This is a genomic window from Enterococcus avium (assembly GCF_002891025.1).
In the GTDB taxonomy this organism is placed as follows: Bacteria; Bacillota; Bacilli; order Lactobacillales; family Enterococcaceae; genus Enterococcus_A; species Enterococcus_A avium.
This window is the reverse complement of record NZ_NBSL01000003.1, coordinates 173,015-230,685: the sequence shown is the minus strand read 5'-3', so window position 1 is coordinate 230,685 and position 57,671 is coordinate 173,015. Positions and strand designations below refer to the sequence as shown.

50 protein-coding genes and 1 riboswitch (2 of these 51 running past the window's edge) are annotated in these 57,671 nt (G+C 40.9%); of the genes, 38 read left to right on the top strand and 12 right to left on the bottom strand.

Features of this window, described 5'->3' with window-relative positions; translation table 11 throughout:
• Positions 1-132, top strand: the 3' portion of a protein-coding gene (locus tag AUF14_RS16785) for a YczE/YyaS/YitT family protein (RefSeq protein WP_102866218.1). It extends 516 nt beyond the left edge of the window; only the last 132 of its 648 coding nucleotides appear in the window; its start codon lies off the left edge, out of view; it ends in the stop codon at positions 130-132.
• Positions 133-260: 128 nt separating this feature from the next.
• Here the strand turns inward: AUF14_RS16785 and AUF14_RS16780 are convergent, their stop codons facing one another.
• Positions 261-1,151 (bottom strand): DMT family transporter, encoded by an 891-nt coding sequence (locus AUF14_RS16780; RefSeq protein WP_102866217.1) that lies wholly within the window; start codon positions 1,149-1,151, stop codon positions 261-263.
• A 117-nt stretch (positions 1,152-1,268) separates the two neighbouring features.
• Here AUF14_RS16780 and AUF14_RS16775 point away from each other — a divergent pair, with 117 nt between their 5' ends.
• On the top strand, positions 1,269-2,129 hold the full coding sequence (locus AUF14_RS16775) for a helix-turn-helix transcriptional regulator (protein ID WP_102866216.1): 861 nt from the start codon (positions 1,269-1,271) through the stop codon (positions 2,127-2,129).
• Position 2,130: 1 nt separating this feature from the next.
• Here the strand turns inward: AUF14_RS16775 and AUF14_RS16770 are convergent, their stop codons facing one another.
• Positions 2,131-3,051 carry a sugar-binding transcriptional regulator gene (locus AUF14_RS16770; protein WP_070504361.1) on the bottom strand — a complete coding sequence of 307 codons (921 nt, stop codon included), beginning with the start codon at positions 3,049-3,051 and terminating at the stop codon, positions 2,131-2,133.
• Between the two features lie 147 nt (positions 3,052-3,198).
• Between AUF14_RS16770 and AUF14_RS16765 the strand changes: the two genes are divergently transcribed.
• The 3 genes from AUF14_RS16765 to AUF14_RS16755 are packed head-to-tail and all read left to right on the top strand — an operon-like array spanning position 3,199 to position 5,271.
• Positions 3,199-4,035, top strand: a complete 837-nt coding sequence (locus AUF14_RS16765) for a class II fructose-bisphosphate aldolase (protein WP_102866215.1) — start codon at positions 3,199-3,201, stop codon at positions 4,033-4,035.
• Between the two features lie 16 nt (positions 4,036-4,051).
• On the top strand, positions 4,052-4,747 hold the full coding sequence (locus AUF14_RS16760; RefSeq protein WP_102866214.1) for a triose-phosphate isomerase: 696 nt from the start codon (positions 4,052-4,054) through the stop codon (positions 4,745-4,747).
• A 5-nt stretch (positions 4,748-4,752) separates the two neighbouring features.
• On the top strand, positions 4,753-5,271 hold the full coding sequence (locus tag AUF14_RS16755; RefSeq protein WP_102866213.1) for a YjbQ family protein: 519 nt from the start codon (positions 4,753-4,755) through the stop codon (positions 5,269-5,271).
• Between the two features lie 57 nt (positions 5,272-5,328).
• Here the strand turns inward: AUF14_RS16755 and ndk are convergent, their stop codons facing one another.
• Positions 5,329-5,730, bottom strand: a complete 402-nt coding sequence (gene ndk / locus AUF14_RS16750) for a nucleoside-diphosphate kinase (protein ID WP_102866212.1) — start codon at positions 5,728-5,730, stop codon at positions 5,329-5,331.
• A gap of 77 nt (positions 5,731-5,807) precedes the next feature.
• The gene (locus tag AUF14_RS16745) at positions 5,808-8,189 is read right to left on the bottom strand and encodes a phosphoketolase family protein (protein ID WP_102866211.1); all 2,382 of its coding nucleotides are present in this window, start codon (positions 8,187-8,189) and stop codon (positions 5,808-5,810) included.
• 515 nt (positions 8,190-8,704) lie between these two features.
• Here AUF14_RS16745 and AUF14_RS16740 point away from each other — a divergent pair.
• From AUF14_RS16740 to AUF14_RS16675, 14 genes are all read left to right on the top strand, one after another.
• Positions 8,705-9,379 carry a hypothetical protein gene (locus AUF14_RS16740; RefSeq protein ID WP_102866210.1) on the top strand — a complete coding sequence of 225 codons (675 nt, stop codon included), beginning with the start codon at positions 8,705-8,707 and terminating at the stop codon, positions 9,377-9,379.
• Between the two features lie 433 nt (positions 9,380-9,812).
• Positions 9,813-10,196 (top strand): hypothetical protein, encoded by a 384-nt coding sequence (locus AUF14_RS16735; RefSeq protein WP_102866209.1) that lies wholly within the window; start codon positions 9,813-9,815, stop codon positions 10,194-10,196.
• Between the two features lie 58 nt (positions 10,197-10,254).
• Positions 10,255-10,935: a DUF2922 family protein gene (locus tag AUF14_RS16730; protein WP_102866208.1), complete on the top strand. Its 681-nt coding sequence runs from the start codon at positions 10,255-10,257 to the stop codon at positions 10,933-10,935.
• 392 nt (positions 10,936-11,327) lie between these two features.
• Positions 11,328-11,612 carry a PspC domain-containing protein gene (locus AUF14_RS16725; RefSeq protein ID WP_102866207.1) on the top strand — a complete coding sequence of 95 codons (285 nt, stop codon included), beginning with the start codon at positions 11,328-11,330 and terminating at the stop codon, positions 11,610-11,612.
• A 451-nt stretch (positions 11,613-12,063) separates the two neighbouring features.
• Positions 12,064-13,308, top strand: a complete 1,245-nt coding sequence (locus AUF14_RS16720) for an NAD(P)H-dependent oxidoreductase (RefSeq protein WP_016179015.1) — start codon at positions 12,064-12,066, stop codon at positions 13,306-13,308.
• A 70-nt stretch (positions 13,309-13,378) separates the two neighbouring features.
• Entirely contained in the window at positions 13,379-13,768 is a 390-nt protein-coding gene (locus tag AUF14_RS16715) for a transcriptional regulator GutM (RefSeq protein ID WP_016179016.1), read from the top strand.
• 18 nt (positions 13,769-13,786) lie between these two features.
• Positions 13,787-14,320, top strand: a complete 534-nt coding sequence (gene srlA / locus AUF14_RS16710; RefSeq protein ID WP_016179017.1) for a PTS glucitol/sorbitol transporter subunit IIC — start codon at positions 13,787-13,789, stop codon at positions 14,318-14,320.
• A gap of 33 nt (positions 14,321-14,353) precedes the next feature.
• On the top strand, positions 14,354-15,373 hold the full coding sequence (srlE, locus tag AUF14_RS16705; RefSeq protein WP_016179018.1) for a PTS glucitol/sorbitol transporter subunit IIB: 1,020 nt from the start codon (positions 14,354-14,356) through the stop codon (positions 15,371-15,373).
• 25 nt (positions 15,374-15,398) lie between these two features.
• Positions 15,399-15,752 carry a PTS glucitol/sorbitol transporter subunit IIA gene (locus AUF14_RS16700; protein WP_102866206.1) on the top strand — a complete coding sequence of 118 codons (354 nt, stop codon included), beginning with the start codon at positions 15,399-15,401 and terminating at the stop codon, positions 15,750-15,752.
• Positions 15,753-15,803: 51 nt separating this feature from the next.
• On the top strand, positions 15,804-16,760 hold the full coding sequence (locus tag AUF14_RS16695; protein ID WP_102866205.1) for a sugar-binding transcriptional regulator: 957 nt from the start codon (positions 15,804-15,806) through the stop codon (positions 16,758-16,760).
• Between the two features lie 49 nt (positions 16,761-16,809).
• Entirely contained in the window at positions 16,810-17,757 is a 948-nt protein-coding gene (locus AUF14_RS16690; protein ID WP_102866204.1) for a sugar-binding transcriptional regulator, read from the top strand.
• 215 nt (positions 17,758-17,972) lie between these two features.
• The gene (locus tag AUF14_RS16685; protein ID WP_102866203.1) at positions 17,973-19,163 is read left to right on the top strand and encodes a phosphoenolpyruvate hydrolase family protein; all 1,191 of its coding nucleotides are present in this window, start codon (positions 17,973-17,975) and stop codon (positions 19,161-19,163) included.
• Between the two features lie 100 nt (positions 19,164-19,263).
• A complete protein-coding gene (locus AUF14_RS16680; RefSeq protein ID WP_102866202.1) occupies positions 19,264-20,481 on the top strand; it encodes a Tm-1-like ATP-binding domain-containing protein in 1,218 nt (405 codons plus the stop codon).
• A gap of 3 nt (positions 20,482-20,484) precedes the next feature.
• On the top strand, positions 20,485-21,315 hold the full coding sequence (locus AUF14_RS16675; RefSeq protein ID WP_016179024.1) for a phosphoenolpyruvate hydrolase family protein: 831 nt from the start codon (positions 20,485-20,487) through the stop codon (positions 21,313-21,315).
• A 229-nt stretch (positions 21,316-21,544) separates the two neighbouring features.
• Here AUF14_RS16675 and AUF14_RS16670 read toward each other — a convergent pair whose 3' ends face one another.
• The 4 genes from AUF14_RS16670 to AUF14_RS16655 form a co-directional block, all read right to left on the bottom strand.
• Positions 21,545-22,426 (bottom strand): PocR ligand-binding domain-containing protein, encoded by an 882-nt coding sequence (locus AUF14_RS16670; RefSeq protein WP_102866201.1) that lies wholly within the window; start codon positions 22,424-22,426, stop codon positions 21,545-21,547.
• Between the two features lie 85 nt (positions 22,427-22,511).
• Positions 22,512-23,111: an ECF transporter S component gene (locus tag AUF14_RS16665; protein ID WP_102866200.1), complete on the bottom strand. Its 600-nt coding sequence runs from the start codon at positions 23,109-23,111 to the stop codon at positions 22,512-22,514.
• Positions 23,059-23,466 carry a DUF4430 domain-containing protein gene (locus tag AUF14_RS16660; protein WP_102866199.1) on the bottom strand — a complete coding sequence of 136 codons (408 nt, stop codon included), beginning with the start codon at positions 23,464-23,466 and terminating at the stop codon, positions 23,059-23,061. The genes AUF14_RS16665 and AUF14_RS16660 overlap by 53 nt, the downstream gene beginning before the upstream one ends.
• 195 nt (positions 23,467-23,661) lie before the next feature.
• The gene (locus tag AUF14_RS16655) at positions 23,662-24,231 is read right to left on the bottom strand and encodes a cob(I)yrinic acid a,c-diamide adenosyltransferase (protein WP_102866198.1); all 570 of its coding nucleotides are present in this window, start codon (positions 24,229-24,231) and stop codon (positions 23,662-23,664) included.
• A gap of 247 nt (positions 24,232-24,478) precedes the next feature.
• Between AUF14_RS16655 and orr the strand changes: the two genes are divergently transcribed.
• The 8 genes from orr to AUF14_RS16615 are packed head-to-tail and all read left to right on the top strand — an operon-like array spanning position 24,479 to position 33,791.
• Complete coding sequence (gene orr, locus AUF14_RS16650; protein WP_102866197.1) at positions 24,479-25,555, top strand: ornithine racemase Orr; 1,077 nt, start codon at positions 24,479-24,481, stop codon at positions 25,553-25,555.
• 13 nt (positions 25,556-25,568) lie between these two features.
• On the top strand, positions 25,569-26,993 hold the full coding sequence (locus AUF14_RS16645) for an amino acid permease (RefSeq protein WP_102866196.1): 1,425 nt from the start codon (positions 25,569-25,571) through the stop codon (positions 26,991-26,993).
• A 24-nt stretch (positions 26,994-27,017) separates the two neighbouring features.
• Complete coding sequence (gene ord, locus AUF14_RS16640; RefSeq protein WP_048720905.1) at positions 27,018-28,073, top strand: 2,4-diaminopentanoate dehydrogenase; 1,056 nt, start codon at positions 27,018-27,020, stop codon at positions 28,071-28,073.
• A 22-nt stretch (positions 28,074-28,095) separates the two neighbouring features.
• Positions 28,096-28,395, top strand: a complete 300-nt coding sequence (gene ortA / locus AUF14_RS16635; RefSeq protein ID WP_048720903.1) for a 2-amino-4-oxopentanoate thiolase subunit OrtA — start codon at positions 28,096-28,098, stop codon at positions 28,393-28,395.
• Entirely contained in the window at positions 28,395-29,795 is a 1,401-nt protein-coding gene (gene ortB / locus AUF14_RS16630; protein ID WP_102866195.1) for a 2-amino-4-oxopentanoate thiolase subunit OrtB, read from the top strand. The genes ortA and ortB overlap by 1 nt, the downstream gene beginning before the upstream one ends.
• A 12-nt stretch (positions 29,796-29,807) precedes the next feature.
• On the top strand, positions 29,808-30,167 hold the full coding sequence (locus AUF14_RS16625) for an ornithine aminomutase subunit alpha (protein WP_049218866.1): 360 nt from the start codon (positions 29,808-29,810) through the stop codon (positions 30,165-30,167).
• A 1-nt stretch (position 30,168) separates the two neighbouring features.
• Positions 30,169-32,394, top strand: coding sequence for a D-ornithine 4,5-aminomutase subunit OraE (gene oraE, locus AUF14_RS16620; protein WP_102866194.1), 2,226 nt, complete (start codon positions 30,169-30,171; stop codon positions 32,392-32,394).
• Positions 32,394-33,791: a GlmL-related ornithine degradation protein gene (locus AUF14_RS16615; RefSeq protein ID WP_102866193.1), complete on the top strand. Its 1,398-nt coding sequence runs from the start codon at positions 32,394-32,396 to the stop codon at positions 33,789-33,791. The genes oraE and AUF14_RS16615 overlap by 1 nt, the downstream gene beginning before the upstream one ends.
• 28 nt (positions 33,792-33,819) lie before the next feature.
• Positions 33,820-33,946: riboswitch (cobalamin riboswitch) on the top strand.
• Positions 33,947-34,060: 114 nt separating this feature from the next.
• On the opposite strand, the gene AUF14_RS16610 is transcribed toward AUF14_RS16615, so the two are convergent.
• The gene (locus AUF14_RS16610) at positions 34,061-34,948 is read right to left on the bottom strand and encodes a LysR family transcriptional regulator (RefSeq protein ID WP_102866192.1); all 888 of its coding nucleotides are present in this window, start codon (positions 34,946-34,948) and stop codon (positions 34,061-34,063) included.
• Between the two features lie 800 nt (positions 34,949-35,748).
• On the opposite strand from AUF14_RS16610, the gene AUF14_RS16605 reads away from it, so the two are divergent.
• Positions 35,749-35,931, top strand: a complete 183-nt coding sequence (locus AUF14_RS16605; RefSeq protein ID WP_218109283.1) for a hypothetical protein — start codon at positions 35,749-35,751, stop codon at positions 35,929-35,931.
• A 127-nt stretch (positions 35,932-36,058) separates the two neighbouring features.
• Here AUF14_RS16605 and AUF14_RS16600 read toward each other — a convergent pair whose 3' ends face one another.
• Together AUF14_RS16600 and AUF14_RS16590 are read right to left on the bottom strand one after the other, a co-directional pair.
• Complete coding sequence (locus tag AUF14_RS16600; protein WP_016179039.1) at positions 36,059-38,608, bottom strand: Cna B-type domain-containing protein; 2,550 nt, start codon at positions 38,606-38,608, stop codon at positions 36,059-36,061.
• A 229-nt stretch (positions 38,609-38,837) separates the two neighbouring features.
• Positions 38,838-39,392 carry a hypothetical protein gene (locus tag AUF14_RS16590; protein ID WP_016179040.1) on the bottom strand — a complete coding sequence of 185 codons (555 nt, stop codon included), beginning with the start codon at positions 39,390-39,392 and terminating at the stop codon, positions 38,838-38,840.
• Between the two features lie 722 nt (positions 39,393-40,114).
• On the opposite strand from AUF14_RS16590, the gene AUF14_RS16585 reads away from it, so the two are divergent.
• The 8 genes from AUF14_RS16585 to AUF14_RS16550 all read left to right on the top strand — a co-directional run bounded on the left by AUF14_RS16585 (position 40,115) and on the right by AUF14_RS16550 (position 53,786).
• Complete coding sequence (locus tag AUF14_RS16585) at positions 40,115-41,854, top strand: SpaH/EbpB family LPXTG-anchored major pilin (RefSeq protein ID WP_227656372.1); 1,740 nt, start codon at positions 40,115-40,117, stop codon at positions 41,852-41,854.
• Positions 41,855-41,891: 37 nt separating this feature from the next.
• Entirely contained in the window at positions 41,892-46,028 is a 4,137-nt protein-coding gene (locus AUF14_RS16580; RefSeq protein ID WP_016179042.1) for a SpaA isopeptide-forming pilin-related protein, read from the top strand.
• A gap of 4 nt (positions 46,029-46,032) precedes the next feature.
• A complete protein-coding gene (locus AUF14_RS16575) occupies positions 46,033-46,728 on the top strand; it encodes a pilin N-terminal domain-containing protein (protein ID WP_016179043.1) in 696 nt (231 codons plus the stop codon).
• A gap of 151 nt (positions 46,729-46,879) precedes the next feature.
• Positions 46,880-48,634 carry a sortase family protein gene (locus AUF14_RS16570; protein ID WP_016179044.1) on the top strand — a complete coding sequence of 585 codons (1,755 nt, stop codon included), beginning with the start codon at positions 46,880-46,882 and terminating at the stop codon, positions 48,632-48,634.
• A gap of 89 nt (positions 48,635-48,723) precedes the next feature.
• Positions 48,724-50,835 carry a glucosaminidase domain-containing protein gene (locus AUF14_RS16565; RefSeq protein WP_016179045.1) on the top strand — a complete coding sequence of 704 codons (2,112 nt, stop codon included), beginning with the start codon at positions 48,724-48,726 and terminating at the stop codon, positions 50,833-50,835.
• Positions 50,822-51,397, top strand: a complete 576-nt coding sequence (lepB, locus tag AUF14_RS16560; protein WP_016179046.1) for a signal peptidase I — start codon at positions 50,822-50,824, stop codon at positions 51,395-51,397. Before AUF14_RS16565 ends, lepB begins: the two co-directional genes overlap by 14 nt.
• Before the next feature lie 23 nt (positions 51,398-51,420).
• Positions 51,421-52,188: a hypothetical protein gene (locus AUF14_RS16555; RefSeq protein ID WP_016179047.1), complete on the top strand. Its 768-nt coding sequence runs from the start codon at positions 51,421-51,423 to the stop codon at positions 52,186-52,188.
• Positions 52,189-52,190: 2 nt separating this feature from the next.
• Entirely contained in the window at positions 52,191-53,786 is a 1,596-nt protein-coding gene (locus tag AUF14_RS16550) for a hypothetical protein (RefSeq protein WP_070503271.1), read from the top strand.
• Between the two features lie 284 nt (positions 53,787-54,070).
• Here AUF14_RS16550 and AUF14_RS16540 read toward each other — a convergent pair whose 3' ends face one another.
• A complete protein-coding gene (locus tag AUF14_RS16540; protein WP_102866189.1) occupies positions 54,071-55,321 on the bottom strand; it encodes an IS110 family RNA-guided transposase in 1,251 nt (416 codons plus the stop codon).
• Positions 55,322-55,728: 407 nt separating this feature from the next.
• Between AUF14_RS16540 and AUF14_RS16535 the strand changes: the two genes are divergently transcribed.
• Both AUF14_RS16535 and AUF14_RS16530 read left to right on the top strand, forming a co-directional pair.
• Entirely contained in the window at positions 55,729-56,112 is a 384-nt protein-coding gene (locus AUF14_RS16535; protein WP_102866188.1) for a DUF7006 family protein, read from the top strand.
• Positions 56,113-56,350: 238 nt separating this feature from the next.
• On the top strand, positions 56,351-57,671 hold the 5' portion of the coding sequence (locus tag AUF14_RS16530; protein WP_102866187.1) for a helix-turn-helix domain-containing protein. The gene runs 221 nt beyond the window's last position; 1,321 of the gene's 1,542 nt are visible here — the first part of the coding sequence; its start codon is at positions 56,351-56,353; its stop codon lies beyond the right edge, outside the window.

Genomic DNA, 57,671 nt, shown 5'->3' with positions numbered 1-57,671 from the left:
ATCTCACTGCTTTATTTTCAAGGACTTGTCGGGATTCGAGAAGGAACGATCATTGCGGCGCTCTTTACAGGTAGATTAGTGACCCTTTATAGTCCGTTGATTCCTTGGGTGGATCGTTTTACGACAAAATAAACCGTGTTTAAAAATGAAAGTTATCGAAATTCTTTCTTTAGAGAGGGCATTTTATTTTGATATTCATAGTGATGAGCCGTTGCGTGACGAACAACGGCTCATTGCTATTTTTTATTAAATCCCGCACTTTACAACACCTTCTGCAATAGCAAGATCGTCCCAATAACAATCACAAAACCGATCGTTGCGATGGCTGTCAATGACGTATGAAAAATCGGGACGGACAAAACGGTCGCAAAGATTGGCTCGAAGGCAGTCAAAATGCTGGCTAGGGATGACGAGATGTATTTCAAGCTGGACAGGTAAATGAAATAAGAAACAGCGGTTCCTAAAATGACTACGATCAAGATATGGAGCAGCGAAAGAAGCGAAAGCTCTCCGGTATAGCGAAAAAATGGCTGGATCAGATTTGCGGGTACACTTCCCAGCAGCATACCCCAGCCTACGACTAAGAGACTGCCGTATTTTTTTAGCAGATTACGGGGCTGGACGGAATAAAACGCTAAAGAAATCGCCGAACCGATACCCCAAAGCAAGGAGGCCGGAGTGACTGTCAATTGAGCAATATTTCCGTTTGAGACGATCATGAAGACGCCAATGAGTGTCAGTAGCATCAGCAGTAAAGTCTTTTTGTTAGGTATCTGTTTATTTTTCATGGCCTCATAAATGATGATAAAAAATGGGCCTGTATATTGAATAATCGTAGCGAAGGAGGCACTGCTTAGCTCGATCGTCTTGAAATAGGTATATTGAACGGCATACATTCCAAGAATGGAAAAAGTCAGAATCGCGATAAGGTCTTTTTTTTCTCGAAATGGCGCGAAGATTGAAGGCGCGCCCGTAAGTTTGGTAGCAGATAGTAAAAGAAGTCCGGCAATAAACATTCGAGTAGAAACCAACCATTCAGCGGAAAATTGGAAGACATTAAATAGAATTTGTCCGGAAATCCCTGATATTGCCCATAGTGTGGCTGCTAGTCCCGCAAATAGGATGCCTGTGTTCTTTTCTGCTAATTTCATACTGTTCTCCTTTAATTTACCAATAGTGTTGTGATACTGTATTATAGAACGTTGTATTTTTGACTTTCTATCAAAATAAAGACTATTTTTATCATTATTGTGTAAAGGAGCAAGGCGATGTATTTTGAAGTCAATGAAGCTGAGCAGGAGCAGACCGAACACCGAATCGGTGATTTCCCGCTGGCGATCTATCATCGCATTTTAGATCGGACTAGAAATGATGAGCTGATGTGGCACTGGCATGAAGAATTTCAACTGACCTTCGTTCTTTCCGGAACCTTGGAGCTTTCTGTTGGAAAAGAGACGTATCAGATCCATGAAAAGAGTGGGATCATTATTAATTCACGAAGGCTGCATCACGCGGTTCCCTTAACTGAAACGGCAGAATATGTGTGCATTGATTTTTCTTCTCATTTTCTGAATGAACAATTGTATCAATCGACCATCAAACCTTTGCAAGACAAACAGAATTTTATCTGCCGGCTATTAACACTTGCGCCTCATCAGCAGGCAATTTTACAAGAGATCGCAGAGACTCCTCAAGCCTATAACTTTCTAAAAATCTATGAACTAATCCTCAGCTGTCTAAATGAGATCGGCAATTCGCCTGCCTCTTCAGAAAAGAAGGAGGATCAGGATATTTATCAGCTGCTGAATTTTGTCCATCAAAATTTTCAACAAGATATTACAGTGGCGGCGATTGCTCAAGTGATTCCTATCAATAAAAATAAGTGTACGAGTTTGTTTAAGGCCTACACCAATCAATCGCCTATGAACTACACGATTGATTATCGATTGTTGAAGGCGAAAGAACGGCTGTTGGAAACCGAAGAGACAATCTCTGAAATCTGTTTTGCGGTTGGATTTAATAATTTAAGCTACTTCATCGCAAGATTTAAAAAGAAATATGGTTGCAGTCCGAAGCAGTTTCGGAAGAGGTTTGTGGGGGATGTTTGGAATACACCTAAAAATCGCTGAACTAAAGCAGTTCAGCGATTTCTTCGTCTATCACCAGATCCGTAATAAAATTCATCTTAAGCAGTGTTTGGACGCTCTCGGCTTTTTCCTTTCCAGTAGCTACGATGACTACTTGAGGAATTTTCTTGATGTCCTGTAGTTCGATTCCCAGCAGGCGTTGAGAGAAGCCTTTTTTTAACGGGGTGCCGTCTACAGTAAAAATCGTACTGCCGATATCGCCGATGGCGTGCTCGCTTTTCAGCAGCGCTGCTTCTTCTTCGGAAATATATTTCAATTTTTTATAGGTGGAGGAGCGAATAGGATCGCTGACACCTAGGATCGCAAGGTCGACTTTTTTTCCTTCTTCGATGATTTCTTTGATTAACTCTGACTTGAGCAGGGTTTCCTTCACCTCTAAGGTATCGGCAATCGCGGGTGCGTAGAAGTAGGAGACCTCGCTGTTGTATTTTTCAGATAGAACAAAGGCTAAGTGATTGGAATGAAAACGAACCTCTGATAGACCGATACCTCCGATTAGTGGCGTGATTTTCAAATGGTTCAAATTTAATAAATTCGCGTGTTCAACGTATTCATAAAGTGTGGAGCCCCAGCCAATTCCTAATTTATGGATGCTTTTTAGCATGGGCTCGATCAAGTCGGCGCAGAGCTTTCCGGCGGCGGCTTTTTTATCTTTTTGAGATTTTGCCGCGATTTTTACATTGTTTAGCTGATATTTTTCTATCAGTGTTTCCTGCAGCTTCAGTAAGTGCAGCTCATTGTGCTGAATGGTGATCTTGACGATGCCTTTTTCTTTGGCTTCGTGAAGCAGTGAAGCCACCGTTGGCCGGGAAATATTCAGCTTTTTGGCGATTTCACTTTGGGTGGCTTCCTCTTCGTAATAGAGAAGCGCTGTCTTTAACATCAAATTTTCTCGATCAAGCATTGTATCCCTCCTCGTAACATATGTTCCTACAAAATTATTTTTATATCAAATGATATTCGCGGATTCCGTTGACTTTTCCTCTTAATGATACTACAATTTTTACAAAAGTAAATAGTGTTTTGCAAATGTAAAAAGGAGAGGATTCATTTGTTAGTCAATTCCAAGGAAATGCTGTTAAAGGCCAGTAAAGAAGGCTACGCTGTACCTGCTACGAATTTTATCGATCTAGATTCGGCCCGGACATTTGTTACGGTGGCGGAAAAATTAAATAAACCCTTGATGCTGCCGTTTGCCCAAGCCCACAAAGACTTAATTTCGCTAGAAGAGGCGGCGTTAATTGGGAAATACTTGGCGAATAAGGCTTCTGTACCGATCGTCTTGCATTTGGACCATGGCGAAGATTTTGATTTTATTAAACAGGCGATTGATTTAGGCTTTACCTCTGTCATGATTGATGCCTCTAAGGAGAGTCTAGAAAATAATATTGAAATCACCAAAAAAGTAGTGGACTATGCTCAACCAAGAAACGTTACCGTAGAGGCGGAATTGGGGCATGTCGGTGCCGGCACCAATTATGAAAATCATGAAACGACTGATTCTATTTATACAGTGGTCAAGGATGTTCAGACCTTTATCGAGAATACCAATGTCGACTCGCTGGCGATCTCAATTGGAACCGCTCATGGAGCCTACAAGGGAACACCGGTATTGAATTTCGAGCGTTTAGCAGAAATTAAACAGATTACGGATGTTCCGTTGGTTTTACATGGCGGCTCCTCATCTGGCAGCGCGAACCTGAATCGCTGTGCTACCAGCGGCATTGCCAAAATCAATATTTTCACGGATTTTCTAAATGCGGCTTATCAGAAAAATATGGATGGGCAACCAAAGGACTACTTAGAAATGAAACAGCTTTCGAATGAAGCGATGGCTGAAACACTAGAAGCTTGCTATAAGGTTTTTGCGACGAAAAGCGTGAATTAAAAAGGGGGAGCAACGAATGTCTACTAAAATCAAGTCGCCATTTTTCGTATTTAATCCGAAATCTTATTTATACGGCGAAGAATTACTGAAATTGGCGAAACGTGCAGATGAACTGGCTGCGAAATATCCAGAATGTTCGATCTTGGTCACCGTTCCTTTTGCGGATATTGCCCCAGTGAAGCAGGCGACAGAAAAGATCATTGTCACCGCACAGCATATGGATGGGATTTATCCAGGCAGAGGGATCGGGCATGTTTTGCCTGAATCGATTTATCATGCGGGGGCACGGGCTGTTTTCCTAAATCATGCCGAACGGCCAATGACTGTCGCTGCATTAGCTCAGGCCATCAAACGGGCCAAGGAGCTAGGCATTGAAACAATTGTTTGTGCTGATTCTATTCCGGAAGCCCAGGCGGTAACGATGATGGGGGCGGACGTCATTTTGTGTGAGCCGACCGAACTGATCGGAACCGGACAAACAAGTGATCGTGGCTATATCGAACAAACCAATCAGGCAATTAAGGCGATTGATGCGGACAATTTAGTCATGCAGGCCGCTGGAATCAGCACCGCAGACGATGTTTATCGCACAATGGAACTTGGTGCCGATGGGACTGGTTGTACCAGCGGAATCACAAATGCGGATTCGCCGGCAGAGATGCTGACTGATATGATCGAGGCGTTGGCAAAAGCACACAAGGAAAGAGGTTAGACAAGATGACTGTAAAGCATGAACAATTATCACTGGAAACTCAAGCGGGGAAGGTGACGTATTTAGATATTACTCTTCAGCTAAGAAAAGCGATCAAAAATTCTGGCATTCAGGATGGTCTATGCGCCATCACGACTCCTCATACGACGTGTTCAGTGATTTTTGAAGAATACGTTCACGACAAGGATTGGAAGGGTGACGAATTTTTACAGGTTGATCAAAATCGCATTTTAGATAAATTAATCCCACGACAATATACGGAATCGGATTACTTATATCCTGGTCCAGCCCATGTGGAATTTCTCAAAGACTTAGCCGCCAAGGACCCTAATTATCTGCCTGATCCAGTCTCGATTTTAAATGCGGATGCACACATTAAAGGTTCGTTCTTCGGAGCCAGCGAAACGGTCATCATCAAGGATGGCGAACCGTTGATCGGTTCAGTTGGGTATCTGTATTTTGTTGATTGGGATCAAAATCGCGAGCGCACACGCACCTGCAATTTAATGATTATGGGTGAATAAGAAAAGAAGTACAATCGGAGTGGTTTCACTCAGGATTGTACTTCTTTTTTTAACTATTTACTGAGGAAAAAAGCGCTGAATCTCGATTGTCGCAGCTTCCGGAGAATCAGAGGCGTGAATAATATTTTCACTGGCGTTTAGTGCGAAATCTCCGCGAATCGTTCCTGGCGCGGCCTCCAAGGCATTGGTTGTGCCAATCATCGTTCGAACGATCCGAATGACTTCTTTTTGCTCGACAATCATGACAACGACTGGGCCTGAGGTCATATAGGCCAACAGGTCATCAAAGAAGGGCTTATCCTTTAGATGAGCATAATGGGCCTTAACTAATGGGACATCAAGGGTTCTTTGCTGCATTTTCCTGATGATCAAGCCACGATCCTCAAGACGTTGAATAATTCTTCCAATTAGTTTTCTCTTAACGCCATCTGGTTTGATGATTACAACAGTTTGCTCCACGTCTTTCACCTCTTTTTCATCGTTAACATTTTAAACAAAAAGCCAAGATGTGACACCTTGGCTTTTTGTAAGGATTCTTATGATTGGTGCTGTAGTTGTTTTAGAGCTTCCCATTTCCAATTTGCAACTTCTGGAATATCCGTTCCATTTTCACGAATAAAGTCGTGGTGGAATTGAAGGGTTTCATCCATTTTAGCTGAGAATGCTTCTGCTTCCAAGCCATATGCTGCGTTTGCTGCGTCTTGTGCCAAGTGGAAGCGATCCATTTCGCTAAAGACGCGCATATCAAATGGGGTAGTAATATCGCCATTTTCACGGTAGCCATGAATATGAATATTGTGGTTATGACGATCAAAGAAGATATCCCGCACCATTCCTTCATAGCCGTGGAAGGCGAAGACGATTGGCTTATCCGCGGTAAAGATGGCATCGAAGGCTTCATCAGACAAGCCTCTAGGATCAACATCTGGATGGCGCAGCTTCAAAATATCCACGACATTGACAAAGCGGATTTTTAGTTCTGGGAAGTTCTTATTCAATAGAGAAACTGCTGCTAATGCTTCTAGATTTGGTTCGGTACCAGCCGCAGCGATCACCACATCAGGTTCTTCGCCGTTGTCGGTACTTGCCCAATCAATCACCTTCAAGCCTTCTTCTACAAGCTCTTCTGCCTCAGCGGCTGAGTAGAATTGTGGGCGAGGGTGTTTACTTGAAACGATTAGATTGATGACTTGTTCGTCCTGCATCGCTTTATCCATGACCGCCATCAAGCTATTGGCATCGGCTGGTAAATATTCGCGGATAAATTCAGGCTTTTTCTCTGCTAAATGAGTCAAAATACCGGGATCTTGGTGGGTATAGCCATTATGATCCTGTTGGAAAACAGTCGAAGTGGCGATCACATTCAGAGCCGGATATTTTTTGCGCCATGAATGAGCACTGGCTTTGCGCATCCACTTGAAATGCTGCGTCAACATTGAATCGACCACCCGAAGGAAGGATTCGTAACTAGCAAAGAACCCGTGACGGCCAGTCAATACGTAGCCTTCTAAAAACCCTTCGGCCTGATGCTCAGATAATTGGCCATCGATTACACGACCAACAGAAGATTGCCATTCATCCGTTGCGTTCTTTGGTTCTAACCATTGACGGTCAGTGACTTCAAAGACTTTATTTAAGCGATTTGATTTTGTTTCATCAGGGCCAAAAATGCGGAAGTTTGTCGGATTTTCGGTGATCATGTCACGGGCTTGTTGTCCAAAGACGATCATATCCTGCGCCATTACCGCACCTGGTGTCGAAGTATCAATAGCATGCTGCTTCCAATCAGGCATTTTCATTGGTTTTGGTTCAATTCCGCCATTAGTGATCGGATTTTTTGCCATGCGTTTATCGCCTGTTGGAGAAACCACTCGTAATTCTTGCTTGATTTTTCCTTTTTCATCGAAAAGTTCCTCTGGACGATAGGATTTCAACCAATTCACTAATTTGTCGATGTGCTCCATATGCTCAGAATCCACTGGAATTGGTACTTGGTGGGCACGGAAGGTACCAGCGATTTGCTCGCCGTCCCAAGTTTCAGGTCCAGTCCAGCCTTTTGGTGTACGGAACAAAATAACTGGCCAAGCTGGCATCGTCGCCTCTTCGGCTTTGCCTTTACGTGCCTCGGCTTGAATTTCTTTAATATCTTCAATTACAGCATCCAAGGTTTTCGCCATCATTTCGTGAACTTCCTTCGGATTGGTTCCTTCAACAAAATAAGGATTCCAGCCCAAGCCTTCAAAATAATTCGCCAAATCCTCGTTGCTTTTACGAGAAAGGATGGTTGGATTAGAGATTTTTCCGCCATTTAGATAAAGAATCGGTAATACAGCGCCATCATTTACTGGATTGATAAAGACATTTGAGAACCAACCGCCGGCTAATGGACCAGTTTCTGCTTCGCCATCGCCCACAACTGTCGCGGCAATCACATCAGGATTATCTAAGATCGCCCCAGTAGCATGAGACAGGGCATAGCCTAGTTCGCCGCCTTCATGGATCGAGCCAGGTGTTTCTGGCGCCGCATGAGAGGCGATGCCGCCAGGGAAAGAAAACATCTTGCACAGCTGTTTCAAGCCGTTCTCATCTTCGGTAATCTCAGGATAAATCTCGGTATAGCTTCCATCTAGGTAAGAGTTGGCCACCATGACCTGACCACCGTGACCCGGACCTTCGATATAAAACATATTTAGATCATATTTGTTGATGGTCCGATTTAAATGGGCGTATAAAAAGTTTTGACCAGAAATCGTTCCCCAATGTCCGATTGGATGCGTTTTTACATCTTCTTTTTGAATCGGACGGCGTAATAACGGGTTGTCCTTTAAATACATTTGAGCTACCGAAATATAATTGGCTGCCCGCCACCATGCGTCTACTTTTTCCAAATACTCTTTTGAATCAAAATTTGTTGTCATCGAAAAGCTCCTTTGTGGTAAAATTTACTTTTATAGTTCTAGTATAATATACCTTTAACTTGTGAATTTGTAAACGATAAATTTTATTTTTCTTTTGTTAGCTGGAAAATCGTGGGTAAAAAATTGACGGCTCAGAAATCGGAAATGTGTAAATAGCAACATTTAGAAGGTGGTGTCTGATTGAATGATCGTCAAAAAATTTTTGTTTTAGTGATTAGTATTGATTTTATCGTGTTAATTTACAGCCCACTTGGTGTAAGTGGAAGGGTGATGATGTATGATATAAACCAGAATCTTCGTTGAGTAAAAAGAATGTAAGAAGAATACGAGCGAATTTTTTCATGTTCAGATATTCACAATATTATTGACAATCTTTTTTAATTATGGAATAATGCGAAATTAGATTGATGGTGCGTCTTGAAAAAAATGTAAATTCGGCCGAGTGAGCTCTTTTTTTTTAAAGATGTTTGTGATTTTTTTCACCCGTTTTTTATCAAAGAAAGGATGATCGAGTGATGAAGGAAAGAAGACTGCAAACCCCGTTTTATTGTGTCAATTCTCAGGTACTCTGGAAGGATGAAGAGGCTGTCAAGAATGCTGTGCTGGTTGATCAAAAGGTCTCACAGCTAGGAATGGACGCCATCTTTACGGTGTGCAGCGAGGATGTCTCCAAAGTAAAAAATGTGATTCATCGAATCAAACTCGCAATTGATTTTACAGACGCTAAACCTGAAAATTTGAAAAAGCTAAGAGAAGAAGGCGCTGAGGTCATTATTTTCGATGATCTTGAAACGATCTTCAATATAAAAAATATTTTAGAGATAGTCAAAGAACTGAATTATTCCGTCTTAGTAAGAACTGAGAAGCCCTTTGATATTCCTGAAAATGTCTTAAAGGATATCGACATCATCAAATGGAATTTTAGTGATGATCTGACAGATTCGACTGCTAGTGCTCGTTTGAATACGGAGCAAAAAGAATTTTTAGAGACGTTCAAGCAAGCGAATCCCCTCATCGCTGTTATCTATGGTGCAAGGAAGAACATTTCCAGTAACCTTGTCCTAAATACCTTATTGTCAGGCATGGATGGCTTTGGTGAGCTGGGGGGATATCGAACAACGACTGAAAAGCGTTCGGAGATGCTGCACGCGATGAATGATTACAAAAACGTCTTAGATTTCATCAAGTAAATCGAGTAAACTGAAGGTATCAATGATTTAAAATAAGATATTTCGTCAAAAGCCCATCATTTCGTGGGCTTTTTTCTTATTTTTAGAAAAAAATCCGGGTATTTATTTTTTGATTAAGTTATTTTATGTAGGTTTTTGATACGTGGTTGTCGTATTCCTTAGATTAGGATTTTTATATTTTAGTTGCAATCAAATTTTTGGTGTGTAAATCTCGCGAAAATAGGCGTATGTTGTTGGTGTAGATATCTCAATAAAGAATGATTTCAAGAAAGGATGTCACTTCTGCTTTTCACAGCATCTATAGCTCAGAAAAAATAGAAAGCCATAGTCAAAGAAAGCAATAAACCTGTTTAGCAGAATGATATACGGCGTGAGAATCAACTTAATTTTTTGCAAAAAATAAATACATTAAAACGAACAAGGAGGAAATCAGGTGCAAGAATACGGCATCACCAGACAAAAACTATTTACGTTGTCACGGCAGACAATCGAAAAACGCATTCGCAAATTTTACCATGAGACAAAAGATGGCACGGCCACCATCGAACTGTTGATTGCACTGCAAGTCCGAGCAGAACTCTGCGAATCAGAATTCAAGAGTGTGTTACGCGGATTAGCGAATCATATTTTCTTAAAAACCCGCTCAACTGCCGCGATGCGTCGCTATTATATTTATTTTACCGATTATTTTGGAAAGAAAGAATGGCAATTATTATCCGAAAAATTATTCCCAGCGCAAACCTATGTCGCTGAAGAAACTGAACAATTATTAAATCAAATTACCGAAGAACCATTAACAGGATTCGCGGAGTCATGAAGGTGATTTCCAGTCCAAGTGAAGAAAAAATGAAAAACGAAAGGAAGAAAACCAAAAAATGAAAACGATTACGTTAGATGCGGAATTTGCCGACGGAATTGGCAAGTCCCATCATTTGAAATTTAAACATTTTGATCCCACCAAAACCGCGGATCAAGTCAAAACAGCATTAACCAAATTAACCAAGATCGGCCTGTTTGAAAAAGACGGGATCGCGCTATTCAAAGAAGTTTTGCACGCCAAAGTAATCGTGCGAGAAGTCCGCACGATCTTTGATGATCGAGAAAAAACCGAGCAACCCGCGAATGATCCAATGAGTGTCATGTTGGAGACAGCTGGGGCACAGCCAGTTGTAAAAACGACTATTGCAAAAGAAAAACCGCAGCCGCACTCTGTAAAAAATACAGGACACATCCGCTTTCCAGAGGATTTCACAATCACCGAAGAGCAGCCAAAACCAGGCTGGTTGATCAAAACCATTCAGCTGCCATTAGGTGTTGAACCGCAGGATATCAGTGAAAGTCAGGCATTGATGATGATTACATCCAGTCTGCCAGCAGGCGTCTCCGTGGAGGATCTGGCGGTAGATGAACAAGTAACGCCAGCGAAGCTGATCATTACGGCGAAATATGAGGAGGAAGCAGAAGAAGTAGTCATGTCCGCAAATAAAGAATCGCCGCCAGCAAAACCTAAGAAGAAACGTAAACGTCTGCTCAATCGTATGCGCAAACGAGAATAAGTAGCACACTTCCGTCTTATCAAAAAATCCAACGTTGGGATGAGGCGGAAGTGTGCAGGATTTGAAAAGGTGAGTGCAAATTTTAAGCCCGCAAAAGCTGCGGGCTATTCGTTGTGTTTTGTTTAGAAAGTTGCGAATTAGACAATCAGGATTTTGTAAATAGAATGGGGCGGATCATTCTTTATAGTGATCTACTTGCTTGTTTTATGAGTCTCTCTGCCTTGAGACTGTCAACGATTTGGGCCAAAATGTTTAGTCGAAAATCGGCCTTTTGCCCTATGCTGAATGAAAGTAGATTCGGCATAATATAGTCATAAGGAAAACAACTTCCACCTAAACAAAAATTGGAAGTATGTTTTAAAAACTAGGGTAACTAAAAGGAGAAAAAGAAAATGAATAAGAAAATGACTAAATCACAAAACAATCGAGTATTAACAGGTACATTGGCAGGAATCGCAGAGTATTTCGGAGTTGATCCGACACTCGCACGTGTCATCTATGTTTTTGCTAGTGTTTTCTTGATCGGCGCACCAATTCTTTTGTATATCCTGTTGGCAATCCTGATTCCAAATGCAAAAAACAGCACGCGCAACTACGAACACGGCTATTACCAATCAAGTAAAAGCCAACCAAAACAAGCAGAAACAACCGCTGATGATTTTTGGGGAGATTTCTAAAAATAAGCTTCAAAAAACGATTCAAATTATTTGAATTTCAATATAAATCGCAAGGGTGGACGACTAAAACAGTTGTTCACTTTTTTTGGAGATTTTTCTTCCGGTTGTTCATTGTGCAGCAAGTTCTATCAATTGAAATCAGCGGTTCATTTTGATCGAAAACGATCAGAATGAATCGCTGATTTTTCATTTTTATGGTGCTCAAAATTAAGCTGAAAAAATCAATTTCAATTTTGGAACAATCGGCAAAACTAATATCATTTGTTATTTAATATTTTCTGATAATCAAAAAATATAAGTTGTGACATATGTTCCATATGGGTGCATATGCCATAAAATTGAAAAAAAGTTCTAGGAAAGCGTTGACAAACACTTTTTCGATGTTATACTGGGAACTGTTAAACATTTGCCAAATACATTGGCATATGACAAAAGAGGTGGAGGGTTCAAAATGACGTTATATGGTAAGTTATTAGAACGAGAAAAAAATGGTGCTCCAATCAAAGTTGGAGTAATTGGTGCAGGACAAATGGGGTTCGGAATGATTTCGCAAATTTCGACTATTCCAGGGATGATCGTCGCAGGTATTAGCGACATTAATTTAGACGCGGCGAATCGTGCAGCGGAGGCTTACAATGCAAGCGCTGATAAAAAAGTCGACATTCTGATTAGCGAGAATTTTAAAGACATCATTCATTCTGACAAAGTTGAAATCATTGTTGATGCGACAGGCGTACCAGAAGCTGGAGCGCAAATTTCATTAGAATCCTTGATGGCTAAAAAGCACTTAGTTTTACTGAATGTTGAAATTGACATCACAATTGGACCATTGATGAAGAAAATGTACGATGCGACAGACTTGATTTATACGGGTTCAGACGGAGACGAACCTGCTGCAACGATGCAAATGTATGAATTTGCTAAAAGCATGGGGATGGAAGTATTAGTTGCTGGTAAAGGGAAAAATAATAAGCTGATGGTTCATGCTAATCCTGATACGGCTGCTGAAAAAGCCAAAGCACAGGTGATGAGTCCTAAAATTCTAGCGTCATTCCAAGATGGCACGAAGACAATGGGTGAGATGAACCTTTTATCAAATGCGATGGGCTTTGTTCCTGATGTTGTTGGGATGCATGGTATTTCAGCAGATTTAGACGGCACTGTTAAAAATCTAGATTTAAAAGAAAACGGCGGAATTTTAAGCAAGTTTGGCGTTGTTGAATATGTTGACGGCATTGCACCAGGGATCTTTTGTATCGTAAAAGGACAAAATGAAGGCGTTGCCCATGAAATGAACTACTTGATGAAGAAAGGCGATCGTGATCATCATATCTTATATCGCCCATTCCACTTATGTTCGTTAGAAACACCGATCACTATTGCTCGTGCTGTTTTGGAACAAGATACAGCGATCGTTCCAATGGGCGCACCGGTTTCTGAAACAGTCTGTGTAGCGAAGAAGGACATCAAAGCAGGTGAAAAAATTGACGGGATCGGCGGCTTCTGTGTCCGCGGTGTCTTAGAAACCCATGAAGACATGAAGAAAAATGCAAACATTCCAATCGGTTTGATTGCTGGTGCGGTTGCTAAGAAAGATATCAAAGATGGCGCGTTCTTAACGATGGACGATGTTGAGTTAGACGAATCAACCACCGTTTACAAATTACGCAAGCTGCAGGATGAGACATTCGCTTAAAAGTGAAAACGATTTAGGACGCAGATAGAGCCGCTGCTCTATCTGGTCCTTAAGAAATGAGGGTAATAGTATGCAGATTCTATTGATAATTCTTTTCCTATTAATGATCGCGCAAAGCTTTACGAGCATTATTCAAGTGAAATACTATCAGAAATTTATTGCTAGTATCACAGATGAGTACAAAGAGAACTCTTCCTATGAGTTTTACACGGATGTTTCAAAGGGCAAGCTGTTAAAGACCATTGTTGCGGTAGTCGTTGATTCAGAGGGAAGGATTGTCAGTTGTCATGTATGCAGAGGCTTTACCGTATTTGCTCGCTTTAAGGAAGATACGAGTTACCGAGGCGTTTCATTGAAAGGGTTCTCTGAGGAAAAGGCTAAAAAGGCTCGCTTATCTCCAGTAGAGGCTACTCTTGCCAATGTTTATTCCAGAAAGATGGAAACGGTTACTGGTAATTAATAATTAGGAGGAACATTAATGAAGTATATTGAATGGTTTGGTAAAAATTTTATTGGCTTATTTGAAGCTGGTGGGGAACAATTTATGGGATTCATGACAGGGATTGTTCCTTTACTTATCGTATTATTGACATTCACTTATTCAGTCATCGCCTTTATTGGTCAGGATCGAGTAGACCGTGCAATCCGCTATTGTTCAAAATATATGCTTCTTCGCTACTCGATTATGCCGATTTTATCCGTAATGATGTTAACAAATCCGATGGCCTATACATTTGGAAAGTTCGTTAATGAAGAAGAAAAACCTGCGTTTTATGATTCGGTTGTTTCGTTTTTACATCCAGTTACGGGACTTTTCCCTTATGCCAATGCTGGTGAGCTCTTTGTTTACCTAGGGATTGCCAACGGGGTCATGAAAGCTGGCTACAGTCAGTCAAGTTTAGCTGTACGCTATTTCTTGGTAGGGGTAGTAGTGATTTTATTTAGAGGAATTGTCACTGAACGGCTGACGAAGTTCTTGATCGCAAAAGAGTCAAAACGTGCGAATGCGTAAAAACGAAGCGTACTCTAAATGGGAGGGAAACAAATGTATAAATCAGTTTTTGTAGAACCAGGAAATAATGGCTGGGGTGTGGGCTTCACCCTTACACCATCAGATAAAAAGAATAAGGTTGTGTCAGTAACAGGCGGCGGGATTCATCCGGTGGCTCAGAGAATCGCGGATCTTACTGGCGCTGAGGCTTGGGACGGCTTCAAAAATCAAGTGCCGGAAGATGAAATGCTTTGTGCGGTCATTGACTGCGGCGGGACAGCAAGAATCGGCGTTTATCCGATGAAGCGCATTCCGACTGTCGATATTTTACCATCATCACCATCAGGACCTTTAGCCAAGCATATTACCGAAGATATTTTTGTATCAGGGGTAAAGCCTGAAAGCATTAAGCTTACTGACGAGCAGGCTGCACCTCAAGCGGCTGCTGAAGCGACCGTAGCAGAAGAAAAACCTGCGGAGTCAGAAGAAAAATTTGAAGAGAAATATGCCAAGGCCAAAGAAGAGCACGCTAAGGAAAATGCGAAGAAGGATGGCTTTTTAGTAAGATTTTCACGCGGCATAGGCGGCGTTATGGGGGTATTCTATCAATCCGGCCGTGACGCGGTGGATATGCTCTTGAAAAATATCATTCCATTTATGGCCTTTATTAGTATGATGATCGGGATTATCAACTATACCGGGATTGGTGATTTGATTGCCAAAGTGCTGTCGCCTCTAGCGGGTTCGCTTCCAGGGATGATTGTTTTAGCCTTAATCTGTAGTATTCCAATTTTATCGCCGATTTTAGGACCAGGTGCTGTCATTTCTCAAGTAATCGGGGTATTGATTGGGACACAAATCGCGAATGGCTCGATCCCTGTTCAATATGCGCTACCGGCTCTTTTTGCCATCAACGCCCATGTTGGTTGTGACTTTATTCCTGTAGGCTTGTCCCTAGGTGAAGCAAAACCTGAGACCGTTCAAGTCGGTGTTCCAGCGATTCTATATAGTAGAATGCTGACAGGCTTTACGGCAGTTATTCTGGCTTATTTTGCTAGCTTCGGAATGTATTAATCGATAAGAATTGGAGGAAACGAACATGGTAAAAACAAGAATTGTAGAAATCGGTTCAATGGTGCCGGCGTTTGAGGAGGAACGTTTGATTATTCTTTTCGGACCAAAGGCAACGCCTGAATTACGAGACATCTCGGTAATACATGAGGTTCAAGAACAGCCAGAAAATTCAATTCAAGTCGGTGGAAAATTGAAAGTCGGAGAAAAAGTGTATACTATAGAAGAAGTTGGATCTCAGGCGAATCCGAATTTTGATGAATTGGGTCATGTTTCGATTTATTTCCGCAATGAAATTGGGGAAATTCTGCCTGGGGCGATTATTGTTAGTCCGGGAGAATTTCCAACCATTAACGTTGGGGATGAAATAGCATTTATTTAACAAAAACCTCCCTCTTTTGATGGGGAGGTTTTTTGTACAGGAGGTTATCATATGGATATTCTGGCTGATCGTGACTTGGTTAGAGTGGCAACGATGTATTACAAAGAAGAGATGAAGCAATCAGATATCGCTAAGCAATTAGGAATTTCGCGGCAATTGGTTTCAAAATACTTAGTTGACGCCAGAAGTAAGGGAATTGTCGAGATTAACATTAACAGCTCAAGTGCCTATTCAGTTCAGTTGGAGCTCAAATTACAGAAGGCTTTTGGGCTCAAACGGGTGGCGGTTTTGGATACGAGCTACTTGGAAAAACAAGAAATTGAAAAATTGATTGTTCAAACAGCCATCGCGGCATTTCGCAAGGACATTGCCAAGGCTCGTAGAATCGGTGTTTCTTGGGGGAAGGTCCTGCGCAGATTAGTTGATGAATATCCTTATGTGAACCAGCCTGAGTCCACGATTATTCCGCTGATTGGCGGGATGGGATCAGATAAAGTGGAGGTTCACTCGAATCAGATCGCCCATGACCTATCCAGAAAAATGCGGGCAAAATGTAAATACCTATACGTTCCTGCTTTGGTAGATAGCAGGGACATTAAGAAAAACCTCGTTGAAAATGTGACGGTCAAGGATGTCCTTGAAGACGGGAAAAAGGTAGATTTTGCTTTAGTCGGGATCGCCACGCCATTTTCTAAAAGCAACACGATGACAGAAATCGGCTACATTGATCAAAAGGATATTGCCGATTTAGCCGAAGCGAAGGTCGTTGGCGATGTTAACTCACGCTTTTTTGACAGTGAGGGCAATGAAGTGTGTTGTCGCATCAATGAGAATGTCATTGGCATTAATTTACATGATATTCGCAAGATTGAAAAGGTCTGTGCCATTTGTTTTGAGGATGAGAAAAAAGATGTTTTGTTCACCGCGGTTGAATCAAAAATCATTAACTGTATCACACTTACGGACGGATTAGCCGAGTATTTACTGGCTAGAAAAAATCAGACGTAAGCCGATGAGATTATCTGGCACCATTTTACTGGAATGAAAGGGGAAGCAAATGAGTCTAGCTGACGACAAAAGGCTATTGGTAGAAATAACCTCATTGTATTACGAACAAAACAAAACACAAGAAGAAATTGCCCAAAAAATGAACATCAGCCGATCATTGGTTTCAAAGTTTTTGGCTAAAGCCAGAAACGAAGGAATCATTGAATTTACGATCAATGATCAGTTTGCGGGACCCTATAGAGAGCTGGAAGAGCAGCTAAAAGAAATGTACGGACTAGAAGAAGTTGTCTGCGTGGAATCCACCGATCAGCACTTTCAAGGCAAAGTTTTAGGACTGGCTGCCGCGAAATACTTATCCAGGATTCTAAAATCTCATGATGTCGTGGCCGTTTCATCAGGTACCACCGTTCATGAGGCAGCAGAAAATTTTTCTAAACAGCATCAATTGCCAAATGTGAAGTTTATTCCATTAGTCGGAGGTCTGGGAACAGAACACCTTACGATCCAATCAAACCGTGTCTGTGAACTGCTGGCTACTAATTCTGGCGGGCGTTCAGTTGAATTGCACGCGCCAATCACCTTAGATGATATCGAGGCCAAACAGGTCTTAATGAAGCAATCCTTTATCAAAAAAGTTTTGGATGCAGCTGAAGCAGCGGATGTCGCGCTAGTAGGAATCGGTGGGACGCCTGAATTTTCTACCTTGACTAATGCCTATTTACCCGAACAAATCGACAATGATCCAGAATACTCACAGGAAAAAATCGCCGGTGATATTTGCTACAATTTTATTGATCATGCTGGAAAAGCAGCGAAATGCAGCTGGAACGATCGAGTCGTCTCGATTGAGCTAAACAAGCTAAAAAAAATCCCCTCTCGAATAGGCGTTTCAGGCGGTCATAAGAAGCTCAGCGGGATCAAAGCAGCTTTGAACGGGCAATTGATCAATGTGTTGATTACTGATGAGAAGACGGGGAGAGAATTGGTTAACGTTTGATGCTCGTTTATTCACCTAAAATAGGAAGAGATCGACTCATAAGACGCTACTTATTAGTCGCTGTTTATTCGTGAATGTGAGCTGATCCGAAAGTCTATAAGACTTTTGGGTCAGCTCCTATTTTTGTTGAGAAATACTGAGAAAATTTAACCTTTTTCGATTGTTAACGTATACTTGCGTTGCAGGGAAAATAATGAGTGAAAGTGTGACTGGTTATGAAAAGAGAAGCTGTTTTAAATAAGCTAAATCGACAAATTTATGATGGGAAGTTCCTTTTAGGTGTTGCAACGGCCACCGGAATGAGTGCAATTAATGCGAAAAAAGGTGGAGCAGATTTAATATTAGCCTTGAATTCTGGAAAATTTAGACAAATGGGCCGAAGTTCATTAGGCGGGTATTTGCCATTTGCAAATAGTAATGAATTAGTTATGGATTTCTCCACAAAAGAATTATTGCCAATCCTAGGGAATTCTCCGGTCTTATTTGGTGTAAATGCAACAGATCCATTACTAGACTCGAGTGAACTAATCCATCAAATTAAAGAATGTAATTTTGCAGGAATCGTTAACTATCCAACAATCAGTTTGATTGATGGGAAGTTTAGAGAAGCACTAGAAGAAGAGCAGATAACCTTTTCTCAAGAGGTAGCGTTTATTGGTAAAGCCAAAAAAGCTGGTCTATTTACCATGGGATTTGTCACTAATATTAATGAAGCTGAGCAGATAGATCGAGTGAATCCAGAAATTATTTGTATCCATCTTGGCTTAACTGAAGGCGGTAATTTAGGTGCAAAAAAAATGAGATCCTTTGAAAATATGCTTAGTACTATTCAAGATATTTGTCTTAAACTGAAAGAGCTTAAATCAACTAGCATTATTATGATTTACGGCGGACCCATTAATGATTTGATAGAAATTCGTTACGTATACAATAAATTTCCAGAGATAAAAGGATATATCGGCGGATCAACCTTTGAAAGAATTAATTCCGAACAAATTTTATCTTCCCAGATTAAGTCTTTTAAAGATGCTACTCACACGCAACATGATAATCTGACCATTCAAATTTTGGAGGGAATTGAAAAGTATTATGATTATGTTGACTTCGTAAAAAAATATATCAGTGAGAATTATTCAACGACTATCTATATGAGTGACTTGGCTGATTTCACAAACTTGTCGCCTAGCTATTTAAGTGATCTATTTAAAAGAAAAGTAGGTATTAGCTTTACCGAGTATTTAATTAAATTTCGACTGAATAAAGCCATTGAGTTAATGAATTCAACGAATCTAAGATTAATAGAAATTGCGAATAGTGTGGGGTATTCGGACTATGCTCAGTTTAATAAGATCTTTAAAAAATATATGAAGCAGTCACCAAAAAAATACAGAAAATCTAATATATAAACTATTTATGCGAATGATAAAACGTTTTCAATGCTGGCTTTGCTACCTATAATCAAGTTGTAAGCAGTTAACTATTGAATGAATAAGGAGGTAGAAATAATTGAAAACTGTTGCTTTAGTAGGAACTTTTGATTCAAAAGGTACAGAGTATCAGTACATCAAAGAGCTTCTAGAAAAACTTGATTTGAACGTATTCACTATTCACACTGGTGTATTCGAGTCAGCTTTTGTTCCAGATGTTGATGTAGCTGAGATTGCTGCAGAAGCCGATGAAGACATTGCGTCAATCCGTAAACGTAATGATCGAGCTTATGCAACGGAGGTTTTATCGAGAGGGTTAAAGCGTTTACTTCCAAAATTATTTGCAAAAGGATTGTTTGATGGTGTTCTTTCTTTTGGAGGGACTGGCGGGACCTCGTTAGTTGCTCCTGGGATGAGACAGTTGCCGATTGGTATTCCCAAGTTGATCGTTTCAACAGTGGCTTCGGGAGATACTAGTGTTTATGTTGGCACCAGTGACATCATGATGATGCCTTCGATTGTCGATGTATCAGGGCTAAATAAGATATCGAAGCGAATTTTTGGAAATGCCGTTTCTGCAATGGCTGGGTTGTTGAATTATCGATTTGAAACTAAAGAGGACGAGCATCCATTGGTTGCGGCTACTATGTTTGGCGTTACCACACCGGCTGTTAATTTTGCGCGAGAGTATCTTGAAAAAAACGGCTATGAAGTTCTAGTATTTCATGCAACTGGAATTGGTGGTCGAACGATGGAATCACTAGTTTCGGATGGATATTTCACAGGTGTGCTTGATTTGACAACGACAGAATGGGCAGATGAGTTGGTCGGAGGAATCCTAAATGCTGGAGAACATAGACTAGAGGCTGCTTCATTGGCAAAAATACCACAAGTTGTTTCACTTGGAGCGATGGATATGGTCAATTTTGGGCCCTTTGACACGGTTCCTGATCAATTCAAAAATAGAAATTTTTACAAACACAATCCGACTGTAACATTGATGAGAACGACTGTCGAAGAAAATGAAAAATTAGGTAAGATTATCGCAAGCAAGCTAAATTTAGCTAAGTCAGAGACCATTCTAGTTATTCCGAATGGCGGATTTTCAGCCATTGATGTAAAGGATGGACCGTTTTATTGTCCTGAAGCAGATAAAGCGTTGATTGATTCAATTAAGAAGCATTTAACTAATGAAAGTGTCAAATTAATTGAAAAGGATCAAGCAATCAATGATAAGGCGTTCGCTGAATTTTCAGCGCAGCAATTAATCAACTTAATGAATGAAAAGGGGAAATGAATCATGAATAAGCAAACAAGAAAAGAGATCGTTGCAGATTTTAAAAGAAAAGTAAAACAAGGAGATATTTTAGTAGGAGTAGGCGCAGGCACAGGAATCACAGCTAAAAGCAGTGAAGCCGGCGGAGCTGATATGTTGATCATTTACAATTCTGGACGCTATCGAATGGCTGGAAGAGGTTCATTAGCCGGACTTCTTTCTTACGGCGATGCGAACCAAATTGTCGTGGAAATGGGACAAGAAGTTTTACCTGTAGTGAAAGAAACACCTGTCCTAGCCGGTGTCTGCGGAACAGATCCATTCCGTGTAATGGAAATTTATCTTAAACAACTAAAAGATCAGGGCTTCAATGGCGTACAAAATTTTCCAACTGTGGGCTTAATTGATGGTGTCTTTAGACAAAATCTAGAGGAAACAGGCATGGGTTATGATTTAGAAGTAGAGATGATCAAGAAAGCTCACGAGTTAGATATGCTAACAACACCTTATGTATTTGATCCAGAGCAAGCCAGAAAAATGGCAGAAGCAGGAGCCGATATCTTAGTTGCTCACATGGGATTAACAACAAAAGGAACGATCGGTGCCAAAACAGCCTTAACTTTGGATGATTGTGTAGAAAAAATTGAAGCAATTATTGAAGCAGGCAGAGAAGTTAATCCTGAAATAATGGTCATTTGTCACGGCGGACCAATCGCTGAACCTGAAGATGCAAAATATGTTATTGAGAAAACAAAAGGAATCGATGGATTCTTTGGTGCCTCAAGTATTGAACGTTTTGCAGCAGAAAAGGGGATTCGGGAACAAACAGCGGCATTTAAAGGAATAAAAAGTTAAATTAATTCATGAGAATTTAGAAATATTAATAGATAAACTAATCTAATTTATTTTCTGAGAGCCCAATCATTTATGGTGATTGGGCTATTTTTACGACAACCTTGCTTTATCAATTACCAACCGCTGATTTTTTTTAAAATGAAGGAACAGGCTTCTATCAAGCTGATAGTTCCTGTTCCTTTAGTTTTTGTTGAAATTTGAGTTTTAGATTTAAATATTTACACTCGTTCTAACTGATTATTTTTTTTCGATACCTAGCAGGTGTTGTACCCACGAAGGAACGGAAGATTTTGCAAAAATAGCTCGTTTGTGAAAAGCCAATTTCCTTTGAGATGGCGTTTACGCTTAGGTCTGAATGAGTTAAAAGAATTTTTGCTTGTTTCACTCTTCGTTGGTTTAAATAGGTGTTGAAGGGAACCTGGATTTCCTTTTTGAATACGCGACTAAAATGGAACGGACTTAAATAGACATGATCCGCGACATCCTTAATCGTTAAGTCAGAGGTGAAATTTTTGTTTATGTAAGTGATCGCTTTAGAAATTTCTGCTTTTTTTGGACCATTCACAGCTTGTTTTTCTATTTCTAGTGTGGGAAGCGTAAATTTCATTTGGTCATGCGGATCGATCGCTTTAAATTGATAATTGATGATTGTTTCGAGTAACGATGCAGCAGCTTCAAGCTGAGTTTTAGTCACTGTTTTTCGTGTTCTTGCCTGTCGTAAGTCGGGATAAAATTGCCAACGAGTACTCGTCGGCTGTAGTTGAGGAATTTGATTTTCCTCGTCCTCCTTTAGGTCTATCTGTCCAAAAGAAATAGCTCCCATCAAGTGATTATTTAGAATAATAGGTAATGAGACATTGACAAGCCCAGCATGACAACGATACATACAAACCTTCTTATCTTGATATGCTTTCAGTTCGCCAATAGCATGACATTGTTGACAGCGTGATTGGAATGCGGGCTTTGAACGCACTTTTTGGCAAAAAGTTGAGAAACTAGAAAAATCAGAAATGACCTGTCCTTGTCTGTTAACAACGACTAAGGAAAAATTGGTTGCAGCAGAAAATGCTTGCAGGGTGTTGAAAAAATCCAACGAGCTGTTTGTCTCCATTTTATTACCTCCATTCTTTATTGAAAAAATAATTAGATCAATTGATTGTAAAAGTTATGCTTCGTCGATAGATCAAACAGATATTCTATTTACTACTATCCTTCTGCCACTTTCTTAAGTGTTGCGTCAACAGTCTCCTTAAAATAGGCGCCAGCAAAAGATAAAAGACAATATTCCCAAATCCATGCATAAAGTCAGTCGGAAGCCCCGCCAAGTAATAGGGGAGGAAGGCCGAAATGCCGAAAAACGGCGCCTGTATTGCGGAAATAAAAAAGCCAAAGAGAATTCCTGAAATACCGGCATAAATGGCCTGCAATAACAGACTATTTTTAAAGGTAGGGCTCATTTTTAATACACTGGTTAAAAAAATAATCAAACTGTAGGTAATAATTTGCGCAATTGTCCAGACGCCCATTCCCATGTAGAAATTTGTGATCAAAATGGAAAAAATACTGACTAAAAGCCCTTGATAGCTTCCCCAATAAATGGTGATGATTAAAAGAATAGCAGTTACTGGCTGGACATTTACGATAAATTGGAAGAAGGTCCGGCTAACCACACATAAAGCGATCATCATTGACAGCAGGCTTAACTCTCTTACTCCAAGTGAAAAGAAGACAGCTGTCTTACTATTAGAATTGTTCAAGCTTGAACACCACACGATCACCTTCCTGTAGAACAACATCCTTTGCTCCAGAATTTACTTGCTCATCGTTTTTTGTAAATACCCAATATTTATTGTTTTTATCGTCTTGAGCTTGCCCATCAATGGAAGTAATCATTCCATCCTTATCCTCAATCGCATAATTGTTCTTGAGTACATCAAATAGTTTTTCTCCCTTATTGAAAGTTACGTCTTTTTTCGATAATTCCTTTTCTCCATCCAATAAGGTAATGGTCGCCTTAATCTCTGTTTCTTGACTGCTGGAGATCGTTTCTTTCGGCGTTGAACTAGCTGTCGAATCAGCTTCTTTTGTTGTGCAGCCGCTAAATAGCACAAGACCTATTGCTAATACAAAAAAACAAATTTTTTTCTTCATAATTATCTATCTCCTTTTGTAAAAAAATAAAGACACCCCAAAATATAAGGGTGTCTAAAATGATTGAAACAAACGACCCTGATATTGCTTGTTTTTATCAATCAGGATTAGTGTCTGACTTTGCCTAAAGCATTTACAGTAGAAAGGGGCTGTAAAGGAATTTCACCTTTTTCCTAATAGCTGATTGAAATCTATTTAGTTTTTAAAAACACGATCACTGTTGCGATAAAATACTTCCTCTTTATTTTTCAAGGTGTTGGCATAACGAGCTGTCACAAACAAATAATCCGATAGACGATTAACAAAAACATAAGCGTGAGTGTTGATTTCTTCTTGTTCCATCAGGGTGACAATGCGGCGTTCAACTTTACGACAAACCGCGCGAGCATAATGCAACCATGAAGCCAAGGCGTTTCCGCCAGGCAAAATAAATTTTTCGATTGCTGGGGTCTTATCAGTGTACCAATCAATTTGCAGCTCCAGCCATTTTGTTGGCTTTTCTGTGATGCGAAGGGGAAGCTCCCCATCTATATTTGCTAAATCTGTTCCGACATCAAACAATAAGTGTTGAATTTCAGTCAGTTCCGTTGCCAGCTTACTGAAGGCTTCTTGCTTGATTTCATCTTGGCTAATGATTAAACCAATGAGTGAGTTTAGTTCGTCGACTTCTCCATAGGCTTCAATACGGGGAGAGTCTTTCATAAGACGAGGCCGCCCGATTGCACTGGTTTTTCCTTTATCACCGCTACGAGTATAAACTTTCATTGCAACAAAACCTTTCTCTAAATTATTGGAAACGCATACAAATAAAGTAACAGATTAGTACAAGAAAAGAAATGCCAAATACGAATGTTTAGTATGCCAATTTTTATTTCTTTTTAAATATTTCAAAAAAAGATTCAAAATAATCAATTTTCGAATAGTAACTATGCAAGTTTGTGAATTTCCCATAGAGAAGAAAAAGTATCATATTGTTGAAAGCGCTTCATAATAACATGGAAGGACGAATGCTATGAAAAATCCGAGAATCGTTGTTGATCGGACAAAGTTAAGAGAGAACATTTCATTTATTGTAGCGAAATTAAAAGAACATGACTTAACGATCACGGCCGTAACAAAAGTATTCAATGCGCATTCACAAATTATTGCTTTATATGAAGAATTTACTGACATTATTTATTTTGGAGATTCCCGCATTGAAAATTTAATGAGCTATTCCCACTCAAAAAAGCAGAAGATTTTGATTCGGATACCGATGATCAGTGAAGTTCCTGAAGTGATCCAATACGCGGATATTAGTTTTAATTCGGAGTTAAAAACGATCCAGCTGCTTGATTGTGAGGCACAAAAGCAAAAGAAGCTGCATAAAATTGTCTTAATGGTAGACCTGGGTGATTTGCGGGAAGGCTTTTTCGAGAAGGAAGAGCTGTTTGACTGTATTCGCGAAGTCATGAAGCTGAAAAACATTCAAGTTTATGGTCTAGCGGTGAATTTGACCTGCTACGGTGCCATCATACCTAGTTCGAAAAATCTTGGAAATTTGGTCGCTATCCAAGAAGAAATCAAGGAACGGTTTGATTTGTCTTTAGAGATGATTTCTGGCGGCAATTCTAGCTCACTGTATCTGCTGGATTCACCAGAGGATCAGCTTCCTAGCGGGATCAATAATTTGAGAATTGGTGAAAGCTTTGTATTAGGAAGAGAAACGGCTTATGGCGCCGATTATCAAGTAATGCATCAAGACGTCTTTACTTTGGTGACAGAAATTGTCGAAGTAAAGCAAAAGCCCTCCTATCCGATTGGCGAGATTGGCGTGGATGCCTTTGGTAAAAAGCCTCACTACGTTGATAAGGGAAAGATGTTGCGGGGCATAGTGGCGATTGGCCAACAGGATATTGCATTGGATGATATTACGCCGAAGGATTCGCAAATCGAAATCTTAGGAGCCAGCTCCGATCATCTGCTGTTAGATCTAACACAGAGTGAGAGAGAGTATCAGGTGGGAGATGAGATTGAATTTTCAGTCTCCTATGGATCGGTATTAAGCACATTTACGAGCAAATACATCAAAAAAGAGTTCATAAATTAAAGGAGGAAAAAGAATGTCACTCAAAGAACAGCAGGAGAACCAATCAACAGATTCAGCTTCGTTAAAGCGAGGGATGAAGATTCATCACGTTGCGATGTTGAGCGTAGGCGGAACGATTGGAACAGGATTGTTTCTGGGAACTGGCTATGTTGTCCAGCAATCTGGTCCCGGTGGAACCTTTATAGCCTATGCCTTTGGGGCGCTGATCATGGTTCTCATGATGTTAAGTATGGGAGAAATGCTGGTACAAATGCCTGTTGCCGGTAATGTTCAGGCCTATGCGACCCAGTTTTTAGGCTATGGCGCAGGCTTTACTGTTGGATGGGTAAAATGGCTGCAGCTAGCGGTTACTGTTCCAACACAGATTGTGGCTTCAGCGATTATTATGAAAAATATTATTCCGCAGGTACCATCAATTGTCTGGATCATCGGCTTTGGACTGCTGCTATTTTTCTTAAATTCACGCTCCAATGAAGAGTATGGTTCCTCTTCGTTCTTCTTCAGCAGTATCAAAGTGATCCTAATCGTTGTTTTCGTGCTGGTTGGTTTAGGGATGATTTTAGGTGTTGGTGGAAATGGTGTGGGCTTAGCGAACTACACCAATGACGGCGGACTATTTCCGACAGGCTTTCGTCCAATCATGATGTCGATGATGACTGCGGTTTTTGCTTATAGCGGCGCAGATATGTTTGCGACAGCTGCCGGTGAAAGTGAAAATCCCGAAAAGAATCTGCCTCGAGCAATCAAGATCAGCTCTTTAAGTATCATTATCAGCTACGCCTTGACATTGTTTGTTCTAGTTGCGGTTCTGCCTTGGCGTGAAGCGGACTTGATGGGCAGCCCGTTTGCCTACGTATTTGGAAAGCTTGGTATTTCTTCAGCAGAAATGATCGTGAACCTGGTTGTCGTTACCTCGGCACTGTCTTCAGCGAACGCCCATGTTTTCGCTGCCGTTCGTACTCTATGGTCAATGGGGCATTTTGAACAGGCTCCTAGTTTCGTAAAAACAGTGAATAAACGCAAAGTGCCGATCAATGCCTTGATCGTGACGATGATTTTCGCCGTTTTTGCGGTGGCATCAAGCTTCATTTCGCCAGATGTTGTGTATTTATTTTTGACATCGTTTATCGGAGCAGCAGAATTGGTGGTTTATTCGATTACCGGAGTCTGCGCTTTGAAGCACCGAAAGGCCTTTTTAGCGAAAGGCAATACAGTGGCAGATTTGAAATTTAAGATTCCACTGTTTCCAGTCGTCCCAATTTTGTTAGTCATCTTATGTATTTTAGTGGCTACAGGGATGCTCCTTGATCCGACTCAGCGAGGCGCGCTGACAACAGGCGCACCGGTCTTTATTGCCTTGTTTGTTGGAAGCACCACATGGGCAGGAATGAAAAGAAAGAACAAAGAAGAAGCACCAGACAAATCATCAGTAGAATAAAAAAATTACTTAGGAGGATTCAACTTGAAAAACGTAAAAGTCATTATTTGGGGAATGGGTGCCATGGGAAGCGGCATGGCAAAAATGCTAATGAAGAAAAAGGGTGTCGATGTTGTTGGCGCGATTGATATCGGCGATAAGATCGGAAAACCAATCTTTGAAGTGTTGGGAGAGGAATTTCCTAACAATGAAAATATAAAAATTAGTACGGCAGAGGATGCGATTACAGAAAAAGCAGCGGATATTGTTCTGCTATGTACAGATTCCTTTACAGTAAAGGCCTTCGATAAAATTAAAAAAATCGTCGAAAACAAGATCAATGTCATCACCAGCGCTGAGGAAATGGCCTTTCCAATGGCACAAAATCCAGCGTTAGCAGAGCAATTAGATAAATTAGCCAAAGAAAATGGGGTGTCAATTCTGGGAACAGGCATTAACCCGGGTTTGATTATGGATGTATTGGTACTGGTAATGACGGGGGCTTGCGAGGATATCAAACATATCACTTCTCGTCGTGTAAATTCCCTCTCTCCATTTGGAAAAGCGGTAATGGAGGAGCAAGGAATCGGTATTTCTGTAGAAGAATTTGAACAAGGGAAGAAAGATGGCACCTTAGCGGGTCACGTCGGCTTCCCAGAATCGATGCTAATGATTGCCAAGGCTTTGGGCGTCGAGCTTGATACTGTTAAACAATCCATGGATGCGATCGTAACGGATGTTGATCGTGTGGCTCCATACGGCGAAGCAAAAGCAGGCGCGGTTGCCGGTGTTTCCATGAAGGCAAGCGGAATCAAGGACGGCAAAGAGCTGATCGCCATGGATCATCCGCAACAGATCGAACCAGAGCAGGTAGGGGTCCAAACGGGAGATTATGTCATTATTGACGGAAATCCTCAGGTTAATCTAGTGAATTCACCAGAAATTGAAGGCGGAGTTGGAACGATCGCCATGTGTGTCAATATGATTCCTCAAACAATCAATGCGCGTCCAGGCTTAGTCAGCATGATTGACTTGCCGATTCCTCATGCGATTTTAGGAGATTTTAGAGATCAAATCCATGAAGAGGCAAAAATCGTTTAAGAGACAGGAAAGGGTAGAAAAGATGATAAAAAGCGGAAGTTGGGTGCAGATTCATTCAGTTGTGTTAAAGACGAATGAACGGGCACCGCAAGTACCAGATAGCACCAAAAAAGTCCCGCTTGAAATGTGGGTCAAGGGTTTTTTACAAGAGGATGGCAATATCGGAGAAGAAGTAACGATCAAAACCGTCACCGGTCGGATGGAAACTGGGCGATTGGTACAGGTTGATCCGACATTTAATCACAGCTTCGGAAATTTTGTCCCAGAAATCGTCGAGATTGATCAGATGCTGAGAAAAGAATTATTTGGAGGTGCAGATTAGTGAGAGACGACAGTTATCAAGCCGTCATGGCACGTCGCGGAGAGCTGATGGAGGCCTCATTGCAAATCAATTATGAAGAATTTGAGCTAGAAGGTGTAGCCTTTGATTACGAAAAAATGATGTCAGAGGCTGCCTATTCGATGGAGGAAATGATTGAGATTCAACGCTCGTTAGGTGTGGGGAATACGCCAATTGTCGAGCTGAAGAATTTAACCAAGCTCGCCAGAAAATATGCGCCACAAGGAAACGGTGCGCGGATTTTTGTAAAGGATGAAGCGGCTAATGCTTCAGGAAGCTTCAAGGATCGACGCGCGGCCATCTCGGTGTATCATGCCAAGAAATTAGGCTACGAAGGTGTGGTGACCGCAACTAGCGGAAACTACGGTGCAGCAGTCGCTTGTCATGCCGCAAAACTCGGCTTGAAGTGTATTGTTGTTCAGGAATGCTTTGATTCAAAGGGTGTCGGACAGCCAGAAATCGTTGAAAAGGCTCGTAAATGTGAAGCTTTAGGAGCGGAGGTTGTCCAGCTGACAGTTGGACCGGAATTATTTTATCAATTCCTAAAACTAATTGAAAAAACCGGCTTCTTCAATGCTTCCTTATATACACCCTTTGGAATCGCAGGTGTTGAGACATTAGGCTATGAAATCGTCCAGCAGTTTAACCAGCTTGGTCAGCAGCCAGACATCGTTGTGGCTACAAATGCGGGCGGCGGAAACTTGACTGGTACTGCTCGGGGAATGCGCAAAGCGGGAAATACAGAGACGAAAATTGTTGGCGCTAGTGTCGATTTGCAGGGATTGCACATGGCATCAGACGTAGACTTTAATCGGAAATCATTTACGACTGGCCATACCGGCTTTGGTGTACCTTTTACGACTTCACCAGATCGTTCAGATGTTCCGCGCTCGGCCGCGCGTCCACTGCGTTACATGGATCGTTACGTGAAAATTCGTCAGGGTGAAGTGTTCTTTATCACCGAAGCTTTAGCCAACTTGGAAGGATTAGAAAAGGGTCCTGCAGGAAATACGTCCTTAGCTGCCGCCTTTGTCTTGGCGCAAGAGATGCGGGAGGATCAAATTATTTTAGTTCAGGAAACGGAATATACCGGCGCTGGCAAGAGTGTTCAGCCGCAGCTATCCTTTGCACGAGAAAATGGGATCGATGTTCGCTTTGGCGATCCAGCAGAGGAGATCCCAGGGAAATCGATAATCTTACCTTCTTCACCGGAAAAAATCTCAGTGAACGACATTGATTTGGCTTACCTGAAGCAATCGCTGGTGAAGAATGTACTGAAAACGACTGATCAGCCATTATCTGAAGTTGAACTGAAGTACTTGGCAGAAGAGATCAATGGAACTGTTGAGCAGGTCCAACAAATCATTAAAAATTTGAACTAAGAGGTGACGGAATTGGAAAATATAAAATTTGAGGATGCGAGAAAGCATTTAGCTGATTTAAGCGATGAGGAATTGAAAGCACGTTTTTGGCAACTAGCAGAAGAGGTCGTTGAACCGATGCTAGAGATGGGGAAAAAATATACCTCGCCGTCAATTGAACGTTCCGTCTTATTAAGAATGGGCTTCTCATCAATTGAAGCAACAGAAATTGTTAAACGTGTGCTGTCCCATGAGCTGATGGGTAAAGGAGCCGGACACATCGTTTATCGTATCGCCAAAGAAAATGGTATGAGCGTTCGAGATGCCGGATTAAAACTAGCCGATGGCGAACTTTGGGAACAAGTAGATCGTATCTTCAAGGAGGCAAACTAAGATGTCAAAAGAGATGAAGCTTGATGAAAATAAAAAGTTAGATATACACGAAATTTTGGATGATTTAGTCAATTATCGTCCAAGACGCCGCGGCTGGTCATGGCGTACCCCAGTTCCACGCTACAAGATGCACAGCTTTGAATACCATGACATGGCGGAATCCTTAAAAAAATATGTTCCCTTACCGTCTGCAAAATATTTTGACAATATTGATCCTCAAGGAACCTCTTCAATTACAACGGAAATAGCTTCAGGTCGTTTTGAAGATGATATTCGCAGAATGCGGATGGCCGCATGGCATGGTGCTGATCATCTGATGGTGATTCGTACGGCAGGCCAGTCCCATTTTGAAGGGCTGATTGAGGGCACACCGCAAGGAATCGGCGGTATTCCAATTACGCGAAAACAAGTTCGAGCGCAAAGAAAAGCGTTGGATGCGATCGAAGACGAAGTAGGCCGTCCAATTAATTATCATAGCTACGTTTCAGGAATCGCTGGTCCAGAGGTTGCGGTAATGTTCGCCGAAGAAGGAGTCAACGGCGCTCACCAAGATCCGCAATACAATGTATTGTATCGCAATATTAATATGATCCGTTCGTTTGTCGATGCCTGTGAATCGAAAAAGGTGATGGCTTGGGCAGGAATAGCCCAAATTGACGGGGCGCATAACGCGAATGCTACGGCACGCGAAGCCTGGAAGGTTATGCCTGAGCTGATGGTCCAGCACGCGATTAATTCGATCTTCTCCCATAAAGTCGGAATGGAAAAATCAGACATCTGCTTGTCCACCGTTCCACCAACGGCACCACCAGCACCATCAATGTACCTAGATTTGCCGTATGCTGTTGCTTTGCGGGAATTTTTCAGCGACTATCGGATGCGTGCGCAGCAGAATACAAAATACATGGAGGCCTCAACACGTGAAGCTACGGTGACCCATGTATTGAATCTATTGATCTCAAAATTGACCAGTGCCGATATCCAATCAACTATTACGCCAGACGAGGGTCGAAATGTTCCTTGGCATATCTACAATATCGAAGCCGTCGATACCGCGAAACAGGTTTTCCAAGGTTTAGATGGCTTTGGCGATATGGTGAAGCTGCTTGATGATGGCCCGTTACGAGAAACAGCTCGTGAAATCAAAGAAAGAGCGGTCCTGTTCTTTGAAGGAATCATTGAAGCAGGCGGCTACTTCCAAGCAGTTGAAGATGCTTTCTTCGTGGATTCTGGAAATTATCCAGAGCGAAATGAGGACGGAATTTCTCGCAAAATTAATGGCGGTGTTGGAGAAAATACAGTTTATGAACGAGATGAAGATTATTTAGCGCCCGTTACCGCTCATTACGGTTATAACAACGTCGCTCAATACGATGAAGGCGCGGTAGATGATCCTGCGAGTCTAATTGGCGGCTCTACTTTTGAAAAACCGGAGAAAATTATTTTTATCGACGAACTGGATGAAAATGACAACGTCAATGTTCGTTTAGAAGAAAACAAAGAGCTTCGAGAAAAGGAATTGATCAAACCAGAAGCAGAATGGCAGGGCGATGGGATTATCCTACTAACAATGATGCTTCCAGAATCAAAACGCGTGGCAGAATTTGCGGCGCTAGAAATTGGGAAGAAGATGGGGCTGGTCGATTGCGAAGTGATCAATAAGGAAGTGATGCAGGCCGCCGAAGGAACACGAATTGAGCTAAAAGGCCGGGTACCATTTACGATTGATAAAGCCACTTTAGTCATTCCTGAAGAACCAAAAACATTGTCGGACGATGAAATTCGCGAAGAAGTAAAACGCAAAAAAATGGTAATTGTCGCAGGAACAGTAGGCGAAGATGAACATTCTGTAGGATTGCGCGAAATCATCGACATCAAACACGGCGGAATCGAAAAATACGGAATGGAAGTCCATTACTTAGGAACGAGTGTACCAGTCGAAAAATTAGTGGATGCGGCGATCGAATTAAACGCCGACGCAATTCTAGCTTCAACGATTATCAGTCATGATGATATTCATTATCGCAACATGAAACGGATTCACGAATTAGCAATTGAAAAAGGCGTTCGTGAAAAAATCATGATCATGGCTGGAGGAACCCAAGTTATTCCAGAGATCGCTGTTGAAAATGGAATGGACGCTGGCTTTGGTCGGGGAAGTAATGGAGCAAATGTCGCAACAGCGTTAGTAGAGCGCAGGAAAGAAATGGAAAGAGAAGAAGTCTAATGAAAATTGATATCTTAGTAGCAGAGATCGGGTCCACGACAACCGTGGTTAATGCTTTTCAAGGTATCCACGGAGCGCAGCCTGTCTTTTTAGGACAAGGACAGGCTGCAACAACGGTGTTAGAGGGTGATGTTCGAATCGGTCTAGAGAACAGCATCAAGGATCTGCAGGAACAGCTGGAGGTGGATCATTTATCCTATGACGAGATGTTTGCCACATCCAGTGCGGCCGGCGGGCTAAAAATGACTGTTCATGGGTTGGTCTTTGATATGACTGCACGTGCGGCTAAAGAAGCGGCGCTGGGAGCAGGAGCAATTGTCCATATGGTGACCGCTGGAAAATTACGGCGAACAGACATGAAAAAGATTGCGGATGCTTCGCCAAATATTATTTTGATTGCAGGCGGCGTTGATTATGGCGAACGTGAAACGGCATTAGACAATGCAGAAAAAATCGTTGATTTAGGTATTTCGATTCCCGTGATTTATGCGGGTAATGTTGAAAACAATGAAGAGATCAAACTGATTTTTGAAAATAGTCAACAGGAGCTGTACATTGTTGAAAATGTTTTTCCTAAGATTGACGAGTTGAATGTCGAGCCGACACGCAGGGTGATTCAAAATGCCTTTGAAAAGCATATCATCCATGCGCCCGGAATGGAGCATATTCACGATTTGGTAAATGAAACCATTACACCAACTCCTGCAGCGGTAATGAATTTAAGCCAGCTAATCTATGAAAAAATCGGTGATGTCTTGGTCGTCGATGTGGGTGGCGCAACAACAGATGTCTATTCTGTCACCGAGGGAACCGACGCTATTTCAAAAATTCAAGTTGCTCCTGAGCCAGTAGCCAAAAGAACGGTTGAAGGCGATTTGGGTATGTTTGTCAATATGGAGCATGTCATCGAGATTGTTGGTGAAGAGCAGCTTGTCAAAGAAGGACATCATCTGGAAAAGCTGCGTCAGGAGTATCACTCGATTCCTAAGAATAAAGAAGAAAGAGCATTTATCGAACGATTGACCGAAGTAGCCGTGAAGACGGCGGTAGATCGGCATGTTGGTGCTCTGCGCTATGTTTATGGGCCTTCTGGAAGAGACACGTTAGCCCAAGGGAAGGATCTGTCGAATATTCGCTATGTCATTGGAACCGGAGGCGCATTGACACGATTGAAGAATGGTTCAGACATTTTGAAGAACATTCGCAAAGAAGATTCGGATACAAAATTGCTGCCGACAGGTATTCCGAAAGTTTTGATTGATCATGATTATATTATGTCCTCATTGGGAGTATTAGCCTGTAAATATCCCGATGAAGCCTTGAAGCTACTAGAAGCTTCATTAGGCTATCCACTGTTCAATGAGGAGTTAATTTCTAGTGCTGCTGCTTCTCAATAAGAAGCTTCTATGCTAAAATGATGGTAGTTTAATACAATTGAGTGCGTAATAGTCGTTATGACTTGATGGAAGTTGGTGAAAATCCAACGCTGTACCCGCAACTGTAAGGATCGTAGTATCCAAGTCAGGAACATCGTGAGTGCTCAATCACTTTTTCGGGAGTAAGAAAGTGGCTATAAAACCATGAAAGTAGCCGCTTTGTCTCAAAACAAAGCGGCTTTTTGTTGTTTAAAAAGATTCCCCAATCTTCTTAAACGCTTGAATAGAAATCAGATCCATTGGACTTTGGCGGTCTTTGAGTGGGCCTGACTTTGTTGACAGATAAGCGAATACAAATTTTGAATACTTTCATGGTTGCTGCTTGCTTTATTGATTACCACATTAACAGGTTCATTTGTCGAAAGCTCTTTGATGATCGAAATTTGTTTTGAATCAATCAAATGTCGAATTCTTCCTGCTCGAACGATGCCCAGCATGCTATTGTTCAAGACGGCTTCTTGCACCACTTCATCACTTGTTGAATCGATGATTTGCGGTGTGTTAAGTGATTGCTTAAAGGAGTTGTGGTAGTTATAATATTCAGATTGATCCACAACGATTGGATAACGTTCAAAATAATCCTCCAGCTGGAAATTAGAACGATAATATTTTGTATTGATACACAAGACAACGCTTTCAAAATCGATCGTTTCATAATTCAAATCAGAAGATGCGATATTGCCTGAAATAATTCCTATATCGATCTCATTTTTTAACAACTGACTGATTGTTTCTTCGTTGCTAGAACCATGCAGCTGAAAAGATAGAGTCGGATTTTTTTTGCTTATTTGACGAATGGCCGGTAAAAAATAGCGAAAGCAATAGTAATCGTGTCCCTGTAGCTGGATTAGATAATTCTTTCCATATTCGCTAGGAATTCCTTCGATCAGATTCACTTCTCTCAATATGTTGATTGCACGTTTATATAACTGTTCTCCTGCGTAGGTCAATACATATTTTCCCCTGCGTTTCTCTAATAAAATGGTCCCTAGATGTTCTTCTAAGCTGCGTATATGCTTCGTGACTGTTGGCTGTGAATAATTCAATTTGATTGCGGCTTTAGTAAAATTCAATTCCTCAGCAACGACTTGAAACGTTTGCAATGTTCGAAACTCCATAATCTCCCTCCACTTATATTTATTCTAAAAATAATTTCCATAAAAAGCATTTTCGTTAAAATTATTTTTAACATTACTTCCATTATAATATAAATAGAGCCTATTGTATAGGGAACGAACGGTGGTCTAGCCTAAGAATGAATGAGGATAAAAAAACTTATTTTTACTTTGGAAGCGCATGACGTCAGGATCAAGAAAGGGTAAAATGATACATATTTTATACGAATCGTTCCTCATTAATAGCTCGCCGAAAATAAAAAGAATAACTAACTAAAAAATAGAAGACTCTTGATCCTGTTTTTATTTTTCTATTTTGGCTATAGTAGAGGAGTGAGGCACTCTCAGGATATATAAAATAACTTAAGTTGTTTGTCACGTTGTAAGATATTTTGAGCTTAGATGGCGCTGATTAAAATGAAAAACGGCATATTTTATTTGTAAACAGACGATTTGTTCACTTCTTTTAGCGGGTAATCTGTCATAGCGAAACAAACACCAGCAATATTTTCAACTATAAGAAATATTTGATAAAGGATAAACAACGAGAAAAAGCAGCGAAGAAAGAATCTCTTGTTATTAGGAAATATCAGCAGTTTTTCTGAAGCGGGTCAGAATACGATAAACATAAAACTAAAAATAACAACAGATGTTTTAAGGAATCAGAGAATTCCTTTTATTGAACGCGACACTACTGTTATTATTTGTAAATCATTCTGTCATTTTTTTGCCTTTATTTTAGTTAATAATCAGTGAGGAAACGTTGTTAACTGAAAGTATAAAAAGAAAAGGTTGAGAGTATGATGAAATTATGTATTGGAATGAAGTTAAAAGCAGTAAGTGTCCACGGCGACTATGTTGAAGGAGAAGTGTTGAGTATTTATCAACGAACCTTTGTAATCGTTTCGAAAAAGGACGCAAAACGATATTTAGTTCGGCTAGACACACTAAGTGAAGACTTATATACACAAGACGTTCCTGCCTGAGGGAGCAATACTACATAATAAAAAAAGGAGCTGCCCTAAAAGTCTTTTAACCTTTTTGGCAGCTCCTTTTGGCGAATAAACCGTGACTCATAGATGGCCTTTTTTTTCTTGGAGTTGGACTGTTAGATTATCGTTCGTCCTTGACGAAAAATCTTCTACGCAGGTGAACTAAAAGGACGCCTAATAGAAAAGTCATTCCCAAAATCGTTATTGCGGTCGAACTTTTCTCTCCAGTATTCGGATAAGCTTTAGCTGCTTTGCTTGTATTATTTATGTGCGTGTTCACGATAACAAAATCAAAGGGTGCCTGTTCAACAACTGTTGAATGGTAATTTTTTGGGACGTCGATGGCTTTAACGGTATAGTTCGTCTTGTTTACATTGGCGTCCTGTTTTGGAAGATTTTTCCAAGAATGGCTCCAATGATTACCATCATTTAAAATTACCGGGTCTCCATGTTTTTTATCGCGATCGTAAAGCTGTACCTTAACAGAAGAGGGGCGATCCTTTTCTCGATCGTTGTTATCATTCCATTGTTGAGTGACATTTACTGATGGAATAGTCGGGACTTCTTTATATGTGTTCGTTATATTAAAGCCCTCCACCTGACTTGAATATCCAGAGACGGGCTCTTCATTGACTGTGTAAACGATTGGTTGACCATTTAGATTTTTTGGCAAGTCAGTGAATTCATAGTCCCAATTATCATTAGCGGTAACTTGTTTAGTCGCCACCTGCTCGCCATTTGCTAACAGTAGGACGGTGATGCTGTTGGGTCTTTTTTTATCACGATCGTTATTGTCTTGCCAGTTTTTGTGCCCCTTAACGGAGGTTTGTTCTGGTGAATGGGTATTGGTAACGATAAAGCTATCGTCATTTTGTTTAGACACAGTAGAGGTATAACCAGGTACTGCCGTTTCTTCCTCTATTGTATAGTTAATTGCTTGTCCCTTGTCATTTTTTGGAAGCCCTTCCCATGTGTGGGCCCATTGATCGGCGCCAGAAACAGAAGCTTCGTCGATTTTTTCTCCGTTAGCTAGAAGTGCTAACGTAACAGCTTCCGGTCTTAATTTATCCTGATCATTTTGATCGTCCCAGACCTTTTGAACATTAATGGCTCGAACTTCAGGTGTGTGGGTGTTGGTAATTGTACTCCCTTCAATAGTAGTGACATAATCAGGCACGGCGTTTTCGGAGACGCTATACTCGATTTCCCGTCCATTTAAAAATTTAGGCAGGTTGGTGAATTGGTAGTGCCAATCGTCTTGACTCGTGACCGTTTGACTTTCCTGAAAGGCGCCGTTGGCCAGCAGATTGACGGTAATTTGATCCGGACGTTTGCCATCTTGGTTGTTTTGATCCCGCCAGTTTTTTTGTCCAGAGAATTCGGTCGTTTTTGCCGGATAGTGATTGATGATGTCAAATCCTTTTACCTCGCTGCTATATCCTTCTGGGACAGTCGTTTCTTGCACAGAATAGCCATATTCTCTTCCAGTATTGTCGTATTTTGGTACTGAAGGAAAGGCGTAGCTCCACGTTCCGTCCTGGCTTTCTGAGATAGTTGTTTGGCGATAGTTTACGCCATCTCGCAGCAACGAGACGGAGATAGTTTCCGGTCGTGTTTGGGAATCATTCTCTTCGACCTCCCAAATTTTCGTTCCCGAAATGGTAATCAGCTGATCACCTTCACCGCCGCCGCCTTGGCCATGATAAGTAGCGGTGGAAACAGCGGTATCGATAAAACTTCCGTTATCATAAGTAGATGCGGTGTTGTGATATCGATTATTGGCTGCATTATATAATAGCCGCGTTTGATAATGGATGACTAAAGAAGTCGTAGCTGTATTATTTTGTTCCTGCACACTGGTCAATTTCCCAAAGCTAAGACTGAAGGTCTGCGTCCCGTCTGCCTGTTGCGTAATAACTGGCTCAGTATGTTCAGTAGCTAAAGGAGTTCGGCGCCAATTTCGATGAATGACTGTCATCGATCCAGGAATATAGTCCTGATTGTTCTCCATAATATCCTGAAGTGTTGCATTTTCGACTGGGTAGCCGCCATTATTGACCGTTAGTGTCCAATTGATAATTGTGGGGTCTGTATCCTCGTAGGATAAGCTCTTGGCGATTGCACTTGTGCCAGAGCCGCCGCCTGAGCTGCTTTTTGAAAAATTTAAGTGAACCGTGTTGTTTGGATTGGTCTGTGTCGGAAAGGCCAGATCATTTCCAGTTTCATAATTTAACTGACTGCGATTGAAGGTAGCCCAAAAATTAAAATTAATTCTTAAATTGTCATAGGATTGAGCATCAGAAGTAAACTGGATTGAAATGATGCCATTGCTGATGGTAACATCCGCCAAATGCACGCCAGTTGGTGTATTGATGCTGATTGGTGTTGTCGTTGTGTAATTCAGTTCTTTAGGTAAAGACATGGTGTAAGGCTGGTCTGTAGTGATGGCGCTGCCATTTCCCAAATTTAAATTATAGGTCACTTGAACAGAAGAAGTATCGCGAATTCTATTGGTTCCGATGGGGCTGTTTGCATCAGCAAGAGCCACGCTTGTAACAAATTGTGAAGCATCCAGGTTTTCTGCTGCATAAACGTTGGTTGAACCTAGCTGAATAAATAGATTGCTTAATAAAAAAATGATACTAAAAAGGGATTTTAACCTTTTTTGCATGGAAATCTCTCCTTTAGGATTCTTGTTATCAAAAGTATAAAGGGGAAATTACTGAATCCAAAGAATTCTGCCTATCCAAGAAAAGGACTTGTACTAGAAGTGGTCAGCTTCAAGAAATTTCGGCTCATTTTTCGAACAAGCTGCTTCTGTAATACCGCTTGTTCGAGAAAGGGAGATATGACAAGACTTTTGTCATATCTCCCTTCTGATGGATTATCGGTTCATTGAACTAAATAAAACTTTCTAAAAATTCTGTTGCGACTCGTTGAAACGATTCATCGTAGTCGATTAGTAATTGCTTTAAGGGCTCTGTTTGACTGAATTTTTGCCCTTTACTTTGAACCTCCAGCAGTAATTCCTCACCATTTAAACGAAAATCCACAAACACTTCATCGTCCATCGATGTTTCTAAATAATCAATCATGGATTCGAAATAACCTTCTGCTAACGGCTCCGCAACCTCCAACAAGACATGCTCCATCAAGGCCTCAACCTCTGGATTTTTATATAAAAGAAAATGCTTGCTGACAAATGCAGAATCATAGATGTTCTCGATCTTAAAATCTAGAAATTGCAGATACTCTTCGACTTCTCCAATTTTTTCTAAACTATCTAAGACAGTGCGTAGGATTTGCAGGAGGGCATCATCTAAAATCGCATCAAACTGCTCATTGGGATAATAGGTCTCGATCACTTTTTCTATTTCAAAAAAGCTTGCTTCGATTTTCTCAAAGTAGCAGCCCTCTGGTTGGTCTTTTACAAAGAAGCTCACTTGCATACTCATTTTGATCACCTCATTGAGAAAAATGATTGAACAGTTAATCCATCCGCTAAACTCGCACAAGGATTACTTTTTTTAGTTTAGCATATTCGAAAATAGTTTTTGCATTTGCTGCACGGATGTTGAAATAGGGAAGGGAAAGTAAAACCATCTATGTATGATCAACACGCCATGGATGGTTTTTTTGAGTGCTTCCCCTTGGACTAAGAAGTTTATTTTATAAAAAAGTAAACATATCGTCTCGAAATAAAGTTTATTTATGTGAAATACGCCAAAAAAATAAAAATCGTCCTGATTTGTGACTCTTGATTAAATAACCATTGAAATAATAATAAAAATTATCAGCAGAGAATCGCTGTCTAATAATAACCCCTATCTTGTGAATCTAAAAAACGACCCTTCTATCACTGACTTTTTTGATGAGAGAAAACGACAGTTTTTGAAGAAAAACCTTATTTAATCCAATGTTTATTTATAAAACTAGCCGAAATGTTAAGAAAAAATAATAGAAAAATAAACGTGGCGTTTTTACTAAATAAGCCTCAAAGCGTAACAATCATAGACGATTATGACGTTTTTTAGGCCTCAAAATAATCAATAATGACTTGGAAGAAAGATTATATATTTTTGAGGAGGAAGGCCATGCATCAATAAAAAGGAGTGCAGTTGGTTTGTTGGATAGTCAAAAGCAAAGTTACTTACGGTTTGTAAAAAGAAAGTAGGTTATGAATGTGAAAGGCAATAAAAAAATAATTACAAAATTTGTCGTGGCGACTACATTATTTACTACTGCAGGAGTTGTGGCTCCTGTAGTTGGTTCTTTTTCTGTTTACGCTGCTACGACGAATCCTGTTGCGGATAATACCTCAAAGCGTTCTATTACACTTTGGAAATATCAGGTGAAGGATTTATCTGAGCTGGGAGAACGCGGAGACGGTGAAAAAGACGATACAGTAACGAAAACACCATTAGCAGGGATCAAGTTCCGTATTCAACGAGTAACACCAATTGGAGATGCTGCGTTGACAAATCCTTTAGTTCAAAAGGAAGGAACAGATTATACAATCGATTCTTCATTTACTGCTCAAACAGTTACCACTGGAGCTGACGGCTCGATCAAAGCAGAATTAGGCACGGGGAATGCGGCAGATGGGATTTATCTGGTTACTGAATTAGAAGATGATCGTGGCGTGTCTCCAACATTCGCAAAACCTGCGGATCCGTTCTTTGTTCAAGTTCCGCAAACAGATCGTGATGATCTCGGCTCATTGATTTATGACGTTCAGGTACAGCCTAAGAACATCATGGAATCATTACTTGAGCCTGATAAAACAGTCGAAGAAGGAAAAGGCTTCTCGAATAAAGCTGGAAATCACTTCACCTGGGAAGCAAATGCTAGTTTGCCAAGTGGCTTGTATCAAGTAGCTTCTCAAGACATGGTTATTACACCAGTCTACGACAAGGATGGCAATCAAATCGCAGATAAGCCTGTTTCAGCAGGAGAAGAAATCTATGCCGATTACTATACGATTCGCGATACGTTGAACGAAGCAATCATGCTTGACGGCCTTACGGTAAATGTTAAGACGGAAACAGGTAATTGGACAGCTCTTACTTTAGGAACAGATTACACGGTTACTTTAAACGGTGCTTCTAAAACCGCTCACCCGATCACTGATTCTTCTACGAATGAAAAAGCAGTTGTGGTTAACTTGACCACTGCGGGGATGAAGAAAGTAGCTACTGGAAACAATACAAAGATTCAAGTTGTCTTTGAAACACATACGGACAAAGATTTCAATGGTACGATTCTCAATCATATGGATGTTGACTACTTGAGTCCAGGATTAGAGCCAGTCGAAGTTCCTTCACCGCCAGAAGAAGATCCTGAATACTACACAGGTGGTTTTGATATTAAAAAGACAGCAGAAGATGAAGCAAAATTATTAGCAGGGGCAGAATTCCACCTTGCAATCAGTGAAGACGATGCGAAAGCTAATAAGTTCTTAGCTTCAGATGGAAAAACATATACGCTAAATAATGACGGTACGACTACACCAGCATTGCCAGCAGGAACGACGCTGTTGAAAGCAACTTCGGATGCACAGGGGCTAACGGAATTTAACGGATTAGAGTTGAACTGGTTTACAGACACAGATGGCGATGGTCAACAGGATATTGGAACTGAACCAACATTTACTGAAGATCAAATCAAACGTGATTACTGGGTAGTTGAAACAAAAGCACCTGATGGCTACGAATTATTAAAAGCGCCTCAAAAAGTTACTGTTAATTTGGCGAGTGAAAATGATTCAACAATTGAAGCAACCATCGTCAATGAAACAAAAACAGATCTACCATTTACAGGGGGCGTCGGAACGACCTTATTGATTGTCATTGCAATCGGCGCAATCACAATCGGTACTGCGGCAGTAGTGATTGATAAAAAACGCCAAGCCAACTAAGAGAGGTTCTGATGGAAAGAATGAGGTGACTTAAGACATGAACAAACTTAAATTGAATAAACTTGTCGCCGTTCTGTTTCCGGTTGTGCTTGTCTTGTTGGTTATTTGGGCAATTCCACACACTTCTACATTAAAAGCTGATGATGGCAACGCTACTAAAGAAACAGCAAATGCAGAAGTGATCAGCGTTCCAACCGAAGTGACAAAGAAAAGCTTGAAGGAGTTGACCGCTGCTAATTATGCGCCAGAAGATTCGTTAAATAAACCTGTCTATTTTAGTTCTGATACATCAGAGGCGACAGTATTAGCTGCCGATGATCCCATTCAAATGGGAGAAGGAAGAATTAGCTTAAAGACAGGAACAGCGACTTTTGATGGTGATGATGCTCCTGGACACGATTCAAACGATACGAATACAATTGTTCGTTCATATGATCAAGTTATTTATCTTGTTTCCTTTACTATTCAAAATAGCACGCAGGATCAGGATTATACAAATATTCGTTATCGTTTGAAGGCAACATTGTCCAACGCAGTGACAAAGGATGGGAATGGGGTTCCGCAAGTCAATGGGGAGATTGCCAACGGAACGTATTATGATCATGCGATAAATGATGGCACACAGTATTCCGAGGGGATCATGGAATCTACTATCAGTGATACGGGACAAGTCTTTGTTCCCGTTGTTGTAAATGTTTTTGACGCTAAGCATGGGACTGAATTAAAGCCAACGTTTGAATTAGAAGTTTTGGACGCCGAAAATGCAGAAACAGGAAACATTGAAGCAATCAATACTACGTACGATTCAGAGTTCACAGTACCTGAGACAACGGTGTCTGCAAAACCATCGGTAGCGATTCAATTGGTTCAAGGAGATAGAAAAAAAGGAACAGTGGTATTTGGAGGCAGCAATGCCAATCTGGATGCTTATGATGTTGCAGCGATCACTGTATTACGACCATTAGATGGCAGAGCAGCAGGAGATTATCGTGGAACAACTTTTCCTAGTGGTCCGATCACTTACACTATCAAACAAAAAGGGACGTATCAAGTGAACGGAAGTGCAACGACGAATAATTTAACCTCGTCTCAATATGCTAATTATTCAGTTAATGCATATGCGCCGGCAACTTATTCTCGAACGGCGTCCTTTACCAAAAATACTGAAACGGTAAATACTAATGTATTCACGAATCCTCTGGCAGCGCCTAACGCGAGTACCGGAAAAATCTATTCCTCTCAACCTGAAGGAAATCTTGCTGAGATCGGGGTATATGAATCTGGCGACTTTGAAGTTACCAGCAACGGGAATGTGACGAACAAGAATTATGCTGGGGTTGTAAATCCGTATACCTATAACATGACTGGTACTAGAATCTCAAGCAGTGCAGCGAAAACCTTTTCTAGTCTGGAATTAATTATGGGCTGGGATCGTACCCAAACAGAATCACTGGCTCGTTCGAATAACTGGAATCGTTATGATATGACTTTCTATGTAGATTCGGTCTCATATGATGGTCTAACGACTACAAATAATGCCAGTATCAGTTATCCGAACATCGTGACACCATCAGGAGCCTATACGGGAGGTCCGGTATTCGGAAAAACGAGTGACCCAGAGGATATAACCAGTAATCTGACTAACCTAGATTTAAATGAACCTTCACCTGCAGTCAATACCGGCAATGCGAGACTGTCTTCTGGCGATTCTATCGTTGGATTCAATTTTGTAGGAACTACCAACGAGGCGGTCTATGAAATAGATTCTATGCTGATGTGGGACCCTAGTGCACTTGAATATGACAAATCTAGAAAGACTTATTCACACGCTGAATCAGATACTGTGAAATTCATGTATGGGGTAGCGAAGAATTTTTCGAACTCGCCACCGGCAACCATGCAGGTTCAGTCGTTCACTAATACAGAAACATTGTACAACTGGTATTCAACACCAGAAGCAGCTGAAGCAAGCGGCGGAAAAATTTCCGCTGTTGCCTGTTACGCAAAAACCTCAATACCAACAGGCTGGAAGGGCATGCAAAGAGTCCCGCTGAAAGTTATTCAAATGCAGCCGGGAAATAAAACACCAGCAGGAAATCCTTTGGTATTGTTGAGTACCATGCAGTTTAAAGATAATAATGGTGGGATTATATATGATCCAGTTAGAGATTCACCAGGATGGCTCAATAATGGAAAATATTTGCCAACGATCTTTGATGCCAATGGGAAGGCAACCTCTTATCCAATGTCCTATGTCTGCACGATCGGAGAGTCTGCCTATGTAAATCCCTTTAGTATTTTAACAAAAACAGAAGTCGAGAAAGAGCTTTACGATACATCAGAGACGATTCCAATAAAGGTAACAGGAACGCTGACTGGAACTAGTTCCGTAAAGTATGATGGCGCTTTGACCACCACGTTACCAAAAGGAATCCATTACAAAGCTAATTCCAGTAAGGATGCTAAAGGAGATGACTTACCAGAACCCACGATTACCAACAATGCAAATGGGTCGACCACCCTTCGATGGAATTTCTCGGATATGCCATTAGCAACAGGCGTAGAAGTGAATTTCAAGGCAACATCGGATTTTTCAGAGCTAAGCTTTGATTCTAGCGGATTTACAGGAAATTTAACGGTTTCCACAGTGGGTGAAATGTGGCGATCGGGCAATACTGCAGTGAAGGATGAAGCAGTTGCAGCGATTCGCTCATCCTCAGATACGTTCAAAGAAAATCTGATTCAGCAAATTATCGTCAGTAAAACGGGAAATAAGAAGACGATTGAAGTAGGTGATGACAAGCCAGTTGGAACGAAGGATGCAATCACGTATGAAATGACCACTAAAAATGAATCCGCACAACCTGTTACGGATGTAAGAATCGTTGATGTACTTCCATATAATGGCGATTCAAGAGGCACCATCTTCCATGGAAGCTATACCGTCACAGATGTCGACGTTGATGATGAAGATGCAGAAATCTATTTCACAACAGAAGCGGCCGATGAAGAGGCGGATCCTAATGATATTGATAATTGGACACTTTATACAGCAGGAACTTCGGATATTTCTAAAGCGAAAGCCTTTTTAGTCAAATCGGATTCATTACCTGTCGGAAAAACGATCACTTTGTCTGTCACTTTGGACCCGTCTGATCAGAAACCTGGAGATATCTTGGTGAATAATGTGAGATTTAATTCTCATTTAGATATGATGGTTCGTTCACAAAACTTCGAAACGAAGGTTTACGGAAGAGACCTTTCTGGAGTGGCGTGGTATGACGATGATTCGGATGGTTTGATCGATACTGCAGAACCATTTGTAAAAGATATTCCTGTCAAGCTTTATCGGACCAGTTTAGATGATGAAAACTACAAGAATGAATTGGTAAAAGAAAGCTTAACTGGCGAGAAATTTGTTGATGATTCAGGAAATTCTTTGATTAAGACAGATGCCAATGGGAAATACCTATTCTCAAACTTGGCTGAAGGAGAATACATTGCTGAATTTGTTGTAGGTGATCAGGTAGTTCAGAAGAAATTTTCTGTAACAGAGCCTCTAGTGGGAGATGATCCGACATTAAATTCTAAGGCAGATCAAGATACCTTCAAGACCGACGAGTACACACAGCCCAAACTATCGGACTTAGCTACAGATAAGAATTTAACTAATGCTACTCACCATGTAACAGATGTCAATATTGGTTTGATCCGTCTTTCTAGTATCCGTCTGTTCAAATATGAAGCCGGCAGTGCCGTAGATGCGGATTCAGACGGCTCACTCAGTGATACAGAAAAAAGTACCGGAACGCCTTTAGCAAGTGCGACCTTCGATCTTTATAAGGGCAACGATCAAACTGAAAAGATTGGAACAGCAACCACTGATGCAAATGGTTACTTGAATTTTACCGGCTTGGCACTGGGAGATTACAACTTGGTGGAAACCAAAGCACCTAAAGGCTATGAGCTGATAAAAACACCGATAAAGGTCACGCTCGCTGAAGCCAATCAGACGGTCATGGTTTATCAGGACAATGAAAAAACGACAGAGCTGCCACATGCTGGCGGCAATGGACCGATGGTTTGGCTCTTAGGTATTGCTAGTGCTTTAGGTTTAGCAGGACTTGGCGCTTTGTATCACTACTATCGTCAGCCTAGAAAGAAAGGAGCGTAAGAAAATGAAAAAACGTATACTCATCTTTTTCACGCTCCTGTTCTTGCTGGGAGTAGGAGCAGGTCCGTTACACTCGCAAGCTGTGGAGAACGCATCGACTCCTACCAATGGTTACGCGATCTCTATTTTGAAATACAAATTGAGTGAGGCAGCAGCTCTTTCGACAGAGCTGCCCTTAGATGGAACCAAGGCAGAAAAGGTCACCGATAAAAACGGAAATGCCTTAGAGCCTTTAGCCGGTATTTCCTATGAAATTACTCGGGTATCACCCGTTCAAGGAGAATCAGCGTTTGCTCCGGTGGAAGGGACGGATGCCTTTAGCGTAACCGTGACCACTGATCAAAACGGATTAGCGCGAGTTGATGGGTTAGCGAGCGGTACGTATCAGGTGGTTGAAAAAGAAAATAGTTTACTAAATTCTGTGATGGAACCGGTCATTCTAGAATTGCCTTTACCGCAACGAGAAGGTGAGGCATTAAGTGAAGTTTACCTGTATCCGAAATCAAGTGTGGTGGGTCCTTCAGAAGAGACTGTAAATGAAGACAGTGTCAATACGGGTACCCAGACGGCTTCAGACAAACTCCCGCAAACAAGTGGAAGTATTGGAAACGCCCAGCCGCTTTATCTTATCTTGGCGTTTATCGTTGTGATGGGAGCGATCGGGGTAAAGGTTCTCAAGACAAAACATCATAAATTTTAAAAGGATTGTTGCACGGGGTAGTCCTAAAAAAACTACCCCCTGCTTTTTTAGAAAAGGTTATTGAAACAAACGTTTTTAAGCAATCATACATAAGAGCTGAGGGGAAAAACAGGAACCACTCAGTGAGTAAAGCGATGGGAGAGGAGCTGCCATGAAGAAAAAAAACAAGAAAAAGAAGCATTCCTTCTTGATGGTGTTTGCAGTAACAATGATTACCGCGGGCTTTTTGGTCCTCCTTTATCCAATCGTTGGGAATTATTTAGCTAATCGGGAACGAAGTCAAGCAGAAACAGCTTACGATCGAACCCTAGAGGAAATGACTGAGACAGAGAAAAACACGCAATACGAATTAGCAAAGAAGTACAATCACTACATTTTTGAAAAGCAGCAAGGAAAAAATCCTGAGCCTGCAGTATATAAAAGTATTTTGAAAAATCGTTCGGGTGTTATGGGGACGATCGACATTCCAGCAATTGATATCAAAGAGATGCCGTTTTATCACGGTACCTCCTACAAAACATTAGATAAAGGATTAGGACATTTTGAACCAACATCCATTCCGATTGGCGGGAAAAATACCCGCTCAGTCATCACTGGTCATAGCGGTGTTAAAAATCAAGTCCTTTTTACAGATGTGCGCAACCTCACGGAGGGTGATCTGTTCTTTATCAATATATTAGGCAAACGCTTAGCGTATCAAATCGATTCATTTGAAGAAATCTTACCCAATGAGGTTGAAAAAGTAAAAATCACACCGGGGAAAGATCAAGTGACGCTGCTTACCTGTACGCCGCCTGGGATCAATACCTATCGACTATTGGTTACAGGACATCGGATTCCTTATAAGGATGCCATAGCGAAAAAGGTCATAAAGCGGAATTTATGGAGTTATCAGAATATCGTTTTAGGGACTCTAGGAATCAATATTGTGCTTTTCTTGATTCTTATAGTGATTTATCGCTTCTGGCTAAAACGATTTCGTTCAGCTGATCCTAAAATCTCCGAACGAGGGCGAAAAAATCTGAAGCGGTTGTTCCTTGTGACCAAGACGTATTTTGCATTGATATTTGTCAGTATGCTGACAATCTTAGCCATCGCTTTTTATGGCTATCTCCAAATGCAGCACGATACCGTGGTCGAAGCGGCAGATGTAGGGGTAGAGGAGACACTTAGTGATTACAATTTGAGCAAAATTCAACGCGCCAATTATGAGGAACGACAAATAGCTAGTGTGAACGTTGCAGATTATGCGTCTGCGAAGAGTGCGCTTCAGCAATCAACCAATAATTGGGGCATCGGTAAACTGGTAATTCCTGATCAATCGATTGACCTGCCAATTTTAGCAGGACTGGCCAATCAGAACTTGTTGACAGGAGCTGCGACCTTTCGCCAGGAGCAGCAATTAGGCAGAGACAATTATGTTTTACTCGCCCACAACATTTACGAACAGGATGTCTTGCTTCACCGAATTAAATTTTTGAAAACAGGAGACAAAATCTATACCACAGATTTTAAGGACGTTTATGTCTATACGGTCTCATTAAATAAAGTTGTCAAGGAATCGGAAGTCTCTTTCATCGAGAAAAACAAACCAGGTACACAGCCTAAGCTGACGCTGTTGCGCTGTGAGGGGAATATTGGAACGATCTATCGTCGTGTCGTTCAGGCGAATCTGCAAACGATAGAGCCTGTTCAAGAAATGAACGCAGGAGAGCTGTCTTCCATAGGATTAAAGCAAACAACAAAGAAATCAGATGGAAAAATGGTGAAGAAAAATCCAGTCTCAGCCTTTCAAAGCTTCGCGATGGCTGTAGCTGCGAGATTTGTGAAGGAACCATTACAGACGATTTTACCGATGTTTCTATTCTTCATGCTGCCGATTCTGTTTTTCAATCTTCTGCGTTGAGGCTGGTTACTCAAAAGAGAAAATTGAATTGTCACTGAAAAAAACCAATAAACAACTAACTATAGAAAAAAACAAAGAAGGTGGATTACATGAAAAAAAGCATTTGGAAAATTTGCGCAGCATGTTTGAGTGTCTTGCTTTTACATAGTACCTTTGGGCAACCATTACAGGCTGCGGATGAATTAACCTCTGAAACAACAATCACTTCGACTGAATCCTCAGCAAATGAAAAAATATCCGCAGAAAATTCTGTTACGAGTTCTGAACAGCTTCAGGAGTCGGCGACTGTACCAAGCGAGTCAGCCGCTGAATCATCAAGTGTTTCTAGTTCGTCGTCAATGACTTCGGAGAATACGGCAACATCTTCTGAGCAACCAGCAAGTTCTAGTACAGAGTCTAGCGGCGGGCAATCAGAATCCAGCACGGTACCTTCTAGTACAAAACCGACAGCTTCTTCAACAACCTCGAAGCCGTCTACCAGTACCACACCTAGTAAGGAACAAAGTGCGCCGTCAACTTCTAAAGAGACATCTGCCGGAAGTACGCAAGCAAGTCAAGAAAACAATAGAAATAACGAAAATCAGATAACAGCTGAAAAACAACCAGCTCCTGCGACGACTGCACAATCTGCGCCAACGGCAGGAACCGGAGATACCGCTGCGGCGGCTACACAAACTGCGGCTGTCCTTTCACAATTAGATGAGGTTACCTTGGATGAATCCCTACGTGTAAGTGATGTTTCAGAATCTGATTTAAAGGGCTTTGAATTACCACTTTTAAAAGCCTTTGAAGACAAAAGCAAAGCAGTTCTGGTTTATGAAGGGATAAGACAGGTTGGCAGGTACCAAGTAACGACTGCAGAAGCAGATAAGACAGGTCAGACCTTTAAGACAACAGAAGAGTTACTTCATCTGATCACAAAAAATCTCTTTGGCGAATCGGCAAAGACAGCTCAAAAAGTAAGTATTGCCAATGAAAAAAAACAGCCGGGAGATTTGCTTTATAAGGATGATCAATTGTTTGGTTTGTATTTAGGCGGCGACCATTACTTAGTTGCAGGTGATCCGAGTGACAAAGAAAAAACGGAAAATCCAGAACAGGCCGATCATAAAATCGGAAAAATTGCTCTTTTTTCTGACCAGAAAGACTTGGAGCAAACACTGCAGGTACAGCGTTTAAGCAACAGCACCTTAACCACCTATGGCAAGGAAGTAGAAAAAGCTTATCCAGCATCCATGGACTTTACAGAAAACGAGCAAACCCAAGCCTTCATTGAAACAATTGCAAAATCGGCTCAAAAGCTGGGACTCGATTATGATGTGTTTGCCTCAGTGATGATCGCTCAGGCAATCTTGGAAAGCGGATCAGGTACGAGTACCTTAGCGGCAGCTCCTAACTATAATTTATTTGGTGTTAAAGGGAGCTACGAAGGCGCTTCGGTGAATTTTTCGACTCAGGAAGATCGAGGAAATGGCGATATGTATACTATTCAGGCGGCTTTCAGACGTTATCCTAGCTACGCAGAATCGTTGGGGGATTATGTGACTCTTATTCGAGGCGGCATTCAAGGAAACGAAGAGTATTATCAAGATGTTTGGCGCTCACAGGCGAAAAACTATCTACGATCTGCAAGTGCATTAACAGGAAAATACGCGACCGATACAAGCTACAATCGCAAAATCAGTTCATTGATTGCCGTTTATCACCTTACCCAATACGACCTGCCGATTCCGGAAAATAAAGTGACTGGAACCCAAACAAGTGCAGTCATGCAAGGAAAAGAAACCATCCCGGCGGCTTATCGTGAGAAAATGACTTACCCAGATTACGACGGGAAAAATTATAATCTTTCGGGTTCTTATCCCGTCGGACAATGTACCTGGTATGCGTATAATCGTGTCGCTCAATTGGGCAAACGAGTAGATGATTATATGGGAAATGGCGGGGAGTGGGGCGCCTCGGCCAAACGCTTAGGGTATCAAACGAGTCAAACACCAAAAGCAGGATGGTTAATCTCCTTTAGTCCTGGGACAGCCGGATCTGATCCTCGCTATGGGCATGTTGCCTTTGTAGAGGCTGTTACCGATGAAGGAATCTTGATTTCTGAAGGAAATGTGGTAGGAGGAACGATCATTTCTTATCGCATCATTCCAAATAGCTTGGCTCGTTCACAGCTGGTGACCTATATTGAAGCAAAATAACTTGAATCAGCAGACCGCAGATCTTGGGAAGGAACAGGCGGTAGATTCAAAGTTTGCTAGTACACCAGAGAGTAAAAAGAAGAAAGTCAAAAAAAGACTAATACTGATCCTTGCTTTCCTTGGTCTAGCTACTCTGGGATTTTTCCATACGAGGTATATTATCCATCCTGTTTCTGGCAGCTCTATGGAGCCGACAATCCACGATGGTGCCCAAGTGGTGATTGAAAAAACGCAGAAGGTTCAACGGTATTCCGTTGTGGCCTTCTCCGTTTCAAAGGAACCGGGAATGTTTGTCAAACGAATCGTAGGTATTCCCGGTGATTCAATTCTTGTACAGAAGCAGACGCTGATCCTTGATTTAGGCGGAAAGGGCACCTTTCAGTCGACTCTTCGCCTTGAGTTGAGTGAGTCAATTGCAGCTGAACTGGCTGGAAAAACAAGAATTCCGCCTAACTGCTATTTTATGCTAGGCGATAACACCGACGTTTCACAGGATAGCCGTAGATTTGGTTATGTTAAAAAGACACAAATCGAGGGAGTGCTGAAAAGTATTTTTCCTTGATGCTAGAAAAAGGAGGACGCCTCGTGTTTGTTATAAATGTCATTGGTGTCGTAATGATTGTGATGGTATTTGGGGTTTTGGTGCCACGTTTGTTTGTGCATTTTCAATTAACAAAAGTTGAAAAAGACCCGCAGCATTCTCAAGAATTCCGTCGAAAATTACGAATTGTACAGCAGCTGGCAAGTCAAAAGAACACTGTATTTCTGCTGGTAATCAGCTGGTTGCTTGCCACAGCGTTGTTGCTGTTAATGATCTCTTATTTTCGAATGGAAGATCAATTAGCAAAAACGCAGCAACGCGTTGTTCAAGTAGAAGAAGTTGTACAAAGGGTGAAAAACGAACAAAAGATGCTAATTTCAAAAGTACCGCTGCGTTCCTATCCGGAAGAAGGGTTGGGACTAGAGAGCATGGCTTGGGAGAAGGTCTTCGACGAGAACCAGCAGGAGTCACTGCAGCCAAAAATTGAAACGGAGCTGTCACAAAAGCTGGCGCCGTATTTTGGATTGGCACAAGCGATTGTTTCCATCGACGTACCCTCTCAAACGTTGAGTCTTTCACTGACTGGAAATACAGAAAATGAAGACAATCAAAAAATGATTGAAGCCAACGTGAACACCTTTATAAATGAAGCTAAGACGATTCCTAAGCTGACACAAATTCATATAGAAGTCTTAGTTACCGCGGAGGAAAAAGACAAAACAGTTTATAATGAAACGTTTTTACGCAAAAAGGATGACCAGAAATTTTCAAAAATAGAGAACACATCAAGTGATCAGAAAGGAAAAGGATAATCGTGGCAAAAAAGAATGACGGTTGGTTTTTTACCAAAAATATTATTGATGAAATCAATAATGTATCAGAGGATTTGTTTCCTGAAGAAGACGCAAGAGGAACAGATCAAGTAACAGAACAACAAGAATCTCTTGCAGAGCTGCAGCAAACCATTCAACAGTTGCAAACAGAAAAGCAACACCTGCAAACGGAACTAACGATGAAAGAAAAACAAATGAGGACTTCAAATGAAGGAGGCCAAGAGCAGGAAGCGCAAACAGCAAAGCTTCAAGCAGAAAAGACACAGTTAGTCGAAGAGAATCAACAGTATCAAGCTCAATTGACTGAGCTGCATCAGAAAATCGAAGTTTTGAAGGCTTCAGTAAAAAAAGAAGAAGCAACAGAAGGACAGGACAAAAACGAGCTGTCGCTTCAACGTGCGAATGAAGCTCTGAACGAACAGGTAGAAAAAATCACAGTGACAGTTAATCAATTAAAGGAAGAAAAACAAATCTGGTTGGCTGAAAAAGACGAATTATTGAATGAGCAAACCGCTGTTTTAACCAAATTGGATGAAATTCAAAGTCAACGAGAACGCGTGCTGTCAGAACTGGTAAAACAAACCACGCAGATGGAGCGTTTGCAAAAAGAATACGAGAATGCTAATGCTGTCAATCAAAATTTGACGGTGAAGCAAGAAATGCTGCAACAAAAAATAGCAGAAATAACGCGACGAAATACGAAGATACAAGAATCAAATGACGAACTGACAGCAGCCTGCGAAATGAAAGAGCATGAACTAATTGAGCTAAAAAAAAGAGTGGAGGAACTTCAACAAACCTTCGAGAACACCCAGCAGACATTTACACAGCTAAAAGAAGAAAAAAATACTTTGAATGAAGCTTTGGTAAACGCACACGCTGAAATTCAGCAGCTCCATGAACAATTGAAGCAAAATGATGATCAAGTCAAAGAACTAATGGAAACAAAGTGTTTGTTGCAGGATCGGACAGATGAGGCTGAGCAATTGAGCGGTAAAATCGAGCAGCTTAATGATGAAAAAGACGCTTTGACTACCCAATTAGTGAAGGCGACTAGAGAAACAGTTCAGCTACAGGAAAAATATGAGGGAAAAGAACAAGCCTTTCAAGAGCAGCAGGAACAATTAGCGCAGCAATCCCACGAATTGTATGAGCTGAGACAACAAATCGAAACAGAGAATTCCGCTCAAACAGGTGAGAACGATTTGTATGTTGAACTGCAGGAAAAAATCGCTGACCTAACTTCGCAAAATGAACGCTTGAAGCAAGAAGTCACTCAGGCTCAGCAGGAAATCGGCGAGGTCCTGCTTTCTGCCAGAAAACAGGCAAGTCAAACGATCGAAGAAGCACAGCTAAAGGCAGAACAAATCATTGCCTCCGCAAAAGTAGAGCTGAAGGGTATGAGTCGTCATGCGAACAAAATGTTAAGTGAAATGGATGATTCCAAAGAAGCAGTGCTAACAATGTATGAAGAGCTGCAGGAAAAAATGGAACAATTAGTCAAAGAAACGATGCCTCTAGAGCTTGAAGAACTGCATGTGCCTAGACAAAGGGATGAAATTTCAGAAGAACAATAGGAGTCTCAAGGGTAAGTGCAAGAAAAAATATAGCGTTTGGTTCAGTAACAATTATGAGGAGAAGGCATTCGTTGGAAAACAGTTTAAGTGTGACGCATTTGGTCAAGGAAGGCTGCTAAACACACGTCTTCCTTGGCTAAATCAGAAAAAGTCTAATGGTGATAAGTCAAGATGAAATTTGAGATTATTTTTATTGAATAGACTATTTTGAAGCGCACTGAACTAAACCCGACTAAAATCAATTTTTTTCGGGCGTTTCAAGGATTTGCGTCAATAACAAATTGTTATTTATCTATCACGCTCCTTGGTGGCGTGTAGAGTTGATGGTTACGTAGTAGCGTATCCACCAAACGCGTAAATTTTCTTGCGGTTAAGACGAGTGCTCGTTTGTGTTGGTGTTTAGGTACCTCTTTATACTTGCTTTGATAAAAAGCTTTATATTCAGGAAGATAATTTTTTACTGAGTTGGCAGCTTCAACTAAGTAATAACGAAAATATCGATTCCCTTGCTTGGTCAGAGGTGTATTTTGAGACTGATAGTTTCCAGATTGTTTAACTTTCCAACTTAATCCAGCGTACTTCGCCAATTTTGTTTGATCTTCAAATCGTTCGATTTGACCAATTTCAGCGATCAAACCAGCAGCGTAGACTTTTCCAATTCCTGGAATACTGGTTAAACATTGATATTCTGGAATGACTATAACTAATTGTTCAATTGCTTTATCCAGCTCTTTGATATTCTTTTCAAGAGCCCGCATTTCACAAACAAGAACGCCCAGAACAATATCAATAGATTCTTGGGCTACAGTGCCTAAGCGATAGCTTGATCTGATGGCTCGTTGAATAGCCTTGGCAATTTTCTCGGGTTGTTTGAAACGACCTCTTCCTTTTTCTTGGATTAAGTCACTGAAAGCTTCCAAAGGAAGCTCAGCCAGTTCATCTAACGTGAGGTCTTCTGTCATTAGAGAAATCACTGTAGCACTAAAAAGACTAGTAGATTCGTCTTTCATTTCACGAACAAGTGTGTTGCATTTGTACGTTAGATTTTCAAGAAAGTGTTGCTTTGTACGAGTTAGTTGCTTAATTAATTGATAACGAGTTCGGGTCAGACGCTGTAACGCCATGTATTTTTCTTCTTTAATAGGAGACGTGGTAAAACGTTGAATGCGTAGAAAGTCAGCAATTCTTAGCGCGTCATTACGATCTGTTTTGTCTTCATCAAACATGCGTCTAAATTGTTTAATTCGAAAAGGATTTTCGATAGTTACAAGCGTATTGAGCTTTTTTAGTTCCTCGTCTTCATGAAAAAACATTGAAGGATGGAAACTGTACATGGACGTTGATTCCATGCCAATTATAATTTGATCAAATAGGTAATTCTCATTGAACTCAAGAATCATTTCTCGTGTTAATGAAGCACCTTCAATGTCATTGGAGACTGAGATTTCAGACAATGTAGACAACTGATCGTCGTCAGTTAGGAAACAGACATCTAACTTTTCAGAACTAACGTCAATACCGACAAATAATTTCATGGAAGAAGGACCTCCTTTCGATCTAAATTTTGGAAAATGCTTCGATACTGTGGGATTTCCCAGAAGCTCACTGTGTAACCACAACCTCGCCTAATAGAATACGGTGATAAAAGAGCTAGAAGCTGCCTTCCAAACTACTATCTGAAAGTCTAGTCCATTATCGAAACAGCTAATGAGTTGGTAGTGATAACAGTGGTTCGGGTAACAGACTTTGCAAGGTAGACAAAGCTACAGGAGGGCATAGCAAATTCCCGTTGGATCCTTTCCATGAATCCATTGTACTCTGAGAAATCACACAATAACGAAACAAATTCCGCAAGGAATGTGTTATTCAATAAATTTTTCGATTCAGAAGCATTTTGATTAAAAAGTATTAGACAAAAACTATTTTACGAGGAGGGAAGAAGATGTTAAAGCAAACACTTCAAATTAACAATATAGACGACTATTTGTACTATTTTATTGAAAAAGCAAATGAACAGTCATTTGAAATAAGGTTTCCTCAGGTCAAGGAGCGTATTCTGCAGAATTGTGCAGAGTTAAAAAATAGAATTGCTTCAATTGATGGAAGAAACTTTTTTCAACATTTAGCACAAATCAATGGACTGGAATCGGAAATATGGATCTTAATTGAAATGTGCAGCATCGCAGATTCAGAAGGAGCATCTATTTTTTCAGAGGAAGAAATATTAACAATTGATCAAAATGATTTCAAAACCTATTTCAAGGAAAAATGCGGAATAAACATATTAAACACGCCGCCGCATTCCTTGCACTTTTTAACAAAATAATAGACATCAAGAAGCGAATCGTCTTTTTTCTCACTAAAATCAGAGAATATTTCGTCAATGAGACTCATTCAAGGGTATTTATTCGTACAAAAAAGATAGACAGCCAACGAGTTTTTAAAGTTTCTTTTAAACCTCAAAGTGTTTTGTCTATTTTTTTACACAGTGAAGCAGATAGATTGAGTCGGGTGAAAAAAGGTGATATATTCTAAAATTTATCAGGGGAAAAGGAGGAATATCAGTGCTAGATTCTTTTATCAAAGGACAAGATCAACTAGTACAGCAGCTTTTTTTATACTATTATCGATCCTATCAAAATTCATTTAGCTACAAGGAATTGATCGATGAATTGGATATTACATATCCAATGTTAAAACATGCGTTAGATCAGGTAGAAGCCATTCAAGCCGGCTATCCTGAGTTTTCTATAGATCGAGGAAGTCGTACAGTAACGATTACTTTCTCAGAAAAATTTTTATTGAACAAGATTCGTGTGAATTTGACCAAAGAAACGGTGCCATTCATTATCTGGAATGCGGTTTTCTATCAAAAGTTTACGTCGTTAGATGCCTTCAGCCAGAAAAATTATTTGAGCCGCCGCACAGTCCAACGTCAAATAGCCGCTTTTGGCCCGATTCTGGATCGTTATAAGATCGGATTAAATCTGAAGAAAAACGATCATTTAGAAGGGGAAGAATATCGTATTCGTTACTTTTTTCATAGTTTTTACTGGCACGTGTTCGATGAAATTGAAAGCAACCGGCCACCGATCACGGAAAAGAGTGCTTCAGAGATTTATCAAAAAATAACCGCTTATTTTCCATTTATCCGACATGCGGCAAAGGAACGTTTCATTAATCTTTTAGCAGTATCGGTCACGCGGATAAAGCAAGGGCACGTGATTTCTGAAGTACCGGATTCGGTGAGAAAATTCTACAATCCGTTCATGGCGAAGGGGGCCTTTGAAGAGAAGCTTTTATTACCGTTTTTTGAGGCGAATTTTCTTTTTTCTAAGGATTTAACCAAGGATGAATTACTGTATCTTTATTACATGTTTACGATAGGTCAAAGCTATCCAATTGATTCGATGCAGAAAATCCAATTGCAATCACCGATGTTTTTGAGTAATTATCGTCGCCTAATTGACGATTGGATCTCGTTGGTAGAAAGTCAGCTGAAGTTTCAATTTGGAGAAAATGAAAAGAAATACTTGTTCGTAAATGCCACCTATGTATTTTCATTTCTGCTTTCTTTTGGACTTAGTAATCAAATTGATTCCTTTGGGGATTACCTATCCGTGTCAGAGATGGAGGAAGAATACCATTATTTGTTCGCCGTTTTAGACGATATTGCACCTAAAGTAAAAACTGACAATCCAGAATGGACCGAAGCTTTGAAATCGAACTCGTTCAAATACTACACTTCTCAGTTGTTGTATTACATTCTAATGGATTACGATATACCGATTCGTGTGGCGATAGAATCAAAAGGACGGGGAATTGAAGAAGCCTTGCAGAAGCAAAAGCTTGTGCGCTTGAGTCCGCGGCCAATAATCATGGTGC

What these genes read in the sequence shown, in the direction of transcription:
- AUF14_RS16780 (WP_102866217.1), bottom strand. Translation starts at nt 1,151, where the DNA reads ATGAAATTAGCAGAAAAGAACACAGGCATCCTATTTGCGGGACTAGCA.
- AUF14_RS16775 (WP_102866216.1), top strand. Translation starts at nt 1,269, where the DNA reads ATGTATTTTGAAGTCAATGAAGCTGAGCAGGAGCAGACCGAACACCGA.
- AUF14_RS16770 (WP_070504361.1), bottom strand. Translation starts at nt 3,051, where the DNA reads ATGCTTGATCGAGAAAATTTGATGTTAAAGACAGCGCTTCTCTATTAC.
- AUF14_RS16760 (WP_102866214.1), top strand. Translation starts at nt 4,052, where the DNA reads ATGTCTACTAAAATCAAGTCGCCATTTTTCGTATTTAATCCGAAATCT.
- AUF14_RS16755 (WP_102866213.1), top strand. Translation starts at nt 4,753, where the DNA reads ATGACTGTAAAGCATGAACAATTATCACTGGAAACTCAAGCGGGGAAG.
- AUF14_RS16745 (WP_102866211.1), bottom strand. Translation starts at nt 8,189, where the DNA reads ATGACAACAAATTTTGATTCAAAAGAGTATTTGGAAAAAGTAGACGCA.
- AUF14_RS16740 (WP_102866210.1), top strand. Translation starts at nt 8,705, where the DNA reads ATGAAGGAAAGAAGACTGCAAACCCCGTTTTATTGTGTCAATTCTCAG.
- AUF14_RS16730 (WP_102866208.1), top strand. Translation starts at nt 10,255, where the DNA reads ATGAAAACGATTACGTTAGATGCGGAATTTGCCGACGGAATTGGCAAG.
- AUF14_RS16725 (WP_102866207.1), top strand. Translation starts at nt 11,328, where the DNA reads ATGAATAAGAAAATGACTAAATCACAAAACAATCGAGTATTAACAGGT.
- AUF14_RS16720 (WP_016179015.1), top strand. Translation starts at nt 12,064, where the DNA reads ATGACGTTATATGGTAAGTTATTAGAACGAGAAAAAAATGGTGCTCCA.
- AUF14_RS16715 (WP_016179016.1), top strand. Translation starts at nt 13,379, where the DNA reads ATGCAGATTCTATTGATAATTCTTTTCCTATTAATGATCGCGCAAAGC.
- srlA (WP_016179017.1), top strand. Translation starts at nt 13,787, where the DNA reads ATGAAGTATATTGAATGGTTTGGTAAAAATTTTATTGGCTTATTTGAA.
- srlE (WP_016179018.1), top strand. Translation starts at nt 14,354, where the DNA reads ATGTATAAATCAGTTTTTGTAGAACCAGGAAATAATGGCTGGGGTGTG.
- AUF14_RS16700 (WP_102866206.1), top strand. Translation starts at nt 15,399, where the DNA reads ATGGTAAAAACAAGAATTGTAGAAATCGGTTCAATGGTGCCGGCGTTT.
- AUF14_RS16695 (WP_102866205.1), top strand. Translation starts at nt 15,804, where the DNA reads ATGGATATTCTGGCTGATCGTGACTTGGTTAGAGTGGCAACGATGTAT.
- AUF14_RS16690 (WP_102866204.1), top strand. Translation starts at nt 16,810, where the DNA reads ATGAGTCTAGCTGACGACAAAAGGCTATTGGTAGAAATAACCTCATTG.
- AUF14_RS16685 (WP_102866203.1), top strand. Translation starts at nt 17,973, where the DNA reads ATGAAAAGAGAAGCTGTTTTAAATAAGCTAAATCGACAAATTTATGAT.
- AUF14_RS16675 (WP_016179024.1), top strand. Translation starts at nt 20,485, where the DNA reads ATGAATAAGCAAACAAGAAAAGAGATCGTTGCAGATTTTAAAAGAAAA.
- AUF14_RS16670 (WP_102866201.1), bottom strand. Translation starts at nt 22,426, where the DNA reads ATGGAGACAAACAGCTCGTTGGATTTTTTCAACACCCTGCAAGCATTT.
- AUF14_RS16665 (WP_102866200.1), bottom strand. Translation starts at nt 23,111, where the DNA reads ATGTTGTTCTACAGGAAGGTGATCGTGTGGTGTTCAAGCTTGAACAAT.
- AUF14_RS16660 (WP_102866199.1), bottom strand. Translation starts at nt 23,466, where the DNA reads ATGAAGAAAAAAATTTGTTTTTTTGTATTAGCAATAGGTCTTGTGCTA.
- AUF14_RS16655 (WP_102866198.1), bottom strand. Translation starts at nt 24,231, where the DNA reads ATGAAAGTTTATACTCGTAGCGGTGATAAAGGAAAAACCAGTGCAATC.
- orr (WP_102866197.1), top strand. Translation starts at nt 24,479, where the DNA reads ATGAAAAATCCGAGAATCGTTGTTGATCGGACAAAGTTAAGAGAGAAC.
- AUF14_RS16645 (WP_102866196.1), top strand. Translation starts at nt 25,569, where the DNA reads ATGTCACTCAAAGAACAGCAGGAGAACCAATCAACAGATTCAGCTTCG.
- ortA (WP_048720903.1), top strand. Translation starts at nt 28,096, where the DNA reads ATGATAAAAAGCGGAAGTTGGGTGCAGATTCATTCAGTTGTGTTAAAG.
- oraE (WP_102866194.1), top strand. Translation starts at nt 30,169, where the DNA reads ATGTCAAAAGAGATGAAGCTTGATGAAAATAAAAAGTTAGATATACAC.
- AUF14_RS16615 (WP_102866193.1), top strand. Translation starts at nt 32,394, where the DNA reads ATGAAAATTGATATCTTAGTAGCAGAGATCGGGTCCACGACAACCGTG.
- AUF14_RS16610 (WP_102866192.1), bottom strand. Translation starts at nt 34,948, where the DNA reads ATGGAGTTTCGAACATTGCAAACGTTTCAAGTCGTTGCTGAGGAATTG.
- AUF14_RS16605 (WP_218109283.1), top strand. Translation starts at nt 35,749, where the DNA reads ATGAAATTATGTATTGGAATGAAGTTAAAAGCAGTAAGTGTCCACGGC.
- AUF14_RS16600 (WP_016179039.1), bottom strand. Translation starts at nt 38,608, where the DNA reads ATGCAAAAAAGGTTAAAATCCCTTTTTAGTATCATTTTTTTATTAAGC.
- AUF14_RS16590 (WP_016179040.1), bottom strand. Translation starts at nt 39,392, where the DNA reads ATGAGTATGCAAGTGAGCTTCTTTGTAAAAGACCAACCAGAGGGCTGC.
- AUF14_RS16585 (WP_227656372.1), top strand. Translation starts at nt 40,115, where the DNA reads ATGAATGTGAAAGGCAATAAAAAAATAATTACAAAATTTGTCGTGGCG.
- AUF14_RS16580 (WP_016179042.1), top strand. Translation starts at nt 41,892, where the DNA reads ATGAACAAACTTAAATTGAATAAACTTGTCGCCGTTCTGTTTCCGGTT.
- AUF14_RS16575 (WP_016179043.1), top strand. Translation starts at nt 46,033, where the DNA reads ATGAAAAAACGTATACTCATCTTTTTCACGCTCCTGTTCTTGCTGGGA.
- AUF14_RS16570 (WP_016179044.1), top strand. Translation starts at nt 46,880, where the DNA reads ATGAAGAAAAAAAACAAGAAAAAGAAGCATTCCTTCTTGATGGTGTTT.
- AUF14_RS16565 (WP_016179045.1), top strand. Translation starts at nt 48,724, where the DNA reads ATGAAAAAAAGCATTTGGAAAATTTGCGCAGCATGTTTGAGTGTCTTG.
- AUF14_RS16540 (WP_102866189.1), bottom strand. Translation starts at nt 55,321, where the DNA reads ATGAAATTATTTGTCGGTATTGACGTTAGTTCTGAAAAGTTAGATGTC.
- AUF14_RS16535 (WP_102866188.1), top strand. Translation starts at nt 55,729, where the DNA reads ATGTTAAAGCAAACACTTCAAATTAACAATATAGACGACTATTTGTAC.